This window comes from Anaerobiospirillum sp. NML120449 (assembly GCF_023051105.1).
Lineage (GTDB): Bacteria > Pseudomonadota > Gammaproteobacteria > Enterobacterales > Succinivibrionaceae > Anaerobiospirillum.
Map to the genome: position 1 here is coordinate 1 of NZ_JALKIL010000021.1, position 57,671 is coordinate 57,671.

Annotated in this window: 34 protein-coding genes and 1 tRNA gene (1 of these 35 running past the window's edge); 13 read left to right on the plus strand and 22 right to left on the minus strand. The window is 53.9% G+C overall.

The annotated features are described in order from the left end of the window. Window positions 1-726: 726 nt before the first annotated feature. The 6 genes from MXE41_RS07245 to MXE41_RS07270 all read right to left on the minus strand — a co-directional run bounded on the left by MXE41_RS07245 (window position 727) and on the right by MXE41_RS07270 (window position 10,178). Entirely contained in the window at window positions 727-1,527 is an 801-nt protein-coding gene (locus MXE41_RS07245; protein WP_247100024.1) for a basic amino acid ABC transporter substrate-binding protein, read from the minus strand. A gap of 845 nt (window positions 1,528-2,372) precedes the next feature. After that, the gene (locus MXE41_RS07250) at window positions 2,373-3,476 is read right to left on the minus strand and encodes a flagellar basal body P-ring protein FlgI (protein WP_247100025.1); all 1,104 of its coding nucleotides are present in this window, start codon (window positions 3,474-3,476) and stop codon (window positions 2,373-2,375) included. 62 nt (window positions 3,477-3,538) lie between these two features. Continuing rightward, a complete protein-coding gene (gene flgH, locus MXE41_RS07255) occupies window positions 3,539-4,231 on the minus strand; it encodes a flagellar basal body L-ring protein FlgH (RefSeq protein WP_246977318.1) in 693 nt (230 codons plus the stop codon). 255 nt (window positions 4,232-4,486) lie between these two features. Next, the gene (gene flgG / locus MXE41_RS07260; RefSeq protein ID WP_246977317.1) at window positions 4,487-5,272 is read right to left on the minus strand and encodes a flagellar basal-body rod protein FlgG; all 786 of its coding nucleotides are present in this window, start codon (window positions 5,270-5,272) and stop codon (window positions 4,487-4,489) included. 14 nt (window positions 5,273-5,286) lie between these two features. Then, the gene (locus MXE41_RS07265) at window positions 5,287-6,033 is read right to left on the minus strand and encodes a flagellar basal body rod protein FlgF (protein ID WP_246977316.1); all 747 of its coding nucleotides are present in this window, start codon (window positions 6,031-6,033) and stop codon (window positions 5,287-5,289) included. A gap of 2,993 nt (window positions 6,034-9,026) precedes the next feature. Continuing rightward, entirely contained in the window at window positions 9,027-10,178 is a 1,152-nt protein-coding gene (locus tag MXE41_RS07270; protein ID WP_247100026.1) for a flagellar hook capping FlgD N-terminal domain-containing protein, read from the minus strand. 625 nt (window positions 10,179-10,803) lie between these two features. Here MXE41_RS07270 and MXE41_RS07275 point away from each other — a divergent pair. Continuing rightward, window positions 10,804-11,382: a flavin reductase gene (locus tag MXE41_RS07275; protein WP_247100027.1), complete on the plus strand. Its 579-nt coding sequence runs from the start codon at window positions 10,804-10,806 to the stop codon at window positions 11,380-11,382. Window positions 11,383-11,762: 380 nt separating this feature from the next. On the opposite strand, the gene flgC is transcribed toward MXE41_RS07275, so the two are convergent. From flgC to MXE41_RS07295, 4 genes are all read right to left on the minus strand, one after another. Beyond that, complete coding sequence (gene flgC, locus MXE41_RS07280) at window positions 11,763-12,221, minus strand: flagellar basal body rod protein FlgC (protein ID WP_246977313.1); 459 nt, start codon at window positions 12,219-12,221, stop codon at window positions 11,763-11,765. Window positions 12,222-12,475: 254 nt separating this feature from the next. Further along, window positions 12,476-12,901: a flagellar basal body rod protein FlgB gene (gene flgB / locus MXE41_RS07285; RefSeq protein WP_246977311.1), complete on the minus strand. Its 426-nt coding sequence runs from the start codon at window positions 12,899-12,901 to the stop codon at window positions 12,476-12,478. Window positions 12,902-14,113: 1,212 nt separating this feature from the next. Next, the gene (locus MXE41_RS07290) at window positions 14,114-15,385 is read right to left on the minus strand and encodes a protein-glutamate O-methyltransferase CheR (RefSeq protein ID WP_247100028.1); all 1,272 of its coding nucleotides are present in this window, start codon (window positions 15,383-15,385) and stop codon (window positions 14,114-14,116) included. Window positions 15,386-16,922: 1,537 nt separating this feature from the next. Next, a complete protein-coding gene (locus MXE41_RS07295) occupies window positions 16,923-17,891 on the minus strand; it encodes a chemotaxis protein CheV (RefSeq protein WP_247100029.1) in 969 nt (322 codons plus the stop codon). Window positions 17,892-18,298: 407 nt separating this feature from the next. On the opposite strand from MXE41_RS07295, the gene MXE41_RS07300 reads away from it, so the two are divergent. Beyond that, the gene (locus MXE41_RS07300; RefSeq protein ID WP_247100030.1) at window positions 18,299-18,727 is read left to right on the plus strand and encodes a hypothetical protein; all 429 of its coding nucleotides are present in this window, start codon (window positions 18,299-18,301) and stop codon (window positions 18,725-18,727) included. 542 nt (window positions 18,728-19,269) lie between these two features. On the opposite strand, the gene flgM is transcribed toward MXE41_RS07300, so the two are convergent. From flgM to MXE41_RS07350, 10 genes are all read right to left on the minus strand, one after another. Further along, window positions 19,270-19,590 carry a flagellar biosynthesis anti-sigma factor FlgM gene (flgM, locus tag MXE41_RS07305; protein ID WP_247100031.1) on the minus strand — a complete coding sequence of 107 codons (321 nt, stop codon included), beginning with the start codon at window positions 19,588-19,590 and terminating at the stop codon, window positions 19,270-19,272. Between the two features lie 1,721 nt (window positions 19,591-21,311). After that, window positions 21,312-22,094, minus strand: coding sequence for a flagellar basal body P-ring formation chaperone FlgA (flgA, locus tag MXE41_RS07310; RefSeq protein ID WP_247100032.1), 783 nt, complete (start codon window positions 22,092-22,094; stop codon window positions 21,312-21,314). A gap of 589 nt (window positions 22,095-22,683) precedes the next feature. Continuing rightward, on the minus strand, window positions 22,684-26,553 hold the full coding sequence (locus MXE41_RS07315; RefSeq protein WP_247100033.1) for an AAA family ATPase: 3,870 nt from the start codon (window positions 26,551-26,553) through the stop codon (window positions 22,684-22,686). A gap of 380 nt (window positions 26,554-26,933) precedes the next feature. Next, window positions 26,934-27,728, minus strand: coding sequence for a hypothetical protein (locus MXE41_RS07320; RefSeq protein WP_247100034.1), 795 nt, complete (start codon window positions 27,726-27,728; stop codon window positions 26,934-26,936). 1,144 nt (window positions 27,729-28,872) lie between these two features. Further along, window positions 28,873-29,070, minus strand: coding sequence for a hypothetical protein (locus tag MXE41_RS07325; protein ID WP_246977304.1), 198 nt, complete (start codon window positions 29,068-29,070; stop codon window positions 28,873-28,875). 115 nt (window positions 29,071-29,185) lie between these two features. Beyond that, the gene (locus MXE41_RS07330; protein ID WP_247100035.1) at window positions 29,186-29,815 is read right to left on the minus strand and encodes a hypothetical protein; all 630 of its coding nucleotides are present in this window, start codon (window positions 29,813-29,815) and stop codon (window positions 29,186-29,188) included. A gap of 2,285 nt (window positions 29,816-32,100) precedes the next feature. After that, window positions 32,101-33,624, minus strand: a complete 1,524-nt coding sequence (locus MXE41_RS07335; RefSeq protein ID WP_247100036.1) for a hypothetical protein — start codon at window positions 33,622-33,624, stop codon at window positions 32,101-32,103. 1,393 nt (window positions 33,625-35,017) lie between these two features. Continuing rightward, the gene (locus tag MXE41_RS07340; protein WP_246977301.1) at window positions 35,018-35,488 is read right to left on the minus strand and encodes a flagellar protein FlgN; all 471 of its coding nucleotides are present in this window, start codon (window positions 35,486-35,488) and stop codon (window positions 35,018-35,020) included. A 109-nt stretch (window positions 35,489-35,597) separates the two neighbouring features. Beyond that, window positions 35,598-36,056 carry a hypothetical protein gene (locus tag MXE41_RS07345; protein ID WP_247100037.1) on the minus strand — a complete coding sequence of 153 codons (459 nt, stop codon included), beginning with the start codon at window positions 36,054-36,056 and terminating at the stop codon, window positions 35,598-35,600. A 41-nt stretch (window positions 36,057-36,097) separates the two neighbouring features. Further along, the gene (locus tag MXE41_RS07350) at window positions 36,098-37,264 is read right to left on the minus strand and encodes a FlgO family outer membrane protein (protein WP_247100038.1); all 1,167 of its coding nucleotides are present in this window, start codon (window positions 37,262-37,264) and stop codon (window positions 36,098-36,100) included. A gap of 2,694 nt (window positions 37,265-39,958) precedes the next feature. Here MXE41_RS07350 and MXE41_RS07355 point away from each other — a divergent pair. The 11 genes from MXE41_RS07355 (at window position 39,959) to MXE41_RS07405 (ending at window position 54,975) form a co-directional block, all read left to right on the plus strand. Beyond that, window positions 39,959-41,134 (plus strand): flagellar assembly protein T N-terminal domain-containing protein, encoded by a 1,176-nt coding sequence (locus MXE41_RS07355; RefSeq protein WP_246977298.1) that lies wholly within the window; start codon window positions 39,959-39,961, stop codon window positions 41,132-41,134. An 834-nt stretch (window positions 41,135-41,968) separates the two neighbouring features. After that, window positions 41,969-42,043, plus strand: a tRNA-Arg gene (locus MXE41_RS07360). A gap of 342 nt (window positions 42,044-42,385) precedes the next feature. Continuing rightward, window positions 42,386-42,913, plus strand: a complete 528-nt coding sequence (locus MXE41_RS07365; RefSeq protein WP_247100039.1) for a DUF805 domain-containing protein — start codon at window positions 42,386-42,388, stop codon at window positions 42,911-42,913. 305 nt (window positions 42,914-43,218) lie between these two features. After that, window positions 43,219-43,896 carry a DUF805 domain-containing protein gene (locus MXE41_RS07370; protein WP_247100040.1) on the plus strand — a complete coding sequence of 226 codons (678 nt, stop codon included), beginning with the start codon at window positions 43,219-43,221 and terminating at the stop codon, window positions 43,894-43,896. Window positions 43,897-44,186: 290 nt separating this feature from the next. Then, window positions 44,187-44,624: a DUF805 domain-containing protein gene (locus MXE41_RS07375; RefSeq protein WP_246977295.1), complete on the plus strand. Its 438-nt coding sequence runs from the start codon at window positions 44,187-44,189 to the stop codon at window positions 44,622-44,624. Between the two features lie 186 nt (window positions 44,625-44,810). Further along, the gene (locus tag MXE41_RS07380) at window positions 44,811-45,392 is read left to right on the plus strand and encodes a DUF805 domain-containing protein (RefSeq protein ID WP_247100041.1); all 582 of its coding nucleotides are present in this window, start codon (window positions 44,811-44,813) and stop codon (window positions 45,390-45,392) included. 252 nt (window positions 45,393-45,644) lie between these two features. Next, window positions 45,645-46,487, plus strand: a complete 843-nt coding sequence (locus MXE41_RS07385) for a DUF805 domain-containing protein (RefSeq protein WP_247100042.1) — start codon at window positions 45,645-45,647, stop codon at window positions 46,485-46,487. Between the two features lie 299 nt (window positions 46,488-46,786). Continuing rightward, window positions 46,787-47,536: a DUF805 domain-containing protein gene (locus MXE41_RS07390; RefSeq protein ID WP_247100043.1), complete on the plus strand. Its 750-nt coding sequence runs from the start codon at window positions 46,787-46,789 to the stop codon at window positions 47,534-47,536. Between the two features lie 940 nt (window positions 47,537-48,476). Then, a complete protein-coding gene (dctP, locus tag MXE41_RS07395) occupies window positions 48,477-51,188 on the plus strand; it encodes a TRAP transporter substrate-binding protein DctP (protein WP_247100044.1) in 2,712 nt (903 codons plus the stop codon). Window positions 51,189-52,012: 824 nt separating this feature from the next. Beyond that, window positions 52,013-52,678, plus strand: a complete 666-nt coding sequence (locus MXE41_RS07400) for a response regulator transcription factor (protein WP_246977289.1) — start codon at window positions 52,013-52,015, stop codon at window positions 52,676-52,678. Between the two features lie 317 nt (window positions 52,679-52,995). Next, window positions 52,996-54,975: an ATP-binding protein gene (locus MXE41_RS07405; RefSeq protein WP_247100045.1), complete on the plus strand. Its 1,980-nt coding sequence runs from the start codon at window positions 52,996-52,998 to the stop codon at window positions 54,973-54,975. Window positions 54,976-55,207: 232 nt separating this feature from the next. Here the strand turns inward: MXE41_RS07405 and MXE41_RS07410 are convergent, their stop codons facing one another. Both MXE41_RS07410 and MXE41_RS07415 read right to left on the minus strand, forming a co-directional pair. Further along, window positions 55,208-56,998, minus strand: coding sequence for a sigma 54-interacting transcriptional regulator (locus MXE41_RS07410; RefSeq protein ID WP_247100046.1), 1,791 nt, complete (start codon window positions 56,996-56,998; stop codon window positions 55,208-55,210). Between the two features lie 246 nt (window positions 56,999-57,244). Further along, window positions 57,245-57,671: the final stretch of a HAMP domain-containing sensor histidine kinase gene (locus MXE41_RS07415; RefSeq protein ID WP_247100047.1), read on the minus strand. The gene runs 1,571 nt beyond the window's last position; 427 of the gene's 1,998 nt are visible here — the last part of the coding sequence; its start codon lies off the right edge, out of view — the gene reads right to left on this strand; its stop codon occupies window positions 57,245-57,247.

Consider the following 57,671-nt stretch of genomic DNA (forward strand, 5'->3'; position numbering starts at 1 on the left):
GACCATTCCCGCCCAGCCCAGCCCGCCCCTGACCGTCAGTACCGCCCCTGCTCTGAACAACCGGCCATGCATTACCATTTCCAGGCTGCCCGGCGTTCCATGACAAGGAAAGCTCACAGCTGCCAGACTCACATCGACAAGGCAGCTCACAGCTGTAATGATCGCCAGGACAGGACCAGACGGTCCCGACCACAGTCCATCCTCCTGGACAGGCCTGTGCCCAGCATAATCCTATATCCTGCATGTCCCCATGCCCGGTCCTCACTCATGGGTCAGCCTCAGCAACGGCACCATCGTGGCCCTGATTGCCAGCATCCTCGAGACTCGCTGTGGACCGCAATGGCGTCAGCCCATGCTCCCGTCTTAATGTATGACGTCAGCAAGCAGCGGCTCTTCTGAGCTGTCCGCTTAACAGTCCCGATCTTTTCAGCAGCCGCATCACAACGATCAGACCGACTAAGACGACGGCCCGAATGTCATGCGCTGAAGCAGCTTATGATGCGCTGGAGCAGCCTGGCGCATAGCTGTTGCGCATGTGCCCCTTGGAACATAGCTGATTGACTGGAGAAGCCTGGTGTAGAGCTGATGGCCGCAGGCGACAGGAGGCGCAGCTGCTGTGCTATGGTCAGCGGCAGCTGCTGCATGGCCGCAGAAATGAAAAAGGCTGGTCCATAGGAACCAGCCCCTTTCACCTTTTTCAAGGAGAATGATCATGTCATTTGCTGATTATTCTTCGTCAGCACTCATGGCCTCGAGCTCCTGCTCGGCCTCTTCGGTGGACTTGCCGAACCACTTGACGTGGATCTTCTCGAGCTCACCTGACTCACGAATCTTATCAAGACCGGCATTTAACTTGTCACGCAGCTCTTCCTCGCCCTTACGTACGGCAATACCGAAGGAGTCAATATCTACCTTGAACTCAGGGGCAACAACATCGACCAGGGTATCAAGACCGGACTTGTTGAGGTAGTAGAGGTTTACAGGACGGTCATTAATCAGAGCCTCACAGCCCTTGTTCTGCAGCTCACGCATGGCGTCAGCCTGATCGTTTAAGGCCTTTACTACACCAGGGGATACCTTGTCAGCAAAGGTGTGGGCAGTGGTACCAATCTGTACGCAGATTGGCTTGCCCTTGAGAGCCTCAGTGGTGGTGTACTTGGACTCATCTTCCTTTCTGATTAACATGGAAAGGTTGGAGTCATAGTAGTCATCAGAGAACAGAACACGCTTCTGACGGGCTTCGGTAATGGTCAGACCGGCGATGATAACATCGATGTTACCGGTGATTAAGGAAGGGATAAGACCATCAAATGGCATGGACATCATGGTGACTTCATCACCGTTGGCCTTGGCAATGGCATTGATTACATCAATGTCAAAGCCGATGATCTTGCCGTCCATGTCGATAAACTCAAATGGAGCGAAAGTTGGGTGGGTGCCTACCTTGAGGTTTTCAGCCATGGTCTGGGCAGAGAATGAGGCGGCAGTAATACCGAGAGTTAAAGCCAGCAAAGTCTTCTTAAACATCGACTACTCCAAAAAATGTGGTAATCAAGAAACAGACAGGATCTGTTAGCTGCCTGTTCTGATGCAGGGCCGGATCAGTATCTGACGCTCTGCCTTATGTTATTTTGTTATTTTATGGATTTTATCATTAAGCCGCGATTCTAAGGGCTTTATGAATCTTTTGCTCAAAATTGGTGCTTTAAGATTATACCGACCCCAAAAACGTTCATAAAAGGGGCATTATCCCCCTTTTGCGCAGCTCAGGAGCCCCTGTACTATGCAGCCCCTCCTCCCTTGCTGCCAGCACACAACTGCCCCGCGCCGCACCGGGCTCAGCTGCGACAACATAGCATGACGGCGCTGCGCAGCTGCAGCCCAGTCAACGCTGAGCGCAGGCGCCTTGGCCATGTTGAGGCAGACGCAGGCAGCGCCATGGACGCAGGGCCCAGGGCAGGGAGGACAGCCGCAGGCAGCGCCACGGATTCAGGGCGCTGGGCAAGAAAGACAGACGCAGGCTGCTCCATGGACTCAGGGCGCAGGGCAGGGAGGGCAGCCGCTGGCTGCTTTGCGGGGCCAGGTCACTGGCGCCCGGCGGCGCCAGAACCGCAGGCCTGCAGACACCGTCAGGTTAAGTCGTGCGGATGCGAGCGGAACAGGGATGCACAAATGAAAAAAAACGCAGAAAGCGTGTACCTTCTGCGTTTTTGGGAGTACCTGAAGTCCGACATTAGTGAGGCTAACCGGCCTTCAGGACATTAATATGATGGAAACTGGTTTTTCCGTTGCCCGCACCTGCCGGGGCAGCTGCAGATGTCACTGTCTTAAGCTGCGCCCTGCGGGGTATGCCAGAGGCGCAGGCCAGAGGCTTAGATGATTACCAGACGGCCTTCGATGGCGCCGGCCTGGTCAAGAGCCTCAAGTACGGACATTAAATCGCCTGGAGCCAGACCTACTTCGTTTACGGCACGAACCAGGTCATCAAGAGTGGTGCCGCCGTCAAACTTGAACATACGGCCCTGCTTCTCTTCCACAGCGATGTTGGAATTTGGAACAACAGTAGTACGGCCCTGTGAGAGAGGATTAGGCTGTGAAACCTGAGGATCCTCGTTTACGGTCACAGTCAGACCACCATGGGTAACAGCGACTGGACGCAGACGGACATTGGAGCCTACTACGATGGTGCCGGTACGGGAGTTGACCACGATGCGGGCCTCTTCCTTACCCTCGGTGATGTCGAGGTTCTCCAGGGCAGACAGGAACTCAACGCGCTTTGCAGGGTCACGTGGAGCACTGACGCGGATGGAGACGGCGTCCTGAGCCAGAGCAGAACCGGTACCGTAAATATTGTTGATGGTATCGGCAACGTTCTTGGCTGTGGTGAAATCAGCACGATCAAGATTGAAAGTGATGGAGTCAGTGAGATTGAAGTCGTTTGGAATCTCACGCTCTACGGTAGCACCGTTAACGATACGGCCTACAGTAGGAGTATTAACAGTCACACGGGAACCGTCAGCACCTTCTACACCCAGACCGCCTACTACTAATGAGCCCTGAGCAATGGCGTAGACGTTACCGTCAATACCACGCATCATGGTCTGCAGCAGAGAGCCGCCGCGCAGGGAGTCAGCCTCACCAATGGCAGATACGGTAACATCAATAGTCTGACCTGGCTTGGAGAAAGGTGGCATCTCGGCGTGAACAACTACTGGAGCCACGTCAGAGATCTTGATACTGGTGTTCTCAGGAATCTTGATGCCAAAATTGTTAAGCATGGAGCGGAAGGACTGCTCAGTGAACTTGGAGTTGGACTCACCAGTACCGGCAAGACCAGCTACCAGACCGTAACCTACCAGCTGATTGGAGCGCACACCCTGCACACGGGCAAGGTCCTTCAGGCGCGCACCCTGAGCCGTAGCCAGAGCCACTGCCGCAAGGCAGGCAAAGGTAAATATGTACTTGAAAAATCGCATATCCCGTCCTTGGAAGATATTCCGGGAAATCTGTTATCAGCAGGGCTGCTGCCCTGCATCAATCAGAAGAAGATATTAAAGGCGCTGTTGAAGAAGCGGCTGATTAAGCCACGCTCCTGGGTATTGGCAAAGTCACCGGTGCCACCGTACTGAATACGGGCATTGGCAATCCTCTGGGAGGATACGGTGTTGTCGGAGCTTACATCTTCAGAGCGTACAATACCTGTTACACGAATGTACTCATTGCCATTGTTGAGCATGAGCCACTTCTCGCCACGAACCACGAGGTTGCCGTTGGCCAGAACCTTGACCACGCTTACGGAAATATTACCGCTCAGACGGTTGGACTGGCTGGCATCTGAGTTGCCGGCAAAGTCAGAACTGTTGGTAAGGCCAACAGAGGTATCGTAACCGCCTGCTGTGACTGGTCGACCACCTACTGTCAGAGCTCCAAAGTTGATGGAGTTCTCCTTGCTCAGGTTGGTACCTGCATTCTTGGAGGCAGTGGTACGCTCGTCGAGGGTCACGGAAATAAGGTCGCCTACCTTATGGGCGCGGGTGTCGGTGTATAAGCCATTATTCGACGAATATGGGTTAAACAGACTTCCGCTTGGCACGGCAGTGGTATAGTCTTCCTCAGGTAAGGCCGGGGCAAAGTCAGGATCATCAGGCTGTGGGCCCATGGCATCCATTGCGCAGCCGGTCAGCATAAATGGAAAGACTGCTGCCAGTAAACAAACTCTAATATTCGCCATTACTTCACCATCAAGTTGACATGGCTGCAGGACACACTGTCCTGTCAGATGTAATATCAGGAAAATGACCTGGGATACCCTTTGTGAGGCTGTACGGAACAGTCAAAGCCGTGACTGCCCGGAGCAGATCGGTCCGATCTGTCCTGCCTCAGGCCGCTGCCCGGTCCCATAGTGACCGGACCTGCGTGCGCTCAGGTTTTCTGTCAGCTGCCGGCCTTGAAGCCTGGCAGCGCATGCACCTGAGGATCAGTTCGATTATACGGACTGGATCAGGGAGCCCATCATGGTGTCTACAGTGGTCAGAACCTTGGAGTTCATTTCGTAAACACGCTGAGCCTGAATCAGGTTTACCAGCTCTTCAGTAACCTTTACGTTGGAGGTTTCCAGCTGACCCTGACGGATAGTACCGATACCGTTCTCACCGGCTACACCCTGAATAGGGTTACCGGAGGCAGCAGTCTCGAGGTACAGGTTGTTGCCGATTGGCTCAAGACCTGACGGATTGATGAAGTTGCTTACAGTAATCTGACCAATATCCTGAGGCTGGGCCTGGCCTGCAGTCTGAACGGAAACCTGACCATCAGTGGAGATACTGATGCCGGTTGCGTCCTCAGGAATGGTGATCTGAGGTAATAAGGTTAAGCCCTCGGCAGTTACCAGAACACCTTCCTCGTTACGGGTGAACTGACCGTTACGGGTATAGGCAGTGGTGCCGTCCGGCATTTCAATTTCAAAGAAGCCGTCGCCATTGATTAATAAATCAAGGGTGTTATCGGTGGTCTCTACGTCACCCTGGGTGAAGTTCTTCTGGGTGGCTACTACGCGGGAACCGGCACCGACCATTAAGCCCTCAGGCAGGAAGGCATCAGCAGTGGAACGGCCGCCTGGCTGGTTTACCTTCTGGTAAAGCAGATCTTCGAAGATAGCACGGCTCTTCTTGAAGCCAACAGTTGAGGCGTTGGCGAGGTTATTGGAAGTAACAGAGATATTGGTCTGCTGACTGTCCAGACCAGTCTTACAAATCCAAATTGCTGGAATCATGATTAATAGCCTCTTTAATCAAAGCTTAATAAACGGTTCTGCGCGTCGTCCATCTCGCCGGCAGACTGCATCATTTTTACCTGGGTATCATACTGGCGCTGAATGCGGATAAGGCTAGTCAATTCTTCGACAGGATTGACGTTGGAACCCTCAAGCATGCCGCTCTGTAAAGCTACAGTGTTATCAGCATCCAGGACAGCTCCGTCACGTGAACGGAATAATCCGTCATAGCCCTTTTCAATGGCTCTGAGTTCAGGTTTGACCAGTTTGATGCGCTGGTACTCTTCTACTACATTGGCATCGGCGCCCATTGGCTTGCCGGTGATGTAGCCATCAGAGTTGATATCGATTTGATCAAGTGGAGCAGGGAGCACGATCTGATTACCGTTCTCATCAAGAACATCCAGACCATTTGAGGTGCGCAGCACGCCATCTGAACCTATAGTAAGGCTGCCATAACGGGTATAGGCCTCACCGCCCTGATTGTCGCGAACAGCAATAAAGCCTTCGCCCTGCAGAGCTACGTCCAGAGTACGACCGGTTGTCTGCATGGCACCACCTTCAAAGTTGTAACCAGGCATTTCGGTCATGGCAAAAGCACGAGTAGGGAACGCATTACCAAAGACGCTCATGGCGCGGGTGTTCTCAAACTCAGCCTTGAAGCCTGTAGTATTGGCATTGGCCAGGTTGTTGGAACGCACGGTCAGGGAATGGAAGTTTTCCTTGGCACCGGCCATTGAGACCCATAATAAATTGTCCATAACTCCTCCGGAATTTCACTAGATCACCCTGTATGTAGCAAGGGGTGTGCCACACCGTTAAAACCGCATATATATGCCGTTTATTGAGGGTTAAAAGTCGGATTTTTGAACTGATATTTCATATCTTGCTCAACAGGAATCAGCTCCCGAAAAAAAGCCCCGCATAACCAGGGAATCTGTCGGGAAAAGATATTTCCTGCTCACTTAAACCCTGTACAGCACCCGACGTGCCAGAGCCGCACAAAGCCCCTCTCCAAAGCCACGCCCCACGCAAAAAGCCTATATCTATCGCATTTGTCACCACCACAAAATCACGGCCCCTAAGCAGTAAAACAACAAGATCCCCACCTGTCACAGCTTTCTCCCCGAGATTGACAGCAAACAGACATGGAACTCACAGCAAGCCCCCACAATAAAGCCACCTCCCCAGCCTCTGCCAAAGCTCCGGCCTACCCCCACAAACATGCTCATAACTCTGATAAACAGGCCATTTATTAATAAAGCGTCATATTAAGGACAGTACTCATGGTTATGACAGAGTTACGACAGTTCAAACCAGCCCAGACAGGCAGGCAGGCAGGCCCAATCTCACTGAAAATCATCAAAAATGCAGTAAAAACGACGAAAATCGACCAAAAAATCACGAAAATTCACTGAAAAACGCCAAAAACCCCGCCAAAACCTCAAATTTGCCCCGGCATCGCAAAAGCCCCAGTCTCCCGCAGTTAAATCCTCACCAGTTCCACGCCCATGCTGCCATGGCAGCGCATCTCAGACCATAGCAGACCAGATCCGACCATTCGTGCCCGCATCGCCAGCTCCTTCACCTGCCTCTGAAAAACCAGACAACAGCGCTTCTCAAGCACGCACCAGCCTCACCAGAAGCCTCACCAGAAGCCTGGCCCCATGCACGTGCTCAGAGCACAGCAACTACAGCTTCAAGTGACAGTGAGCTGTACTGAACCAGCAAGTCTATACGCCAGCAATATTGAGCGCAGATCGGATATCCAGGCCAAAGGCGCCGCATTTCCCAGCGACGCATCTCCCTCCCCCACATACCCCAATTCCACAACTTCCACCCCCGTATCCACCAGCCCCGCATCTACCACAGCTCTGCTGCACTAAGTTCAGCCCCTGTAATCCCTATCAGGGCCGCTGCACTTCCTGCAAAACTGTCTTTCACTCAATCACAGACTGCAGAGCGATACTTAGCGAGCATGACCACTGTATGACACTGTCTGACATCGTGCTGTTACGCACGCCGGGAACAGCTGGGAATCACCAGGATCACAGGCGTCAAAAATACAGCTGCTCTGGAGTCACTAATTATTTCTCCCTGCTTCATATTGCTACATTGCTAAATCACGAGTTCCAAGGTCAGCTACTGCATTAATAATATACCTATGAATTACTGTTTTTATAGGATCTAAATGCGGAAACAAGTAAGTCTTACGTCTGCACTTTTTCAGCCGTGAAGCAGCTCTCAGCGCTGTCAGCTTTCGAGCTCTGCCAAGGCTGGCTGACAGCAGCCAGCGCCAGCTCCGCCACAAGCCCCAAACACGAGACTTTTATGGGCCTGTACCCCATTTACCCAAAAGCTGCTGAGCTGAACTGACAAAAACTACAATATTTTGTAAATCATCTCTGTGGATGATGACGGGAGTAACTGCCGCCAGATATCAGCTCAAAGCCGCCGTACAGCACAAAAAGTGAAATTTTCGCTTTTGCAGTTCAGGAATATTTAAATTGAAAAGTGGTGGTTGCAGCCTTCAACAGCTTCATCGGCTTCTACAGCCTCATCACCTGCATACGGTGCGTGCAATTGCGGGCTCATGCCTCTACATAATTCATGTCCTGACGAATTCTGGCAGCAGCTGACTTGTGAAAAGCAAGTGCTAACGAGAACATGATTCTGATGAACCTGCATACAGACTTTGAATGTAAGACATGAATAACAGGCAGTGTGTCTTTCCAGTCTCAGGAACAATGAGACGCTTACTAACATGAGCGGCTCATGGATGAACAGTAATTACGAGCTGAGTAGTAAGTAGATTGAGCGTAATGATCCTCAAGAGCTGATTACAGCAATTGACTCGACGGGATGGGATGCTACGGGATGTGATTGGATGCAGCAGGACGGGACAGGACAGGACGTGACTGAAAATGCTAAGTGTATCAGCCCCGGACATATTGAGATGGTGCTCCTTCTCTGGAAAGCGACTGCTATTTTGTAAAGCACATTGCCCTGTGACGAGCATGGTTTTCAAAGCATATCAGGACGCAACAGTGCTAAATCCAGATCCTGCTGCTACCGCAAATTCAGTAATGTGCTGATATCATGACAGGCTATTTCATTTAACTGCTTACAGTCATGTCGGCGCAGTAAATCTGCTGCTGTTGCTGTTGGTACCTGCAGATGCGACTGTTCAAGGCAATGGCTCAGAGCTGCTGGTGCTTACAGCTGCGTTCTGCTCAAGGCAATGGCTTAGAGCTGCTGGTGCTTGCAGCTGCGTTCTGCTTAAGGCAATGGCTAAGAGCTGCTGGTGCTTGCAGCTGCGACTGTTCATGGCAATGGCTTAGAGCTGCTGGCGATAGCTGCTGCGTTCTGCTCAAGGCAATGGCTCAGAGCTGGTGGTGCCTGCAGTTGCGTTCTGCTTAAGGCAATGGCAGAGTGCCTGGCCAGGCCATGGAGTGGCATGGCAGAGCAGTTGGCCGTAGAGAAATGATGAGATTAAAAGATGGGAAATGTATTGTCTTGCTTATGGACAGGAGGGGGTGAGGTAAGAGAGTTGAGATGAGCTTTGGCTGACGGGATGGGGGTGAAGGAATTGAACAGTTTGAAATTACTGTTTTTCTGGGGAAGGCATAATTGCAAAAGGCCAGCAGAGCTGGCCTTATGCGAGGAGTATTTCCCGTACCGCAGCGCCTCAGGAGCCGGCCTGTAAGGCCATTGTGATGCTCCTGAAATGCTCTGGTATGGAGAAATCTTTTTGTTAGAGGGTAACGCGATTTGCCTTGTCGAATGGCAGCTCACCCAGACCATTAAGATTGAGCTTGGTCTCGGCGATGGTCTTGCCCAGGGATACTGAGGATACAAAACCAAGGCCCTTGGAAGGCAGGGTTACGCTCTGACCCTTGGAGTTGGTGCCGGTTACTTCAATGATGTAACGGCCAGGGTTACACAGGGTGTACTTGCTATCTTCACCATCTGCATCAGGCTTGGAACCATCAGGCTTGGAACCATCAGGCTTGGTGGTGCCGGAATCACCGCCGGTGCCGGTGCCGCCTGTACCTGTGCCGCCAGTGCCACCACCAGCGCTGCCGCCATCAGCAATAACGCCGGACAGCTTCTTATCGCCCTCAGGCTTGGTGCCGTCGGTGGTACCGCCGTTACCATCAGGCTTGGTAGTGCCGTCGCCATCAGGCTTGGCATCTGGCTTGACTGGACCATCAGGAGATAAGATACCCTGCCAGGCATACTTGATTTCACCGGTAAGAGTATCAGCCTTGTCGGTGTATACAACTTCGCCAGTCTGAGCGTCCTTAATGGTCAGCTTAACATTGGAGTAAACCTCGTCGCCGGCATCAATAGACCAGAGAGCAGGAGAGTTTACATTACCGCCAAAGTAGCCATTCTTCTGATCGGTGTAAACGTAAGTACCAATCAGGTTGGTGGCGTTCATGGCAGCAGATGAGCCTACAGCGCCCAGAACGTCGCCCATGTTGGTGTTGATGGAGTTTAAGCTTTCCACCATGGATAACTGGGACATCTGGGTAACCAGCTGGTTGTTGTCAGCTGGCTTGGTAGGATCCTGAGCCTGCAGCTGAGCAGTTAACAGCTGGAGGAAGTCAGCCTGGGTAAGAACCTGATCCTTAACCTTGCTGGAGGCTTCCTTGATAGAACTTTCTTCAGTCTTAATACCAGCCTGACCGTAGTCAAACTTACCGTCACCACCTTCAGGGGCTGGAGTCTGAGTACCACCGGTACGGGCCATAGGAGAAGATGGAACAGGAGCTGTGGTGCTGTTACCTGCCACAGTTGCAATACCGGTGCTTTGGTTGGCAGCTGCTACAGCTGCTGGATTATAGGCGTCAAGTGAACGGTACTTGGCGTCTGATAATGAATTGATAAATGAGCTGGCCATAATAATCCTCGCATTGGCTCGCTGTCTGTCAGTTTTTTACCTTAAGTATTGAGGTATCTGACTGCAAATCTTTGGCGCCCTGACAAAATCAGGCGTCCATACCCTATGTATTCACAATTTATGCCAGGTTTAGCCCTTAAAAACACCACCAGCCACCCCTCATCTGCCACAAGAATCAGCAAATAAATACAAAGCTCGGACAAATGGCTCTAAAAAGCTCATGCCCCGCGTCGGATTTCTATCACCACAGTGACATAACGCTTCATAAAACCGCCAGTATGCCCCGCTCTTGCAGCAGCTGCCATTCAGCCCTGTCTGTGCCCCACTACCCCCTGCCAGCACTTCCTGCACTTCCTGCCCCGCCTGCCCAGATGACCAGGTATGAACTGCAAAACCTGCACGTGCATGCAGGGAATGCCGGGCACTGCCCAGGTCCGGCTGTATTTCCCTGCATCTGAGCAAGCTCCGGAATCTGCAGAGGCTGGTGCAGGTGCTGGTGCGCCAGCGTGGCTGACCGGCAGGCTGAAAACCGTAGGGCCGGTACATGAGAATATTTTGGTTCAATGCTCACCGGAGCCCTTTTAGTCTTATGATGAATCATCACTTATCGTTTTAAGGAGATTATATGAGCGAGCATTTACAGGCCCAGGATGTCATGAAATCCTACCGTCTGCTGGGTATTGGCGCCACCACTCTTATCGGCGCTCAGTATGGCGACGAGCTTGATTATATGGCCGCAGCATGGGCCGGTGTCTGCGATTATGACAAGGGATATGCCGTGGTGGCCGGCAGTCACTTCACCCGCAAGCTGATTGAAAAGTCCGGCCGTTTTATTATCTGCTACCCTACCGTGGGCATTGTTGAGCAGACCATGAAGCTGGGCACCATCTCCATGAATGATGACAAGGACAAGATAAAGAACTCAGGTGCTGAGCTCTTTGAAGCCGAAGGCTTCAGCATGCCGCTGGTAAAGGGCTGTGCTGCCTGGCTTGAGTATGAGGTTATTCAGGACAAACACTCTGACAACCCATATGAGATGTTCTTTGGCAAGTGCGTACGCGCCATGAGCGACTCCCGTGTTTACAGCAACAATCACTGGAACTTTGACCAGGCCCCGGATCACCTGCGCACTCTGCACTATGTAGCCGGCGGTCACTTCTTTGCTATTGGCAAGGAAATCGTACTGCCTCAGTACGAGGAGTAGTCATATCTCCGCCGCCCCGACGCTGCAGCCATCAGGCGCCGCAGCCAGCAGCGCAGCTGCAGGCTACGAGAGCGGCAGCACGGGCCACGCCATACAGCTGCAGCGGCTGCAGCTGGCCGCTGCTGCAGGCGTCCGGGCAGGATTCAGGCCAAAAAAAATCGCTTTGCCCCTGAGGGTAAAGCGATTTTTTGTATACGGAAAACAGGTTGAAAATTACCGGCAACCCATTCACCGAAAAGCTTATAAATAAGCCAGTGAGCCTTGCACTGCTGCTGCACCTGTGGTGCAGAGCATCAGGACGGGCCTGATGTCAGCGTGGGCCTGCGTCACCTGCTGGTGCCTGTGACGGGAGCTCACTTAGTGAAGGGCTGGAAAAAACCTTAGTTCTGGCCCAGACGCAGGGTCTGCAGCAGCATGCTCTTGGCACTGTCAGCTACCTGAACGGCAGTCTGATAGGAACGCTGAGCACTCATCATATCGGCCATTTCCTCAACAGGGTTGATGTTTGGACGGTAGATGTAGCCCTCGGCATTGGCAAGAGGGTGATTTGGGTTGTATTCGGCGATGGCAGGAGCTTCAGACTCGTAGATACCCTTTAAGGATACGCCGATGCCATATGGCTCACCGGTTACCGGATCCATTGGCTCACCCTGCTGCTGGTTACGGGCAATAGCCTCTTCCCAGGCGGCAGAGAACAGTGGACGACGGGCCTTGTAAGTAGTCTCAACAGAGGAACTTACAGACTCGGCGTTAGCCAGGTTGGAAGCGGTAGCATTTAAACGAACGGACTGAGCGTTCATGGAGGTACCGGCAATGTCTAAAATTCTGAAAACACTCATTTTTGCACTCTGAATATTAATTATTCAGCCCGCCACTTTTCTCTTCTCTCTTATATCATCCACTGCCGTATCCTCTAAAGAGCGATATCTCCGGCAGATTTCAATTGCGGTGGCCTGCGCCTTGAGCGCATTATCGCAGTGAGCCTGCAGGCATCCTGCGTTCAGTACATATCTGAAAGGCCGAATTCTGTTTTTAAAAGTGAAAAGGGCTGAAAGCAGATGGAAAAAAATGGTTCCTGAAAAAGAAGAACCGGTTACTGACCGCCTTTTAAGGCGCTTCTGAGCTTGGAAATACGGCCATTGAGGAAGGACAGGGTTGCCTGATACTCAATGTTATTGCTCATGTAGTTCATACGCTCAGTGCTGACCTCTACAGTGTTACCGTTGCCGGTATCAGGCTGGAAAGGATTGCGGTACTTCATGATGATCTTTGGATCCTTTAAGGCATCCAGATCAGAAATATCCATGTGACCGCTGGCAGTCTTGGCCATAGGGGCATTGTTGTTCTGCATCTGATATTTGCCAGCCTCGTGAAGGGCCTCAGCAAAATCAATGTCACGGGCCTTGAAGCCTGGAGTATCAGCATTGGCCAGATTACCGGCCAGAATCTCAGCGCGATTATTACGGACCTTCATAGTGTGCTGATGCACACCAAATACCTGGTCGAAACTAACTGCCATTTAAGTAACCTCCAACGCGTGTCGAATATCAGACACGATTTTGTTTTCCTGACAGTATTACTTCAAAAGCTGTGCCAATCGTTTAGAACAGCATATTTATCAGGTTTCAACCACATTTTTTACCTGTTTTGACACCATAAAATCACATGTCCCAAACAGTGATTTCCCCGCCCGAAAATCCACTGATTTCACCTCCTGCCCTCCCCAAAAAATGCCCTTCTCCCATCGCCCGACAGCATGCATCCGTCCTGAAGGCATTAGAACTGACAACCGTACCCAGTGATGTCACAACAGATCCGCACCGGCTGACGGCGCACAGCACCTGCCCCAGGATCATGACGACAGCCATGCCCTTACCAAATCCCCTGCCAACAGCTCCTTACATCAGTGACTGACAACTATCATGGCCAACATAGCCAACATAGCCAGATAACCATGCCAGGGCGCCTGATCACTGGGCCTGCCCACGCTGAGAGCCGCAAACCTGCTCGCGCTGTCACCTGAACGCCCCATGGTCCAGCGCAGCAAGGCCCGTTACATTCACACTTTCCCGGCCCAACCTGGCATGACCGCGCACCCAGGTCAAATTCCCTACACTCAACTCATGGTAAAAATACTGACAGCCCCCGTGGGGTGCTCAATACAGCACAGCGCAGCAAATCCTTTTGGTCAGAGACCAAACCATCCTGTTCCATGTATGCGGTCAGCAAACGGGACATGAGAGAGCGCTCCATTATCACAGCGCAGCATCTTGTGCAGCTGCAGGGTCATAGGACACCGCAGGAGCGCAACTCAGGCATTGCTGCACACTGAGCCTCCTGTGCACTGTCAGCGCCGCCTGAGAGGCTTGTATGCGCATCTGAGGGCAAGAGAGCCCAGCCATGCAGCGTGTTTGCTCAGCGCGCACTGACGGACCTGCCATGCAGCGTCTGTGCTCAGCGCGCACTGACGGACCTGCCATGCAGCGTCTGTGCTCAGCGCGCACTGACGGACCTGCCAGGCTGTGATATGGGGCTGTCAGCACGCATCAGGGCGCTGTGGCAGCCAGACACGCAGCAGTGAGGTTCTGCTTCCCTGCCGACAGTGCGGTGGCGGCGCGGCGGGCCGGATCAAAATGAGCCCTTGGGGCGGGTTGAGGCAAAAAAAAATCCGGTGCGCGTCTGCGACCGGATTTTTTTTATGTGCCCTCAGGCACGCGGACCTGCAGTCATATTAGGACTGTGGCTTGAGACGATAGGCCAGGCCAGGGTTGCAGCGTACCATTTCGTACTTGTCTGACAGACCCTGGATAGACTCTGATGAACCTAAAATCAGGTAACCGCCTGGGTTTAAGCACTCGGAGAACTTGCCTAAAATCTGGCTCTTAACTTCATTGGAGAAGTAAATGAGCACGTTACGGCAGAAGATAATGTCAAAGCGGCCCAGCAGAGAGTAGGAACCAAGAAGGTTCATCTGCTTGAAGTTGACCATGTTCTTAATCTTGTCGTCAATGCGCATGACATTAGGGTCCTGGGTTGGCTTGAAGAAGCGGGCCTTACGCTCGGCGCTCAGACCACGGGCCAGAGCATGATTGTCATAGTGAGCAAAGCGGCAGCGGTCAAGCATTTCAGGGGAAATGTCGGTGCCTATGATCTGACATTGATCAGGATTGATGTGACCTACGGAATTGGCCTGCTCCTGAACCACCATGGCAATGGAGTAAGGCTCCTGACCTGAAGAACAGGCGGCGGACCAGATACGTACCGGAGTCTTACCGGACTTGGCCAGCTCAGGGAGAATCAGATTCTTGAGTGCCAGGTAAGGGTAGGTATCACGGAACCACAGGGTCTCGTTGGTGGTCATGGCATCGATAACGGCAGAGCTGATGTCCTTGTAGACAGATGGCTGCATGGCGCGGTTGATGAGCTCATCAATGGTAGGCACCTTAAAGCGCAGCAGCAGTGAGGACAGACGGCTGTTTACCAGGTAGTGCTTGTTATCACCGAGCACGATACCGCTCTGCTCTTCGATGTACTGGGCAAAACGACGGTACTGGGCATCAGATACGCTGCGGGACTGTACGGCCAGACGATCCTGAGTAGTAGGCAGAATATCAGGATTACGGGCTGCTACAGAGTCGTAACCGGCCTTCTGGGAGGCAATGGCCAGCTTGGTAATGCCAGGATAGTCAGAAGGAGTGAAGTGAGCACGTTCAGGGCTCTGAGTCTTACGCATAACAGAGGCAACGGCATTGCCGGTACGGTGTGGATACTTTTCCATACGTGCAGCAAGGGAGCCAGGAGCCGGAGCAGCTGGAGTTGCTGCTGAGGCTTGATTTCTGCTGCTGTTAAACAGGGATGAAGCCGGTGTGCTGTTGGCAGTGGTACGTGCTGGGACCGTATTAGAACCGGCGGATCTGCTGCCAAATAAGGATGAACCAGTGGTACGTGATACAAACGAACCCTGGGAGGACTCACCAAAACGATTCTGCGGATTATCGGTCATACAAACCTCAATGACGTGACACTTGCCTTGATGCCCTGACACCATCTGCAAGTGTCCGGCATAAAAAATACTGTAAAAATTCCGGCAGCCTTAAACATGTGCTCTAATCTGTGCTGCGCCTGTCCCAATACAAGACTCATAACTGGGGACTGACAGCACCATGTGCTGTCACAGGCCCCGGGACAGCGCATCTGCGATGCCGGAAGCAGTTATCTGCTGAAAAAATCTGTGCCTGTACTGACCATTATGATGGTCATCAAAGCATACTAACATAACGCCGCAAAATGTGCCCGTTAAAGGTCCGACACCCTGAAAAAAGCTTAACATGACAGTCTGTACTGTCCGGTTTTCCGTCTGTAAGCCTGCAGGACGGCGCTGGTCTGCCATTTACATTGTGGTGCACATCAGCATGGTGCGCAGCAGTCGGCAGTACCCTGAAAAATCTGGTGGGAGCCGTTTCTGAATTCCTGCTTCAGAAAGGGCTGAGAGGTCAGATGGTCTGAAATTTAGACGGACCATGTTCAGATGAGATTCCCCGTGGTGCTGGTATGACATGATGTCATCACCCGTGGTTTCCTTATGAGCTGACCAGAAGAAAACTTACTGATATTAGTTTTTCCCGTCAAAACTGTCATTTTATCCACTTTGTCTTTAACCAGCTCTCACATGAGTGCAGGCGGGAAAAATGACCCCTAGAATATAGCATAAAATGTGGTTATTGCCATATCTAGAAACAAAAGGTGCGGCCAAATTAACAAAAATCACCAGTCACCATTTTTATCGTATTTCCGTGGCAGTTTAAATAAATACCAGGAGGCTGCAAACAAGGTCGTACACACAGGAATATCAGTGCGCTTCCGTACATGTTTGCCATAAACCAGGATCATATGGAAACAGGCAGGCCTTGAAGGGCATTTTAAGGGCATATTTACGGCATATTTACGGGCATTGTAGCAGTTCACACCTGGCAGACGCCTGGCTGTTACTTCCAAAGAGTGTCAATATGTACAGTGGACTTACGCTCTGGTCACCAGTGCCCCGCCTGAAGCACTCATTAAAAACAGCAACTCAGCAGCTCTCGTAAGCTTACCTGTCACATGGCAAAATCAGGTAAAAATAATCAGATTTATGCAAACGTTGTCATACAGGATTAAGGCCGTTTTTACGCACTTTTCAGACAGGGTAAAACACCCGTCAATCCATACTTGCTGCAAAGGAATGGGCCCAGTGCACAGGGCAGCGCAGCACTCCTTCCTGACTTGCGTTGAGATCATGGCCGTCCGAAAAAACAGCCTGGCCAGCCTCAAAATGGCAGCCCGGCTCAGACCATTGGGCCGCCTTGATAATGCCTGATGGGCCGACATGTTCGGGCATGGTGGGCCGCAATGCCTGGGCCTGATGGGCAGCATGGGCTGAGCAAAAACAAATGCTCAACCCGAACGAATCGAATTGAGCATTGCTTGCTGATGCGGCCCTGGGTACGGCAGTCCTGAGGGGCCTTCAGCCGGGTCCTTTTTCAGCCTTGTAATCAGCCAGGTCAGGAGCGCTTGGACTTCATTACACAGTCAGCACCTGATACGCCATTACATACCAGATCAAGGCCCTTTTCTACAGCAGCTGCCAGCTCTTCAGGGTTGAACTTTGGAATAAAGTCGTTGGCACCGGCCTTGGACACCATCGACTGATTAAACACACCTGACAGAGAGGTATGCAGAATTACATACAGATCGCGCAGGTGAGGGCTGTTGCGGATATTGGCACATAAGGTGTAGCCGTCCATTTCCGGCATTTCAACGTCGGAAATAATCAGGCTTAAAGTATCCTTGATGGAGTGACCGTTTGATGCCAGCTCATTGAGCAGAGTGAGGGCCTCCTTACCGTCATGAGCCTCAATAACATCGACACCGATCTCAGTAAGAGCGCGTTTAACCTGCTTAAGAGCGATCTTGGAGTCATCAGCAACCAGAACTCGAGTACCCTGAGGAACGGTCAGACGCTTGATGGCGTCAGACTCGAGATCATTACCAATAGGAGTGATTTCGTCGAGAATCTTCTCAACGTCGAGAATTTCGATGAGCTCGTCATCCACCTCGGTAACAGCGGTCATGTAGTTGGAGTGACCGGCACCTTTTGGAGGAGGCATGATCTTGTTCCAGTTCATGTTGATAATGCGCTCAACATTGGATACAAGGAAAGCGTGAGTAGAGCGGTTGTACTCGGCAATGATTATGTAGCACTTCTCGTAATTCTTTGTAGGGCGGCCGCCGATGGCGTAGGCTAGATCGATTACGGAGAGAGTGTTGCCACGGATGTGAGCAACGCCAATAACAAACTGATGCAGACGTGGCATTACGGTCAGGCGTGGGCAAGGTAAGACCTCGCGAACCTTGAACACGTTAATACCATAACGCTGTGACAGACCGGATAATCTGAAGAGCAGAAGCTCCATTCTGTTCTGACCAACCAGCTCGGTAAGCTGATTGACTTTGTCCATTACGCCAGCCATTTAATTCCCCTTACTTTGTGAAAAGTCCCGGCAAGACTGAAAACTGAAAGTGGTGCTGATACCACCGAGGCAAGAAAAACTGCTCAAATGTCATGCGACAGCGCCTGTGCAACAGCATTTAAAAAAGCACATTACGCAGCGTCTTAAGAAAAGCTGTGCCAGGAAAAAGGCAAATCATGTGGCACCTTAATCCGGCACATCCCGTTGTGACGGGCTCAAAAAGGAAATCACATCCAGCTGTGTTGACCGTAAAAGGCTCACTGAGCCAGCTGAGCACTTAAGATTGTGTCAGCAGTTTTATGATCCGAGCCTGCTGGCTCCCAGGGTTCTGGATAGATACAAAGAAACTTAATGATACAGTTTCCCGGTTATTATAGCGATATAATGCCCCAACTCTTGCGCAAAATGTGCAAAAAAGTACGTTGTCGCTCAAAAAGACGCCGCATTATCCCCTCAGTCTCACTGAATTACCCTCAAATCTACACCAGCAATATTCAGCTTCCCCCCATAATAATCTGAAAATATCCCGGCACTACAGCCTCGCAGCAAAACAGCAGACAAAATCCTGCCCTTCAGCACTGCAGAAAATCAGCAGACAAAAATCCTGCCCTTCAGCACTGCAGAAAATCAGCAGACAAAAATCCTGCCCTGCAGCACTGCAGAAAACCAGCAGACAAAATCATACCCTCAGATCAGAAAAAGCATACCCAAAGGAAGGAAAGTCACTCTCCAGCATCATAACGGAACGCACCCGCCACCTTGCTGCCATCTGGCTGCTGCCAGACCTCTCCTACAAGCGCTCCGTTCCCAAAGCTGCCCTCTCCCTTACCGGATAACCTGCTGATCTGCAGGCTGGGCTGTGCAAGGAAGAGCCAGGTTATGGGGGGATGGTCAGGGCCGTACTTAAACGCATGGGACAGGCAAAGAGCACAGCGTGGAGGTAAAACACTGCATGCATCAAGCAATGACGTGCACCGCAGCCATGGCAGGAAACGGCGTCCAGACCCGAGACGGTGTCCAGACCTGAAACGGCGCTCAGGCATGAAATGGCACAGTGGTCTGGGGCAGTGGTCTGAGGCAGCGCTCTGGCGCTGACCTTTGCACGGGAGCAATTAACAGCGTACCAGTCCCCATCATGGGCTGTGCCATGAGCGATGACCTGGGCCACTGTAATGGTATGTGACTTGACCATGAGCAACGGCCATGCCCTGCAAGGATGTGGGCCGGCCGGGCCGGATGGCCAGGCGGGGCAGTCCTGTCTGGGATGGCTGGCTGCCGGGGTGAAATTGCGGGCATAAAAAAACCGCCATGCCTTGGTCAGCACTGCGGTTCTTTTATTGGAGGGTAAACAGAGGGCACTGCCTGCCCAATGTGACCGTTAGAAAAGCTTGTTTAAAGAGCGCTCGGAAGCAATAAGCTTGTCAGCTACGCGATTAAAGTCGAACTTGAGAGTACCGTTGTCGTACTGCTGCTTGAGCGCAGCTACCTTGTCGTAATCAATACCGTCGGAGCTTCTGGCAATATCAGCTGCCTTGGAAAGTGTCTTGGCCTTCTCGGTAAAAACTACGTCGTCAGTGCCTGGGGCGGTGGAAGAAACTTTTCCTTCGGCCTTTGCATCCTGGGTAGTAGCTCTACGGGCACGAGCCACATTCTCGGGCATGGCCTTAATCGCATTATCAAATAAGATGTCGATTGCCATGTTGTTATCCCTCTTTCAATAAAATTCTTGCAATTTAAAGCCTGGAAAGTCTTATCTGCAAGACTTTTCCTGCATTGTATCAGATCTGCTGCGATTGCCCGGACTCTGGGCAATAAATGATCACACTCGTGACAGTAATCCTGTCGTATCTGATGCCTCACTGGATGAAACATCCAGATAAGACAGGAATACATGATTGAAAGATATAATCTTTCTTCTCTCTTAATTATCATCGAGGCGGGTGCTGCAGACTCTGAAACTTGCCGGGCTTAAGCCCTTTAAGATGCAGGCTGCTGCATTGAGATGTGATTTTCATTACATCTCTAACCTTTGCTTTATGTAACGACAGACGATCGGTTTTCTGCAGCCCCCGAGCAAAAAATTTTTTTGCCCCCGATCACAAAGACTTAACTGGTCTCCCTTAAGGCTGACAAAAAACCTGTTTTCGTCAGTGTTCGTGTGTAAGCACAATGTAAAAATCCTGTTTATATGCACTCCCTGAATTGTGCACCAAATTGGGTACGTTTTGGCTTTTATGCCATATTCATACTGATAAAAAGGCTGATTACAAAAAATAATAGATACAAAAACCCTCATTTTTACATTACAAAATCCCCACCTGATCAATGTGAAAACGCTTACCAGCCCCTTCATATTTTTACAGACCAGGTAAAAATTGTGCTCCCCATATGTATTTTTGATCCTGGCAATTCCCGGCACCTGCACTGGGAACAGCCAGGTATCGGTCCATCAAAATTCACCTCAGGCCGCAATTACAGGCCGATATGCATATGCAGCCTGATCTGGGCTGCTGCCCTGCAATGACAGAAAATCCGGCTTACCACTTCTGCCAGTGAACTGCAGGCTCTCGTGTCCTGCCGTACATTGCAGCAATGGAACACATGAACAGCTGAATATGTTTTAGAAAGGATTAATACAGGCTCTAAAACAGCATCTGGGGAAAAGTAAAGCATTTTTTCGGCACTAATCTCTACATATATGCAGCGTACCAGTGTGAGGCGCCAGCTCCCACATCATGACGTTCTGCCGCATAAATAAGCCTGTTTTACCGCCCGCTGCTTTCCTGGCAGGCGCCCGCGCCATATTTTTCCCAGATGCGTTTTGTGCTGTTTTGCAGAGCATTATGCAGGGCGCCATGCTGATTTATATGCCGCTGATAAAAGCTTACGCTTGAGCTATTTCCCTTTTATTACTCTGTCTGTTTTAAATCCAGTCCCGGCCCCTGCCCTGTACGCGACTTATTACTTCTTGTCCCCTAAGGCCGTCATATCATTGCCTGCTTTTGCCTGCGGCCTGCTTTTGTACCCCCAAAGGCTTTCTTACCTGTACGCGGCTTTCAGCCCTTTTACATGATATCAGCGTCTGTTATCTGTTACCTGCCTTACGGCATCAGCTCTGCTCTCACAGGCTCAAATGATGACGGCCCGCCTGATGGTCAAATCAGACGGGCCGTCATTTACATCTCATGGAGCCAGACGGCTCTTTACAGCCATGGCCATGGCCATCCCGGGCCTGCTCTTTACAGCCCGGGCCACCCGGGCTCGCGCAGCATATTCCTGGGATACTGTCAGGGAGGAAACTCTGGATGAGCTCCCTGCCTCAGTCCAGGTCCCATGGCACAGGTTAAGGGCCATGCTCTGGCGGCATGGAACAGGTTAAGGGGCATGCTCTGGCGGCATGGCGGACTGGCGGCATGGCTGCTAGAAAATTACCTGTACTTCGGCCGGGGCTGATACTACGGCAGAGACTACCTTGTTGGACTTGAGGTTGCGCACTCTGATGGACTGATTTATGCCGCCATCATCAAGAGCCAGACCAGTAGTCTTAAGAGCAAGGCCGTGGCTGCGGGCTACGATGCTGACCTTGTCATTCTTGCATACCACGCAAAATGAGTTGGAGCGGATCTGCTCGCCTTCCTTGACATCACGCTTGAGACGGCTGCCTACCAGGATGTTGGGATCAGATACGGCTGTGGTCAGATTGGTCTCTTCATTGAGATAAATGGTACGCAGATCTGAAGAGCCAATGACAGAACCACGGGTCAGATTACGTGAGGCTACCAGGGCCGGAGTCAGAATGGATACCTTGACCGGTACAAAGATGGAATACTGATTGTCAGGCTGAGAGCAGGTAATCTTTACCTGAGAGGTGCTCTTGATTTCAGAGCCCTTGAGTTCGGCTGTCAGATAATTGGTGCAGCGGCCACCGTAGCTGCGGCGCTCATCGAGCTTACCGGCACGCACTTCAATTTTCTTGTCGCCATAATCCTGATGTTCAAACTGAGCCAGGATGTACTGCTCGGCAACGGTACGCAGGAATTCTGCTTCCTGAGGAGTAGCATGAGCTCCTGAGACGCTGGCAAGCAGCAATGCCGGAATCATGACCAGGGCACGTGCACCTCTGAGTGCTCCAGCAAACAGGTGGCCGGCCTTCATTTTCTCGGTAAGCATCTTTAAGGCGTTTAGTGGCCTGTTATGACGCATGGCAAGGATCTCCTCTTATTGAGCTGTTGCAGCACATACTATCAGAAAAAGCAGCATACTCCCCAGCTGCCAAAAGCCTATGATAAGCCTTTTTGCTTATCAGTTCCTTAGCAAGATGCACATGCTCCGGCATGGACACCACGCATCCCCACATGCAGTGGCACATCGCTCCGACATTGACACCGTCACAGCTCCACATGCAGTGGCACATCGCTCCGTCATTGACACTATCACAACCTCACATGCAGTAGCACAAGGACCATGCTCTGACACCGTCACAGATCCAGATGCAGCAGCACAAGGACCATGCTCTGTCAGTAAAAAGGGCCGACGTCACCATATGGCACATATGGCAGCGTCGACCCTGTACAGGCATATGAAGAAATTGTGTATCTCACCTGCAAATGCCCGGCAGGCCAGGTTTGGCAGCCAATGACTTTCACCTGGCTCTACCTGGCTCTAGCCATCTGCTCTCCCTGGCTCTCGCCCCTGCTATTTATCCGGGAGCTGAACCTTACAGTCATAAATGACTTTCAGGGCCGGGCTCTTGCTTTACCTTGCTGATACCGACATTGACTGTACCAAGCCCTCAGGCAGCAGGGGCCTTGTCGCTCTTGCGGCTGCGACGCACCTTGCGTACCGGCTGCAGAGCAACAGCTGCTGCAATGCTGCCAGTGCTGAGCGGATCATCAGTTACTGTTAAAGCCTCAAGCTCAGAGCCTGCAGTCAGGGCATCATTGTCTGTGTCTGAATCTGCTCCTGCAGTCATATCGCCATCAGCTGCCGGAGCATTGGCGGGCTGAAGCTTACGACTGCGGCTGCGGCGTACCGGGCGCACGGCTTTTGTCTCAGCTTCAGTTGCAGCTTCAGCCTCATCACTGTGTCCCTGAGCTCTTACGCCTGCCGGCTCATCACCAGCTGTGCCTGCCATGGCAGATGTCAGTAAGGGCTCATCACTGACGCTGTTAATGTCAGACTCTGAGCCATAATCATCAACCAGCACAGTCTTAACAGAAACATTACCGGCGCTGATTACACGTCCAGGAAACAGATCTGCCCCCTCAGGCTCACTGCCTTTGAGCTCACAGCTTTTGAGGTCATGGTCCTGACCATCTGTGCTGCACTCTTCAGCTGAGCTCTCATATTGAGCATCACCCTGAGTGGCAACAGATTGAGAGTCAGTAAGATTCTCAAGCGGGCTCACAATTTCCCCGTCACTGTCAGCAAGTGATCCTGGTGTCACCAGGCTTATTTCATGGTCAGGTGTTCCTGGGCCGGCCTTGCACTGATCCGCATGTGCACTGTGACCATCTGCCTTAGCTGCGCTGGCGCCCTGAGGGGCCACGGATTTGCTTACCTCATCCCCAGCATCAGCATCAGGCTCATTGGCGTCTCCCTCAACTGAGTCCTTTACTTGGGCTGTGTCAGCCTTGCCTGCGACGAACGAAGCACCGGAAGCCGCATCATCAGCAGGCTCAGCAGCTGCTGCAGCTGCTGCGGCAGGTGCAGCTGCGGTGGCGCGGCGCTGGTCAAAGATTTCACGCAGCTGGTAGTCAGGGAGCAGACAGTTGTTGATAAAGCCTTCGTTGAAGGTGCGGGCACGCATTTTCAGATAGGTCTCAACGTCGCTTACACAATGGGGCAGCTCAGTAAACTTTGAGGTATAGCCAAAGACCTCAAAGCTCATGCGCATGACAAAAGCATACTCACGGCCCTCAAGGCGCGAGGCAAAGGCACGGTCTATGGCATCCTGAATGGTGCACTTTTCATCAGCAGCATAGGCCCTGCAGATACGCAGCAGACTGCGGGTGGTCACAGGGGCACTAAGTGGCAGCACTCTGCGGCCGCAGCTTATCTCAATATCATCAAGAGTACGCATGTCACTGACATTGTTTAAAGCTCCGTACTCGGTGGCGATATCGGCCTCGGTACTGTCGCTGCGGCCTATGACATCCTCAATGCTGCGCACCTGACCGGCACTGCGGCATTCCTCAACACAGCCCACATAAGAGGAGTGCAGCTGAGCAATACGGGCACGCATATTCTCCAGCATGTCCCTGTTGTCACTGCTGCGCTCTGCTCCGCAGGCAATGCGCAGCTCGTGCACAAAGGTGAGCATATAGCGTATGAGATCAGGATTGAGCTCGGGTACGGCACGGCTGATGATGGAGCGGCCCATGGCAAAGTCAGGCCAGGAAAATTCAAGAAATACCCAGCGATCAAGAAAAGCCGTATTCTGACGGCGCACTCCTGTGTAGTGCCCCGAGCTGTCACCTGATCCCCTTGAGTTACCGGTGGCAATAACCCTGAAGCCCGGATGAGGCATGATGACCTCCCCATTGCTGGCCAGTACGGTCAAACCACGGCCCTCAAGCACATCGTTCAGGGCAGCCAGCTCTCCTGCGCTCATCAGATCAATTTCATTGAGCAGCAGAATCTCACCTGACATCATGGCACGGCTTAAGGGGCCATATTCAAAGTGCAGCTGACCATGACGGATAACAGGATGACCAATGAGGTCAGCTACCTCTGAAGTCTGAGACAGAGTAATGCTCTCTACCGGCCACTTAAGACGGGCGGCAGTCTCAAGCACAAAGGAGGTCTTGCCACAGCCTGATGGTCCGCAGATATAAAGAGAATCGCCATGAGGCTTTTCCAGCCAGTCGAGCATGGTCTTAAGAGCCTTACTCTCAAAGACATAGGAGCTGTGAGCCTGAGGCACCATGGCACTGACCATGTCCTTATGCTCAGGCACAGTAAGCATTCTCTGACCAAGATCAGGACAGTCAAAGACAGCAGCTGAAACCTCACGGCTGCCCACTCCGGCTCCGCAGTCAATAACCCGGGCCCTGTGCATGCCGCTCAGAGCAGCACCACCAGCGCTTCCTGCACCACAGCTCCCGTCCTCACTGTCAATATAAGCATGACCGCCTCTTACGTTCAGAGCCTCGCGGCCACCTCGTACCGAGATATGGGTATTACCGGCCACGCAGTCATAAAGCTCATTCATGCTGCGCGCCAGAGCTCCAGCAGCGCCGTGAGCACCTTCACTTCCCACACAGGCACAGCCGGCACCTCCAGTGACAGCGCCAGCGCCGCCAGCACCTGCGCCAGCCGGGCCGGCCAGAGCAGATACAGCTGCCAGGCCCCGGGCCTGAGCTGATGCCTGGGCCTTAACTGATGCCGGGGCATGGGTCGGGGCATGAACCAATGGCTGAGTCTGGAGCGCAGTCATGTTATTGGCCACAGCCATGGTCTGAGCTCCAGTCATGCTCTGAGCAACAGCCTGTACCTGAGCACCGCTGCCGTTCTGTACTCTGCCATTTACTGAGCTGCCAGGTACACCACAGCCGTAAGGCACAGCTCCAGCTGCCGGTCCTGCCATAACAGACTGACCATGATTTACGCGCTCAGAAGCTGCAGCGCTTAAAGCAGAGGGCATCATCCCGGCAGCTGCCGGCTGTGCTGCAGAAGCGGGCATTACAGCGCCCGCAGCTCCATAGCAAGGCACAGTACCACGGGCAACAGCTCCTGCAGGCAGTGATGCACGACCATGAGCCAGAGCTCCGGCTGCACCGCCACCAACTGGGACCGGGGCAGCACAGCCTGCGGTCTGTCCAACATTCATGGCTGCACTCATGCCAGGCGGCATGAAGCGATAAGTACCGACAGGCACAGACATATAGCCATTAGCCGGCATTGCAGCCACGCCGCGTCCTGCCTGCATCTGGGCTCCCGCAGCGACTCCAGCGGCGCGCTTAGTGTCCACAGCAGTTCGATCACCAGCACCGGCTGTAGCTGCACCTGCCACTGCGCCTGCTGCATTGGCTGCCATATTGGCGGCTGCACTGGAGACGGCTGCGCTGGAGGCGGCGGCTACGGCAGCAGCCCGAGCGTTATCTGATCCCCAGCCGGGAAAAGCTGAAACGGCGGAATGATTTAAGGCAGTGCCCCTGAGCACATGGGGAGTCTGGTTATAAGGAGGTACCCAGTTATATGGAGGCAGGCTCTGCACAGAGCCATCAGGCATACCAGGGGCCTGCTCCTGTCTGTCAGCTGCTGTGCCCATGTCCGTTACGCCCTGACAGCCAGGCTGAGCTGTGTTTTGTGGCCATGGGCTGACAGAGCTGCCAGCTGCCTGATATGGTCCCTGACAGCTGCCGGCCCCGGATCTCATGGCGCTCTTAGACTGTACCTGAGCACCATTTGCAGGTGGAGCTGAAGGACCTGCAGATACGGCTGCACTGTGAGCACCGGCACCGCCTGGAGCAGGACGTGCAGCTGGAGCCGATCCATAGATGCCTGATCTTTGCTGTGGGGGAATCATACCGGCTGCAGCACTGGTACGGTTAAGCCCGGGTACTGCAGCTGACATGGCTGCCGGTGCCATGGCGGTCTGTGCCATGGCTGTATCAGTGCCCCAGGGACTTTCAGCGGTGTTGGAATGTAAGTTTTTCATATGCCCTCCTGAGCACCATGTGCTCGGATTGTTAGATTAAATACTGATGCCTGCAGGCATCTGACTGCCAGGCTTGCAGTTCCAGCCTTGCCTGTACCTGACTGCCAGGCTTGCAGTTCCAGCCTTGCCTGTACCTGACAGCCTTACTCTCAGGTTCGCCCTGCCCTCCTGTGCAGAGCAGTACCTGCCTGTACGTGTACCAGGGATCTGGCATTACTTCTGTTGCGAGCGGGCTGTTTTGGCCTTTGCCCTGTTCTGAGTATCAAAGCCACAGCCTGTAAGTGCCAGGCTGCCCGGCTGCCCAGCGCCAGACGGCCACCACAGAGAGCTGATGGCCTTTGCCCAGGTAATGCGCCCCTGCTATAAGGGGAAAGCTGCTGTCAGCCTCTGACGACAAAGGCCGGGAGCTCAATTTCGATGCGGGCGCGCTGCAGGCGGCTGCGGCCGTTAAAGCTGCGAGCGCTCAGGGGCAGCCCGTGTCTGGTGATGACATTGCGCTCCACAGTAAAGCCACTGCCCGCATACATGAGGCTCTCTTCATCACTGCCCAGTACACTGCGCTCAGGGTCCAGAGGTACCCGTGCTGTCATGGCGCTCCAGCCGTGAAAGCTGCCGGGACGTCCTGGCATGTTCTGCGAGGAGACCAGATAACCGGGCATCAGCGCTGTGCGCATAAACACAGCCTCACGCCCAAGACCAATCTCTCCTGTTACAGGACCTCCTCGCTGCGCACTGTAATCACGACCCGGACGGCTGCCAAAGCCGCCCTCACGGGCTGTTTCCTGATGCCTGCCTGAACCGTCACTGGAGCCGGCTGTGCTCTTGCGGCTGCCTGTATCCCAGGGCAGCTCACTGTCATCGTTCCAGATCTGAGCACTGCATGAGCTCAGGGTGTAGCTGAGCACTGCTGTATAGCTCTCCTGTGCCTTAAGAGCAGTGTCACCCGTATGAATCTGCCTGCCCTCAGGCCCAGGGGAACGAAGGTCACCTTCTCTGCAGACAGGTAAAAGTGAGCTGTTCGGGGTGACCTGGCCAGGAGCTGCGTGACTTTCAGGCAGTAAGGAAGGTGCCTGATCACCTGATCTGATCTCCCCCATTACAGAGGTACCAGGCGTGGCTGTATCTGATTGAGCCTGTTCGTCAAAGTCATCATCAAAAAGACACAGCTGGCGCATGGCGGACCTGCCTGCGCCATAAGCACCCCGTCGCCGGGCTGTGCTCTGGGGAGCTGGTCCTGTAAGCCTTTCAGGGGGTTGACTGTGACCTTGCTTTACAGGCCCGGGTTGAGTCCTGATGTCAGGCCGGCCTGAGCATATGGAGGCGGCCTTACCCCAGCAGTGCTCAAAGGAGAGCATCCACTGGGCATCACTGCACTCATAAGCCCTGTCAGTCCCGCAACAGCCCGGGACAGGCCCAACTGCCAGGTCCGTTGCTGCTGCATGGACCATAGCCGCTGCCGTGGTACAGGCCCCGGCCTGTGCAGATGCAACACGGTTAGACTGTCCTTGCGCATCAGTACCCGGCAATTGATCCTCTGTATGATATGGTTCACTTCCCCTGATCTGATGCGCTCTCTGATGCACAGTTTGATGCGCAGTCTGATGCGCTGACTGATTAATGGTCTGATGAGCAGCCGGATCTGCACTGTGTGTATGACTGCCATCATCAGTTACTGCACCTGTGCCCGTCGGCACTGCATAAGGGCTTACTGGCTCACAGTACATAGCTGACTTACCATGTCTTGCCTGAGCAAGGGCTACAGTGTAATCAGGGCAGCCGTACACCAGATAAGTACGCTGCATACCCCAGCTGCATCTGCGTATAAGCTCACTGTGAGGCAGGTGTACGGGCAGAGCACGGCTGGCCGCTCCGGCGGCACTGCCGGCGCATCCGGGCTTTGCCTCAAGGCTGTCAGGTCCTGGATCTGTGCCCATGGATGAGACAGACCCAGCGCCGGTGGCTGCTCCCATGGTGACAGCAGCGCCCGCGCCTGGAGCTGTGCTCCTGGGGGACGCTGAGCCTCTGGTGGCAGCGTCCGCGCCTGAGGCTGAATCAGATCCTGACAGCTGACAGGCTCTGCTGGTGCTGTACTGACCACTGGAGTCAGGACTGACAAAGTAGGCAGGCATGTGGGCCTGCGATGATGAAAGAGTCCCGGGGGTCAATGGCACTGTGCTGTCACAGCAGTGCCCTCCCGGTGGTGAAATGGAGAAGTTCATAATCTGCTCCCGACAGAGCCCTGCAGCTGCGGCCGTACAGGACATAAATGCCTGCATTGGTGGCTGGCCTGCAGGGACCGTCTTAATATGGCCCGGGCAGTTACGAGCTTATGGCCACGATAAGAACCCGGGCGTTACGGCCCAGCTGACGGCGGGTAATCTGCTCGTCACGACCGTCAACACTGTTAAGGTCCAGCTTTACTACCGGAGGACGTCCGCCTGGCTTTGCCTGGAGGTCCCGCGCGGAGATAAGTTTCAGGGCCGGGGCCTTACGCCCCTGAGGTAATACTGCTGTCATGTCATTGCTCCTGTCGTAATGGAAAGTATCTGTAAGCGGCACGCCGCCGGGCATGCCACCGGGCATGCCAGCCCGGATGCCGTCCTGACCGCCGGTGCAGGCGGAGTGCAGCCCTTCAGCTGCCGGCCCGGGCCAGAAGCTCACTGTCTTCAGCAACTGCTGCTGCAGCTGCCCCGGCTGCAGCTGCCCCGGCTGTCCTGAGCCTTACCGGTACCGGGCTTAAACCAATAGCAGCCAGCCGTCCCTGAGATCGGCTGATGGCCACAAAGCGCTGCCAGCGCTCCATGGAACTCATAGCCGTATGCTCACCCTTTTTAAGTTCTATTACTCCCTGAGCACCAGGAAGCACAGTGCTGCCAGGGCGGCCCTGGTCGCTCTGAGGTTTATGGCCGTCCCTGCGCTCATATCTGTCAGGGCCACCAGGTGCTACGACACCGGTCTGACCGGCAGCGCCCGCACCTGCACAGTGATCCGCTACAGCTCCCTGAGGGCAATAAGGACGGGGGCGAAAGGAAGACTGATTCTGCCTGCGTACCAGGTAAGGGTCAGCTCCTCCTGCTGGTGCCCTGAGCTCATAGGAGCTGGAACTCCCGCTGTCGCTTTCATTGGCAGCACGAATACGGGCATAAGCTCCCTGAGAGCTGCTGCGCTGCAGCCAGCCACGGCGCGGGTCAGGCCCTGGACCGCTCCTGGAGCCTGAGAAGCCGGTGCGTCCGCATACCCAGCTGCGCGGAGCCTGGGCCATGACGCAATTGCCTGCTTCTGTACGGAAACGCTCAAGCTCCGAAGCGCCTCTGTCCGCGCGTCCATGCGGGCTGCCCGGCGTACTGCCATGAATGCGATCCTGGGGGCGACCGGACATTTCGTCCTGAGTGCTGTCTTGCGGCCTGTTTTGCGGCCGGGCCTGGGGCCAGTTTTGCTTTGGGCCTTGCGGCAGCTCTGGCTGGCCGGGGCGTGCCCTGGAGGTGCGAGAGGAATTGCGGCTGCGTGGTATCCATATGCTCATGGCACAGTCAGGCAACAAGGTGATAAAGGCGGCACTGAGCGAGCCTGACCAGCTGCCGGGCCCATGGCCTCCATCTTCCCCGTCAGTCCCGGCCATACCAGGCTGACACTCAATATGTCCGCAATGAATGCAGGCAGGAATATGACACTCCATGAAGGCAGCGGAGTTGCCTGCCACCATGCTTTGGTGATGCAGCTGCAGCCTTACCACTGCAGGAGCCGGGGCATAGCAGTACTCAGGGGAAGCGGCTGCAACACTGCCAGCTCTGATGGTGAATTCATGAGACCAGCTGCAGTCGCGGGCATACCAGCGACGTCTGCGGTAAGGGCGACTGTAAGTACGTGAAACGTGGCAGCTGCCAGCGCGTGGACTGCATATGCTGTCATTAAGTGGAGCGTGGGAGCTGCCAGTGCCCGGAGTGCTGGTGCTGTCATTAAGTGGAGCACAGGAGCTTCCAGTAAGCATCTGGGTGCCCGGACGAGAGCCGTATCGGGCTTTGTTGCCAGCCGGACAGGCAAGTGGGCTGTTCCGGCCAGTCTCGTTAGTGTTATCTGCAGGGACAGTAAGGCTGTCCCCATGCTGTGGTGAAGTGTTCATGTGACCTCCTGACTGCTGCTATGTGGAAAGTGGTGTAATGAAGTGAAACGGCGGGCAAGGAGTAAGGCCCGCCATACTTACTAATGTGCTTAGGGGTTAAGCCATCAGGGGCTGTCAGTGCTGTGCGCTGTACCTGGCTGCAGTGAGGTGAGCTGAACTGACTGCACTGCAATGCTCTTCTGCAGTTGCGGGCAATTCTTATCAGGGGTTGCAATGCACTCCCCTTCCGGTGGTGCGGTCCACTGCTCTCCCCTGGTTTGCGGTGCACTGCTGAATGACTTGCGCATAAGGTACTGTCATCTTTGATGGCATCTGGTCAGCCGTCAGAGGACTGGCAGAGGGAAGCTGTTATCTTAAAAAGCGGGCCCGGAGTAAGCCCGCTACTGATAGTTAAGTCAGAGAATGTTTAAGCGCCTGTGCCTGGACTCAGGTAAAACCCGCCATGCACTGAGCTGTCTGAGCCACTGGTCTTAAGACTCAGCAACTGTTATCTCAAGGTCTTATGTACGCCTGCTGCTCTCATGCTGTTTTCATATTGCACAGAGGCCGGCTGCAGCACTGTTATCTCCTGCCCTCTTTACTGACCGGATGTCACCCTGACGGGCCCTGCAGTAAAGCTATGGCAGCTGCTGAAGAGCAATGCTGGGCAGAACAGCAGTACGGTAAAAGTATTCAGGATGGCGGGCTGAAATCCTGATAAACGCCCGCCCACGATTTCAAAGAAAAACTGTTACAGGATGCGGGCATTGTTCTGTCTGCGTGCCCGCCATACGCCACATACTGAATCTCTGTGTTCAGAGACTATGAGGTAACCTGAGATGCAGGTGAAACTGGTTCAGGATGGCGGGCTGAAATCCTGATAAACGCCCGCCCACGATTTCAAAGTCTAATCATGTGGCGGGCATTACAGATAATCTGCCGTGGCAGCCCGCCATGGCCACATACAGATGTGTTGCGCATACTTATGACACAGCCTGTCCGGCCAGTGCCACTGCCTGCAGGTTACTGCTGAATCTGCCGGCCTTGCTTCACTGTACGGAGCTGCTCCATGCCGGGAGCACAGGACTTATGCACTGTGCTACCGGCAGAAAGCCGTACGGTGCGCCAATGAGCGCCATGCGGTGCGCACTGGGCTGCCTGTGAGCTGAGCAAGCGCTGTACGCTGTGCAGCAGCGCCATGCCATACGCAAAATCAAACTCACTTAAGAAGGCGAAGCCTGTGAACGCTCCGCCTTTGATGCACTAGTGAGATTTAAGGGGTCAGCTGACTAAAACCGGACCTGCCGATGGTGGAGCAGGCCCGACAATTAGAGACAGCTGGAGTCGAAAAGGGAAAGAAGAAAAGGGAGCTGTGCAGTTGCCAGGTTTAACCGTGCCACAGCTGAGCTGCGGTGCGGCTTTTAAGCTGTATCAGCTGCCCTGCAGTGTCAGCCGCCCAGCTGATAGAAAGCCATTCTTTTGACCTCAATGACAGTATCTGTAGATGAGGTAGCCATTACAGCATCCTCACGGTTGAGACTGCCTACCAGCACCACAGGCAGAGCCATGGAGTGACGGATAATGCGGTAGACCATGGAAAGGGACGGGCCGCTGCTTTGCCAGATAACTGCCTTGTAAAAGACAGCCCTGCTGTCACGTCCTGCTGGCACCTTTACCGAGCTGGCCACAGCCTGTGCCACACTGCGGCAGATATCATCGCTGGCAAGGTACAGGTCCCACTTATCAAGGCTGACCGGAGCACAGGCCCCGGAGGGCGCAGTGCCGGCTGTAGTGGCTGACACTGCAGGCTCCGCTGCAGCTGACGCAGCTGCAGCTGTTGCGGCCGCTGCAGGAGCACTGTCTTTACCACCGGCGTCAGTGACGTCACTGAGTTCTGTGTCTTCAGTACGTGATGATCTCTTTTCATATGAAGCTGACGGGAGGCAAGTGTCCTCAGCGCCGACAGCAGCGGCACTGCTGGGACGGGACGGGTCAAAATCCTTATCCTGGGATTTGATATCCCTGTTGACCTGCTGCCAGGCAATTTCACTGAAGACACGCTCATCAAAGAAATCGTGCAGATCAATGCTGGAAAAATCAAAGTGACGGCGCAGTGCCATTTCCTCCTCACTCATGTCACTTACAGCACTGACAGCGGCCATTCCTGAAAGCCCCCTGAAGTCAGCACCGTCGCCGCTGCTCAAGGAGCCGCCCCGGGAGCTGAGCTCCCTGACCATGGCATTGAGCAGCGGAGCTGCAGCTGCAGCACAGCCTCGACGCACGGCACTGTCAGGACGTGTCTTACCCGCAGCTCCGCCCTCAGGCCTGCTCCTGCCTGTAGCAGCAAACCCCGCCGTAGCTGCAGCTGCTGCGGCAGCGTTACGACCAGTACCGCCTGACGAGCCTGAAGATCCTGATGCGCCAGGGCGATGAGCTGATCCGCTGCTGCCAGCACTGGCGGCGGCCCTGCTGTGAGCCCGACGCATATGAGCGGGCGCTGTACGGCTGCGGCCAGTGCCGTCGGTGCAGCCCCTGGTGCTGGCGTCAGAGCAGGATTCGCTATCACAGCCGGTGCGGTTGCGGACTGCGTTTATCTGCCCCTGCAGCTGCTTTAAGGAGCTGGCGCTGTCATCTGATCCCATGGCAAGGCACAGTACCCTGCCCCTGAGCTCAGGGGCCAGTACATTACGGGCTGCATCGGCTTTCTTTACCGAACAAAGCGCAGCTGAAGATGAAGCTGAGGGAGTGGAGGTTGAGGTGGAAGAAGTAGAAAGAGAAGAGCTGGTTGATGCACAGCCGCGCTCAGCCTGATCTGCAGTGACGCTGCTGGAGGCTGCAGCACTGTCAGTCATGCCCTGAGCCAGGGAGCGAATGCGAAAGCGCAGCATTGGTCTGCCTTTGAAATCACGGTCAAGAGCCATGCTGCCCGGCTCAATCTGACCCAGAAGCTGAAGCGAGTTCAGATTAAACATGTTGCCTTACTCCCTGAGGCCGTCCTCAGGACCATACGTCCTGCTATCAACAGGTACTGCCATCAGTACCCGGGACCTGCCATCAAACTGTTATCCTGAAATCCTGGAATCCTTAAGTAGTTTGAACAGCAAGGAGCATCTGCTCCTGCGATGGCTCAATAATAGAAAATAAAATCCGCCCCTTCTGATCTGTCCCTGCCCAGCCCCCGCGCCAGTGAAAAGTACTTTTCCAGAAATTTTTAAAGCTCAGATTTACTGCATAATTTCCTGTAAATCCCTGCAAATACCACTAAGAGAGCATACTGGCATATCTGACAATGAACAGAATCTGATGACACTTAAGTTCTTTTTCCATAATTTTGCCAGCATAAGAAAGCAAAATGTTCATGGATTTTTTTCTTAAATTAAGTGCCCGGAGCTCAGGACTGAGAAGTAAGAACCCATAATGCCGGGCAGCGGGCTGAGCACCAGTCCGCCCCATGGCTTCTTTGTGTGGTACAGGAAGCTGATGGCATGATGAGCAGGCAATCAGATGCACGCTCCCAAAGGCCTCCCCTGAAGCAGTGATCAGACACATGGTCTGGTGTTTAGGGAAAAGCTGCAATGAGCTGATTTTTGAAGAAAATTGAGGTTTTTTGATGATTTCTGAGCAAAAATGGGCGCTTTTTCGTGAAATCAGCTCATTTTTGTAAATTCAGGCATGGCAGACGAGACTGTGATGGGATTTTGCAGCTGACAAGTGAACAGGCCGTGACTATGGTTACGGTCTTTAAGATGGTGACAGGAGTCAGCTATTGGGTCAGATTAAAAAGGTTAAGAGCTGAACTGGCCTGCGGATACTGGCAGAGCCTGAGAGCCAGGCTGAGGCTGGGACTTATGCCAAGGCTCAGACTGAGGCTGGGACTTATGCTGGGGGTTATGCTTATGCGCAGGATTATTGAGAATGCCTCGATGGCCGGTCTGATTACGCAAGTGCGATAAATGGTTCAGGACTCCAGACCTGCTTACATGAACTGGCCTGATGAATGGAAGGTATGAACGGGCTGATGAATAAGTGGACTGACTTATGGATAGCGGGAGGGAGTGATGAGTGGAGAAATGGATTAACGGGCGGGTCGACAGACAGGGATGACCTTAAGCTGCATTGAAGGCTGCGCTGCAGCGGGTGATGCCGCTGAAGCTGTGGCGGGTGATTAGGGCGGATGGTGGCCGGGCCCGGTCGGGCGGCTTTTGGGGCCGGGCCCGGCCGGGGCGGCTTATGGAGGTGGGCCTGGATGGGCTGCGCGCGGGCAAAAAAAGGGGCATGCCTGAGCATGCCCTGCGCCGGGAAAAGATTAGTGTTGAGTTCCCTGTTTTGTCTCTGATCCTTTATCTGCCGGCTGGGCAGATGGCATCAGGCATTAATGTTGACGCGTAATGGTCCGGTAGCTGTTGTGTTGCCCTTATCGTTGTAGGTCATGTTACGTGACATACGATCACGGGCAGACATCAGTACGGAGGTCAGACGGCGGTTAGCTGCAATTGACAGGGAAATGAGCTTGCCATTGGTCTCATTCATCATCTTGCAGCGGCCCAGCTTTTCCTTGAGCTGGTTGACGCGGTCAATGTGTACGGTCTTGAGCATGGCAGCATCAGGATGCAGCTTGAGACGCTGATCGTTGGCCTGCAGCTTGAGCATGAATGAGGACTTGTCCTCAGCAATGGTCTCCAGCTCCTCAAGACGGCGCTCTTTAATGGCCTGATACTCGCGGCTTAGGATCTTCATGACTGCGTCAAGAATGGCATCCTGCTCATCAAGATAATCATCTAAAGTCTTAATGGCGGAAACGGCTTTAGTCTTATTGATGGAACGACGGGTAATCATATTACTTCCAGAAAAAGGCGCTGTGACATACAGCAAAAACCACGGCCCCGGCCGGAGCCTGGGGCACGTCTGATTCACCGGGACGGTCAGGCCGTCCCTGTAACCTCACTTAGAGGGCGCCGCGAATCTGATACATGTCGTAAATACGCTTAGTATCCATTTCGAGTTCGGTCACGTAGGTGTCACCCAGAGGGTACTGGCGGACCACACGTGCACCGTGAACCAGGCCTTCAACCTCGGTAGTGAGCTTGTCGCTCTTCTCTATGTTGTTGGCGTTGGAGTTCTTTGCCTTGACGTAAACACCGGCAACCTGCTCGGTGAGCTCACGATAGGCTTCCATCTTGGAGGCTCTCATGGCGTTAATCTGCTTTTCAGAATGGCTGGAACCCTTCTGACGTGAGATTACAGCATAGCCTGTGGACCTGATTACTGGATAATCGTCCAGCTCATTAACGCCGGTATCGGTGTAATGAACAGCCAGAGAAGTATTACGGATAACGCTGGAGCAGCCGGTGGTGCTCAATACCAGAACTGAGGCCAGAAGTGCTGCTGAAATGTACTTTTTCATCGAAAAAACCTTTTTTAACCAGAGAGCTTCCTGAAAAAGCCTTAATTGCTGACGCGGGAGTAGCTGCTTTCGTCTGCTGTGTCACGGATCAGCATGGTATTGTGCATGTAGGTGTTGGCAGGATAGACCACAGGATCTTCCTTGCAGCCTACGAGATCGCAGGAACTGAAATCGTCACGCTCATCGAGATAGCGGTCATAATTGCCGCGTGAAGTAGCGCCGGAAACAACACCTTTCTTGAAACGTGGATCGGTGTAAACCTTCTTGCCGTCTGGACCAACTTGAACGCCAGGAGCGACCGGGGTGGTGCTGCCAGAACCTGTGTAACCGGTGTTATAGCCGGTGTTGTAAACCACAGGGGCTGACTGAGCTGCAGCTGCGGCAGCGGCTGCAGCAGGGTTAAAAGCCGGGTCAGAAGAGGTCTCGAAAACACCGCCTAATGGACGGCCGTTTGCACCTACTACCTGAGCCTTGGTCAGAGCCTTGGCAGTGCGGGCACGCTCGAGAGCTTCAGCCTTCATCGGAGCCTGGAACAGGGCCAGCTGCTTCTCTGCCTCAAGGTACTTCTTCTTGTAGTAACTGGCATCGCGTAACTGCTCAGAGCTGATACCGGTGAAGCTGCAGTTCTTGGCAGCGGTGCGGTAGCAGGTTGGCAGCAGGGAATAAGGGATGACATCGGTGGCGGTGGCAATGACCTGACGGGTCTGCATGTTTACCACGCGGGATACCACTACTACACCACGGCTGTTGCGGGTGAAGGTGCCGCCGAGGAGATATTTGACCTTGGTGTCCTTGGCGATCTTCTTCCAGTTACGGGAGAGGATAAAGTCGCCGTCATTGGTTACAGCCAGCTTGCCGGTGAGCTTGTACTCGGTGACCTCAAAGGCACGGGTAGACATCTCGTGAGTGAAGAACTCGGCAAGAGCGCGGCCCAGGTAACCGGCATTCTCATAGGTGTCTGTATCCACGAATGAGGTAATGGCAATGCGTGGCATGGTCACAATTTTGACATCGCCGGTGACTGAAGAACGGTCCACTGGAGCATTTGGCAGCAGGTGATAGAACATATTCTGCTGCAGCTGATCAGCCATACGGGCAGTAATGGAGCTGATCTCCATACCGGCCTGCTGATAAACAGTAGTCTCAGTTGGATTGTTTACACCCTCAATACGTGCAGAAGAGCCATTATTTTCCTCATAAGTTGGCAAGCTGCAGGCTGAGAGTAGCAGGCTGGCACATAAGCTTACCAGCAATGTTTTCTTTAATTGCATCTCCTGAACCTCAATCTCTTAGCGTAGCTGACAGGGCGATACCAGAGACTGTCGCTACAGAACATTCTAATCAGCATCAAGCTGCAATAACAATGCCATCGCAGACTAAGCTGGAGCATAATACCATTGATCAGCCGCAAAAACATGACCATGGACCACAGTTACAATACCAGGGCACTGTCAGGGCACAAAAAGATCATCACCCCTGCACACCACTGCCCGGCCGGCAGCATGACCTGACGGCCCCGCACGCACGCGGCAGACACCATATCAGGCTCAACTTCCACCATATTCACAGCACCAGGACACGCACCCGGCAAGCAAGAAAGCAAGCTTTCCCCTGCAAGGCGCACACATGATACCGCCATCAGACACCAGAACCATCCCGGTCACAACCACAGACCTCACGCCCCGGGCAACAGCCTCAGAGGGCTGCATAAGGCACTGATCTCAGGCGTTAACCTTATGCACTGACCTCAGTATGTAACCACGGTATGCAACTACGGCATGTCGCCACGGCATGTCATCACACTGTGTGACAAAATCCCGGCCCGGCCTGGCTATTCCCGCGTGCTCCAAAAATAAAATCAGAGCAGCACAAAACTGCACAGTCCCAACAGCAAAAACAAGGCTGTCCAGGCACAGAAAGCACGGCATTGGTACTGACATTTGAATACAGAGCAACAGGCGTGCCGCCGTAAATCTGTCAGTAATGCAAAGTGCTTCATAAAGCCATAAAGCACCCGCCCTGATCAGAGCGCGCACTCCACCAGCAAGACTTGCAGGCAGCCCCGGCTCAGTCACAATCACGCCCACTTTATTGTCTGCGCAGTAACCCAGCCTACGCCTGGCTCAGCACGGCCATCAGCGTCAGGACAGTAACTAAAACACTGCAGCAACTGAGCCCTCACTGACCATGCGCACATGGAGCATATGACACTCTCAAAGCTTATCCCTGCGCATTTGCTGACCAGGAGCTGAAGCATGCTGCTGACAGTACTCAAAGCTCACTGTGCCACGTCCCCAAAACAGATCAGCCCGGGCACCAGGCAGTTGGGCGCGGCAATTATGGTCGTCATTAGTCCCAAGTTCAGCACAGATAAAGGAAATATCAGCCTGCAGGGACAAAAATTACCGTCACAATGCAGATTTATATGACCTTCAGACAGATGTCACAGATGCCCAGCAGACCAACCTCAAGGCTGACCTTTCAGACCGATCTCAAGGCTGACCTTACTCAGCCCAAAGTCAAAAAAGTCACTGACCAGAAATCATGCAGTGCTTTAGCGCTTTAATAGTAAATGGCACCGGGAACAGACAGGTCAGGCCACAACGCAATTGCCTGAGCAGGCAGTACGCACGCTGAAGCAAGGCTCCCCGATCATTGTCTCAGGATACGGACGAAGGACCAGACAGTGCACCATTGCACTGTGCGTCGCTCTGACAGCCGGACTGTCATAAAGCCCGGCAGATAAACTTTAGTGCAGCTGTCTGCAGGCAGCTTACAGCATATGCTGGAAGAGCTGCTGCGGGCTGACTGAAGACAGCTGATATTCGCTTAATGTCTTATGTCATTGCTGTATATATGCTAACGGCATAACAGGGCCCTGCTTTCAAAACGCCCCGATAAGGAGCAGCCCGGGCACAGCCAAAAGCGCAGCCCCTGAATACGCTCATCCCATGGAGTGCAGTTGCACTCCTGATGCACACTGACGGCAGCACTGCCCCGAGGCACAAAGGCTGACCTGAGCATGCCAGCAGAACGTACGGCACATGGCGATGGGCTGACAGTCTGTCCCGTAGACCAGGTACTGCCAGGACGAGTGGACAATTCAAAGGCAGCTCAATCCACCTGCAAGAGGCGCCAGCAACTTTATGCATATACAGGACGATTGAGAGGTCAGTTACCCAGGAAGTGGAGGTACTGGCACTGACTTCCGCGTGGTCAGGTCAGGTCAGTCGTGAGCAACGGGCTGCAGCAACAGCCAGGATTAACATGCCTGAAAAAGTTCAGGAGGCCCATGAGGTCAAGGAGCCATGGGAGCGTTCTGCGCATGCGGTTATAAGTGGATGCAGTCAGGCCGTGGTGCGGGCCAGTGATGAGTGCAGGCATCATATCTTATAATTCAGGCAGCACTGTGCTCTTTACCTGCAGTGAGACAAAAGGGGGTACAATTCTCAGCTGCACTGCCCGGCCATGCTCTGCCCCTGTCAGCTGCGCTGCCCACTAATGTGATGCTTATCCGTAAGGCATCCGGAGTACCGGGACTTTCAGCTGCCGCATGCGGATGAATGTCCGAATGCGCCGGGTGTATCGGGACTTTCAGCTGCCGCAGGTTGATGCATGTCCGAATGCGCCTGGTGTACCGGGACTTTCAGCTGCCGCAGGTTGATGCATGTCCGAATGCGCCGGGTGTACCGGGACTTTTATCGGTGCCACCTGGTGGTAATTTTCATTTGTGCATACTTTTTGCAGACTGTTTATTTCAGGTCATGCACTGTGGCGTATAACGTCATATAACCGGCCTTTTTCCGGGTGCGGCTGCTCCCTTTTACCGACAGTCAAGTCCAGCTGTTCGCCATTATATTCAGCCGACCCTGTGGTCATAATGGAATCATTGGAGAAATAAGATGCGAGCTTACTTTAAAGCTATAGGAATTGCTCTTGCTCTTGCTTTGAGCAGCCAGGCTGCTGTTGCCGGGTGGTATACGGCCCGAGGCTCGGCTCCAATTATTGACGACAATATTGCCCAGGCCCGTCGCAACGCCATTGACGACGCTCTGCGCAATGCCGCCCTGCAGGCCGGTGCTGATATCAGTATTGAACAGGTTATCGAGAACGGTACTCTGCTTGATGACAAGCTGCGTGTTACCGCCCACTCCCCAATCCGTCGTATGACTGTGGTTGAAGAGAGCGAAAACGGCCGTGTCGTTACCGTTCTGGTCAAGGCCCTGATCAACGACGACAATATTGCTGACTGCTATGCCGGCAATATCAAGAAGACCATTCTGCCTTTCGTGTTCCGTTATCAGGATCCTGATGCTTCCTTAAGCGCAGCCGGTCTTAGCGATTTTGACACCTATCTTTCCGATCTGGTTTATTCAGGCGTGGCCCAGAGCCCTGCCCTGACTGTACTGCCAGCTGACAGACAGCGTCTGCTGATTCATCAGGGTTCTTCAGGTCCTGACTACAATCTGCAGCGTACTCTGGACTCCATCTCCCGCCGCACCCAGGCCCAGTTCATCATCGTCGGTAACATCAACTCTCTGGCCAAGTCCGATACTGCCAATTACGAGTTCACCAAGATGTTCTACAACCCTACCCGCACCATCAGATTCAATATTCAGGTATTTGATGTGTACAGCGGCCGTATGCTGGTTTCCAAGGACTACCATGGCGATGCCGAGTGGACTCTGTCCAACCAGCGCTTCACCCTGCGCTCTGACAAGTTCAGCACCTCTGAATACGGTCAGCGTGTTCAGCAGCTGGCCAAATATGCCATTGCTGACATCGTCTCCAAGCTGCGCTGCCAGATTCCTGTAGCCCGTGTGGTTCAGGTCAATGACACCACTATCCGTATTAACCTCGGTGAGAACGCCAACATCAGCAAGGGCATGAAGTTCAACCTGATTCACCGTACCGACTTTCAGGATCGTCACAACATGACCTACTTCCAGAACTCCACCACCGAAGCTCTGTACAAAGTTGTTGACGTATCCCCGACTGCAGCTACCCTCGAGCCTCTGGACATCAACCACCAGCTCATCAACGTTATGCTTGACGACCTGGTAACCTTAAAGCCATAGGCCAAAGGTAAGCCGACAGGCACAGACAAAGGTCCAGTCCGGTCCCATGACCACGCCGGACCGCGACCAGCTGCCAAAAAGGAGGAGCTCCACAGGGGCTCCTCCTTTTTTGTCCGCCAGGTCTATGCTTCACCTATACGGATATCGCCTGGGCCCTTACCTCTTGCAGAAATCTCACATTTGATTTAGAATATCTGGGTATATTTATTTATTTATTTATTTATTTAATTATTTAATTAATTATTTAATTATTTATTTAATTATTTATTTAATTATTTATTTTTTGTTGTTAAAGGGATGCTGGATTAAAGCTTGGCATCCCTTTTTTGTGTGTTTTGACCGACCATGGGTCGGTCCCCCCTGAGCTCCAAAATAGCCCCCTAATCATCACTCATGCAAGGTACGCGATTGATGGGTGATAAAAAGGCCATTCTTAAGTTCAGGGGTATGGGTCTTGAGCCCCACCTCAGGCCAGGCCGCAAGCAGTCCCCGCTTCAGCTCCTGATCTGCGCATCTGGTACAACCAGCACTGTCCCTGCTCAACCGCACCTGAACGCAGACCGTTGCAGGTGCTGTCCAGCGTCACGCAAAAGGACACATTTAGTAGCGTGAGCTGTACAGCGGTGCGGATCGGTTTACCGCCTGGGACTGCGGCTGTTGTGCAGGCAGGCATTGCGGGGCTTACAGGACATGTCTTGCGGTGTCGGAGCAGCAGTGGCATAACACTGCAATGAGATTATGGCAGCATGAAGCTGTGCCAGCCAGTTGCAGCCGCTGCAGCTGTGGCAGGCATAGCGTTGTATGCATTTATCTTTCGTGTATAATATGCGCCACGTCCCCATAGTTAAATGGATATAACAAGCCCCTCCTAAGGGCTAGTTGTAGGTTCGATTCCTACTGGGGGCGCCACCTCACAAAGCCGGGATCCTACATCCGGTACTTACTCCCGACCATCACGGTCAAATCTCCATTTTCATCACTCCCACTCTCCCACTCCCATTTTCCTCCCCCGGGATCAGTGTATTAATACCTGTCATGGCTGTTATGGCCTGCGGCCGCAGCGCTGCTCATTTATGCAAATAGCTCCTGGTGCATCCAGGCGACGGCTGTTGCCTGCGCTATGGTCAACGTGCTTTTGCTTGTGTGAGGCATGCGCTTTTTATAAAGTGCAGATTTGCTAAAATTTAGCCTGCAGCAAGTCACCTTGCCAGGTGGCCCGAAATCAGTTTTTCAGCTTTATACAGGTACATTATGCTTTCCATGCAAGAGGCCCTGCAGACAGCCTTCACCAAACGACTGAGTCTGTCAGGAAGATCAAGCCGCTCAGAGTTCTGGTGGCTCTATCTTGTGTCCGTTCCATGCTTTATTGTTGCTACCTACATTGCCCGCATGGGATTTATCTTCTCCCTGCTGGGACTGGCCCTGTCTCTGGCAACCTTTGCCATGGTCATTGCCTGCATGGTCAGACGCATGCACGATCGTAATTTCACCGGCTGGCTGGTGCTGATTATTTTTGTCCCTACTTTTGGCATTCTCATACTGCTGTTGCTCTGTACCCTCAAGGGCACTGAAGGGCCTAACAACTACGGTGAGGATCCCCTCCAGAGGCCAGGATCGCCTGGCAGTAACGGCTCCTCAGGCTCTGGCAGAAGCCATAATATCGAGCGTAATGGATGGGGCAGTCCTGAAACTGAGGATACAGAATTTCAGCGCAAACTGCGTGGATTCTTTGACAAGGATAATGATAAGGGCAATGATGGAGGTTCCTTTAAGCCCTGAGCCTCACAGCGTGCACGGCCACTGACCAGGACCGCCCGGACAGCACTGCCGCACCGGCCGCACCATGGCCATGCCATGGCCGCGCCAGCCCTGCGGGCTGTTGCAGGCCGCGACCAGGCTGTTGCAGGACAAGACCAGTCTGCAACAGGCAGTGACCTGGTCCAATGCACCTGGCCGCCTCTTGTTATGGCATACGTTACGGTTCATGGGGCTATCTGTATCCTGGTACTTAAGCACGCCCACTACACTGTGTGGTCGGCAAAACTCATTGCAGCAGCTCCGGCTGTTCTGCTCTGGAGCATAAGATGAATGTAAAAGATGCCCTGATTATCGGCTTTAAAACCAAAGGTCTGAGATTTTACGGACGCAGCAGCCGTGCTGAGTTCTGGTATTTCTATATCTCTACCTGCATCTTTATTGCCCTGTCATGGAAGCTCAATATCATTCCGGTAGTCGGAGGCCTGCTGCAGGCCATAGCGGTGCTGGCCATTGTGGCCTGTCAGATAACTGCCACCATAAGACGCTTTCATGATCTCAACATGGATGGCCGCTTTGTCCTGTTCCCTTATCTGATGGGCATAGTCTACGCTGCCGGTGTAGGCCCGCTGCGCGCCACTCAGCCTCAGTACGCTGACCTTATTCTCAATACCCTGACCACTCTGGCAGGTCTTAGCTATGCCTCCATTCTCATCATGTGCGCCATGCGCGGTACCGTGGGCAAGAACAAGTACGGCACTGACCCTCTGGACAAGAGCACTCCTCCTCAGGACTTTATCAATCCTGACCACATGAAAGCCCCTGATCTCATGGGCGATCCATGGAAGCGCTTTAAGGACAAGGTAGACCAGGAAAAGGCCCGCAAGGCTGCAGGTCAGAAAGATCCCGGCTTTATCGCCGTTCCTACCCCGGGCTCTGACAAAAAATCTGAGACCGGCGCCAGGGATGATAACCAGAACTCCTCAGGCAAAGACCAGAACAAATAAGTCCAGGGCCCGGCCCAGCCGCCAGCTGTCCTTGCTGCAGCCAGTCACATGAGTCTGTTCAGGCTTTCATGGCCATGGTGCAGCCGCCCCTGGAGCCGCTGCACCTGCTGCATACGCCCTTGCGGCCGCCGCACCTGCTGCATACGTCATTGCGGCCGCCGCACCTGCTGCATACGTCATTGCGGCACAGGCCATTGCGGCGTATGCCTTTGCGCCTCCGCCCCTGAGACACTGGCACGGCTGCAGGCAAATAACGTTTCATAACTACCTGACAAACAGGAACCACTTTTATGCATTATTTCTTTCAGGCCATCAAAGTCTGCCTCAAGGACAAGCTCTTTATCACCGGCGGCCGTGCCGGGCGCATGGAGTTCTGGCTCTTTACCCTCTTTGCTGTAGCCGTAAGACTGGCTCTGTACCCTCTTACCACTATCCAGTACTTTGGTGTGGTCTACTCCATCATCAACTTCATAGTCTTTGTGGCTCACTACACAGCCATTGTACGCCGTCTGCATGACTCCGGCCGCACCGGTCTGCACCTGGCCCCGGTCATGATTGGCCTGCTGATGATTTTCGCCGGCTTTGTGGCTGCCATTCCAATGGCAGTTACCGCAGGCGAGGTATTAGCCGGTCTGGGCATTATTTACCTGCTGGTTCTGTGTGCTCTGCCTGGCAACCCTAATGCCAACGAATACGGCCCGGCCCAGCCGCTGCCTGCAAAGCAGTAACAGGCACAGCCACCAAGCCCGACTTAGGCCACTAAATGGCATGGGCCGCCATGGGCCCTGGCCCTCTGGCCCTGGCAGCAGGGCCGGTCCTGTCTTGCAAGACCAGCCGGGCGGCAGACCTGCTGCTGCGGATAAAACCGTCAGCAGCAGCTGGCAGGAAAGTGAAGAGTGCATAAGGAGAGCACCATGAGTTTAAATGGCATGCTGACCACGATTAAACAGTCGCTTACGGTCTGCTGTGTTACCAAGACATTTAACTTCCGCGACCGTGGCTGCCGTGCGGAATTCTGGCCCTTTTTTATCTTTACCTATCTGGCCTCCTCAGTTCTGGCACTGCTGGTACAGATTCCTTTTGTCGGTCCGGCTGCCGCTGCCCTTATCAATCTGTATCTGCTCATAGCCCTTCTGTCAGCTGCCGTAAGACGTCTGCACGATATCGATCGTCCGGGCACCTTTGTGCTCCTGCCCCTCATTCCCGCCTCGGTAATGACAGGCACCATCATCTGGAGACTGATATCCTACGAGAGCCTTGAGGGACTCAATCCGGGCACCACCGAGGCCGCCATTTTCCTCATCACTGTCATTTCCCTTATCTACCTGCTGGTGCTTTTCCTTACCGCCGGTACCTTAGGTCCTAACAGCTATGGTCCGGACCCGACCGATCCGGCCAATGAAGACTACCGTCTGTGCCGCCGCCCCGGTGAGGGCAAGGACAGCAGCAGTGACAGAAACAAAGGCGAGGGCAAGGACAGCTCGGCTACTTTCTGATCTGTGCAGACTCAAATGCAAAAATGCCGGAAATCCACCATGGTGGTTCCGGCATTTTTTATCAAATGTTCCGCATAAAATACAGCTTTCATGGCATCTGATCACAATATTTCTGTCTGGTACTTGGGACCTGTGGCCTGACTGCCTTAAAATCGTAAAACATGCTGTCCGTGAATTCACCCGTATGAGAATACAGCAGCATGACAATACAACATAAGGAAAACTGGAACCTGATGTTCCGGGGAGAATATTTTGATTAGCTTTACCCGCTCCCTGAGGCTCTGTCTTATTGACCGCGCCCTTGATTTCAACGGCCGGGGCACACGCGCTGAGTTCTGGTGGTTCGCGCTTTTCTGCCTTGTTCTGCTCCCTCCTGCATGGGCAGCCCTCATGCTGCCAGGACTGGCCCCGATTCTTGGTTTTCTTACCCCTGTAGTCAATCTGGTGATCCTGATCACCATGACTACCGCAGCCATCAGACGTCTGCATGACACTGACCGCAGCGGCTGGATTGTGCTGTTGCCGGTGCTGGCTTTCATACCGGTACCAGTGCTTACAGGCATGAACTTTTTTACCCTCTTCAGCGGCACCATGATTATGGGCCTGTCATCAGGCATGCTCATGCTGCTTTTCATTGCCAGCCTGATTTTCATGGCCATTGCCATGTTCTATACAGTCATACTGCTGGTCAAACCAGGCACTCCAGGCGATAACGACTACGGTCCTGATCCTATGGAGAGCCAGTACTACAATCCAGGCGGCTCATGGCGCTTTAACGAGGGCGCCTTTGCCGGAGCGGCCGGTGCTGGCGCCGCCGGAGCCGGTGCATATGGCCCGTCCGACAGCTGCACCACCCCAGAACTGTGGCAGGCAAACCATGCTCACGGCAGCGGCCCACGGGCACCGGCTCCGTACGGCCAGGCCAAAAACTCTGACTTTCCTGTAAGAAGAGCCCCGGGCCCGGGCGGTCCATGGCATAACGACCCTTACAATAACGGTCCGTTTTCCGACAGCCCGGCAATGCAGGGCGGATGGAATCAGGCTGATGGTTCAGGCAGCGCAGGCGATCCTCAGCCTCCTGCAGCCCGTCCATAACAATAAGGCACATGACAGGCTCAACCTCAGCCCTGCTGCCCGTGCAGACCCAGCTCAGGGCCAGTCATTTGACTGGCCCTGACTGTCTGCACGGCCAGCGCCCGGCCACTGGGTCTGACTGTCTGCACGGCTTACGCCATGCCACATGAACCTGCCCGTCAGGCGGCCGCGTTGGTCGCAGACCAGGCCTTACCAGGCTGCGCCTTAACGCGGCATTCGATGCCCCTGGCAGCTCAGGCTGTGCAGGCCACATAGCCGTATTTTTCCTTTGTTTATCCAGCCGGCAAAAGAGAACACTCATGCTGACAATCAAACAGTCTGTTCAGATATGCTTTGTGCGCAAGGCTTTTAATACCAGGGACAGAGCATGCCGCTCAGAGTTCTGGTGGTTCTACCTCTTTGTGCAGATTTGCTCCATACCTCTGGGCCTGCTCTCATGGCTGCTGCCGGGCTTTGGTTCCCTGATCTACGCTGTCTTTACCGTTGTCTGCCTGTATTTCATTACCGCAACGGGAGTAAGACGAGCACACGACAGTGGCAAAAACGGCTATCACGTTATCATTCCCATGGCTGTTGTCTTTCTGTCAGCCCTGACCGGCACTGTTGCCGATACCGCTCCCGATGGGATGGATCCCGCCTATCAGTTAACCCTGGCCGTGCTCATAGTCTGCTCCGTGGGATATATGCTCATTATCATGGCCCTGCCAGGCACAAAAGGCAGCAACCGCTATGGTCCAGATCCCCTGACCGCCTCAGAGCACATACTCAATGAGCGCCTCAAAGCCCAGACTGCTGGCAGCACCAGTGCCCCGTCCAAAAGACACACTGGCCCTGACGCCGACTTCAGCCGCAACAGGCACGACAGTCATGGTATTCATGGCGGTCATGGCAGGCATGGCATTCAGGGCAGCGGTCAGATTTCAGCTGGTGCCAACAATAAGGCCAGTGAGGGCTCGACCAGCCCATGGAAGGAATCTGGTGGCAGCTGGACCGGCACTCACATGCCAGACTCCAAATCAGATAACCACTCCCACAAACCAGGCGTCTGATCAGCATCCCACACACACCCATCCCGGCCTGCAACTGCCAGCTTTTTGCTGGCAGTTTGCTTTTCAGGCACTGAGGCAGCTCCCTCACGGCAGCTGCCATGAGCCATGACCCAACGCCCATGGAGCCAGGGCCCCGGCTCCGGCTCCGGCGCAGACGGCTCTGTCGGGTGCACTGATGCCTGTGAGCGCGGCAGTGCGGCCGCAGCAGCAAAGCGCGACCGCAACGCGAAAGCGCGACATGCGAGCTGAGGGCGGGCTGAAGCATTATGTTGATGGTCCTGACAACGTGGTGGCATGTTATTGCAAGTACTTGTCTGCCGTCTGCATATTAATTGATATACATCAATGATGTATCTAAAAAAGCATGGACAATCATTTTGTCAACACAAATTTCTTTCTAGCCAGATCACTATTTTGTGCATTGCTATCCTGACTAATAGTCATGCGTATTGTATTATTATCAGAATGAGCCTCGGAGCATGCTCACGCCACGTGCGCAGGCCGCTCTCAATCATTCATGGCAGGCTCAAAGCACATCTGATAATCACGCAGCTGTCATCAGGGTCATAGCATCCACGATAGAGCTGTGCCTCAGAAGCGTTTATGCCTGTGAATTTCCCCTGTGAGACCTGCGGTCTCATCTCCTTAATCAAACTGTTCTTCTCTCCTGTGAGATCCCGCCTGTCAGCAGCCAGTACCTGCATGCCTTCAAGTCGTGCCAGTACCAGGCCTGCAGCATTGTGCCTGACGAACAGTTAATGACCATCTTTGCCTGCTGTGTTAACAGTAAGGGTCATGACAGGGAACTTCATCTGCCGCCATGAAGTATTCCGTTTTTAACGGGATATCAGAGGCCGGATTTTGATTACGTAATTGAAGACATATGCTCACAGAGCATATCTGTCTTAAATCAGCTTTATACAAGTTTAGGATGGGTCTGATGTTAAATAACTTCCTCACCTCTCAAAAGGGCCAGTTTGCAGGAGCCTTTGGTATCTGCGTTGTTCTGACCGGTGTTGCCACTCTGGTCTCCAACGCCTCCAACCCTAACTACGCCGTTACCTTACGCCTCTCTCACGCCCGCACCGCCGGTTCCATTGCTGATCTGACTGCCTACAAGTTCAAGGAACTGCTCGAGCAGAACTCTCAGAAGCAGATCGGCGTTACCGTATATCCAAACAACGGTCTGAGTGGTGGCGACCAGTCCCGCTCCATCGAGCTCGTCAAGGGCGGCAACATCGACATCCAGATTTGCTCTGCTACCGATCTGTATAACGTAGATAACCGTTTCGGCACCTTCTGGATGCCATTCCTCTTTGAAAACGATCAGCAGATCGAATACTTCGTCAACAACGAGAAGGTTAACGAGACCCTCGATTCCTGGCTCCAGCCACATGGCCTTGACCTGCTGGCCATGTACTCTGCCGGTGCCCGCCAGATTTCCAACAACGTCCATGAGATCACCAGTCCTGAGGACCTCGACGGCATCAAGTTCCGTGTTCCTCCATTTGAGGGTGCTCTGACCACTTTTGAAGCTCTGGGTGCCCAGGCTGTCAAGATGGACTTCATCTCCGTAAAGAATGCTCTTAAGAACAATGAGATTCAGGGCCTTGAGAGCACAGTTCAGGGCTTTATCTCCTCCAAGCTTTACAAGGACCAGCCATTCCTGACCTTATGGAACGGCATTTATGACACCCAGATGTGGATTGCCAATGAGAAGTCCCTGGCTGCCTTAAATGACGATCAGCGTGCTGCTTTCACCGACAGCCTCCACGAGGCCATTGCATGGCGCACCAATCTGTACACTGAGTTCAACAAGCTCTACCTCAAGACCCTGGCCGAGCGTGGCGTTAAGATCACCCAGCTCACCCCTGAGCAGATTGCCGCTTTCCGTGCCAAGGCTCAGCCTATCTACCAGCGTTATGTAGATACCCTCGGTCTTGAGACCTTAAACTACTTCCTCCAGAACCGTGGCCCATCCGATGCAGAACTCCAGCAGGCCATTGAGAGCAATGCCCAGCAGGCTGCTGCCGAAACTGCCCAGACCATGCCAGAGATGGCTGCCCCTGCCGAGGCTGTTCCAGCCGAGGCCGCCCCGGTTGAGCCTGCCCCTGAGGCTGCTCCAGCCGAAGCTGCTGCCGAAGCAGCCCCTGTAGAGGGCGAGGCTGTTGCCCAGGCTCCTGTTGAGGCTGCCCCGGTTGAGGCTGAGGTTGCTGCCCCAGCTGAGGCTGCTGCCCAGGAGGATGCCCAGGCTGAGGCTGCTGCCCCAGAGGCTGCCCCGGCTGAGGGTGAGGCTGTTGCTGCTGCTCCAGCCGGCAAGGCTGCTGTAGCTATTGGCCCGGCTGACCAGAACATCGATGAGGAAGCTCAGCCAGCTCAGACCGAAGAAGGTGAGATCACCATTACTGAGGTAACTGTTGTAGATCCAGCTGCCAACATCGCTCCTGACCTGCATCAGGAAGCCGGTCTTCCAGAGACTGTAGAAGAGACCACCGATGATGCCGCTGTTGAGGCCCTGGCTGCCGCTCAGCAAGAGCCTGCCTGCCCACCTGCCACCGAAGAGCCATCTGCCGGTGACGTTCAGGTTCCAGCTGAGCAGGAAGCTGCTGTTGCTCAGGCCCCTGTTCCAGCTCCAGGCGTAAAGACTCTGGTCAAGGACACTCCTAAGGTAGCCGGCTTCAAGCCAGTTTACGAGGACGTAGCCTCCGTAAGCGGCTTTGCTCCTATCGTTCAGGACACTCCATCTGTTCAGGGCTTTGACACCATTACCCGCAAGGTTCCTGTCTACCAGGCTCCAAGCGGCTTTGATGCCCCTGCTGCTCCAGCTCCAGATGCTGCAGCCCCTGCTCCAGCTCCAAAGGTAAAGCCACTGCCACCACACCTCAAGGGTGCTCAGTTCCACCAGCCAGTACAGTTACAGTACGTACCAGTAGGCGAGAGCTCCATCCAGTACATCGAGATTGCTCCAGGCAAGTTCCAGGCAGTTCAGATGATTCCTGTTCAGCCTATCGCTGTTGAGGTTAAGGCCCCATCCGTACAGTTCGTACAGACCATGCCTGTTCAGGAGCCGGTATTTGTTCATCCAGCTCCAAAGCACGTAGCTCCAGCTCATGTAAAGCCACTGCCACCTCATGCAAAGCCACTGCCTCCACACGCAGCCCCTGAGGCTGCTCCTGCCCCTGTGTATGCTCCTTCCGTGCAGATGGACCGTCCTATGACCCGTCCAGCTCACGCCCCTGCTGCTGAGGAGTTTCACAAGCCAGTAAAGGCCCCATTTGCCAAGCCACTGCCAGCTCCAGTTCCAACTCCAGTTGGTCCTGCTCCAGAGGCTGCCCCAGCCCCTGAGGTTATCGACGCTGCCGTCTTAACCCCGGCAAATCCAGTTGCTGTTGAAGCCGCCCCTGCCCCAGAGGCAGCTCCGGCCGCTGATGCCGCAGAGCCGGTTGCTGCTGACGTAGCTGATCCACAGGCCCAGACCGCCGCTGCTGCCGAGGCAGATGCTGCCCAGCCAATGACTCTTGAGGCTACCGAAGCTCATGGTCCTGCCGTAGCTGACCTCCCAGCCTCCGCTGAGGCCGGTGTTCCAGAGGGTGCTCAGGTTGAAGAGCCAGCTCCAGCTGAGACCAGCGTAGCCCCAGAAGCTGCCAAGTAATCAAAATCCGGTCAGACAGGCTGCAGGCATAGCCTGACTGCCCGCAAAAGACCCAAAAGGCCCGCACCTTACCAAAGGCGCGGGCCTTTTTCATTTCTGCACTACCCAAAAACCCTACACTCCCGTCATGGCCTCTCAGTCCGCCGCTGCACAGCTCCCTGGCGGCCAGGCAGGCTGGCCCTGCCAGCAATGCTACTGGCCATGCCAGCCATGCCGACTGGACCGGCCCTGCTGTGGCGCTGAGCCACTGGCTGGCCTGAACTTGCCAGCCATGGCTCGCCATCGCCCGCCAACAAAGGCCATGCAGGCCCCATTGAGGCCCCATTGAGGCTCCACTCAGGCCCTATTGAGGCTCACTCAGGCTCCACTCAGGCCCTATTGAGGCTCACTCAGGCTCCATTCAGGCCGCATGCCGGACCTGCATGGGGATGCATGGGGATGCATGAGCCTTGAGGTGGGGATGGAAATTAATTTATTGATTTAGATAAAACTGTAGGCAGACAAAGGGCGTAGCTGTCGCATTTTGTGACTGTTGTCCGATCAACTTAATCCACTTAACAAGAATTTAACTAATGGCACTCAGTCTATTTAACCGATATTAAATATTCTGTGTGCCTGACAGACATGACAGTATTATTCGTACCTGGATTTAACAAAGCTTCGGGCAATTTCCGGGCTTTTCAGGTATTGGAGCCACGCGGCAGCAGATTAAAAGTGTCCCATGGCGGGGACAGCCTGCCCATGCAGGAAAAAGCATTGTACAATTCCTTAACAGGTACCGCTGTGGCTGATCAGGACCGTGAGCCTGAATTTTGAGGTTTTTTATGATCTTTTATGTAGAAGACGATAACAGCATCCGTGAGATTGTCCTTTATACCCTTCACTCCATGGGCTTTGAGGCACGTGGTTTTGAAGACGGCCAGAGCTTTCTCAAGGCTCTGGAAAATCATAAGCCATCACTTATCATGCTTGATGTCATGCTGCCAGACTACGATGGAGTGGAGCTGCTCAAGATCATCAAGCGCCAGGCAAAGACCAGCGATCTGCCGGTAATCATGGCCACTGCCCGTGGTGCAGAAATCGAGAAGATTCAGGCCCTTGATCTGGGTGCTGATGACTACCTGGCCAAGCCTTTCTCCATGATGGAAATGGTGGCCCGTGTTAAGGCCGTATTACGCCGCTACAAGAAAGAAGAGCCTAAGAGCCTGACTGCAGGCCCTCTGAGCCTCGATGAAAACAGCCACGTGGTCAAGGAATACAACCGTGTGGTTGAGCTTACCTACAAGGAATACGAACTTCTGGCCCTGCTGCTCAAGCATCAGGGACGTGTCTACAGCCGCGAGCAAATCCTCGATCTTATCTGGGGTCATGACTATGACGGTGAGAACCGTACTGTAGACGTGCATATCCGTACTCTGCGCTCCAAGCTGGGCGAGAGTGCCAATCTGATTAAAACCGTCCGTGGTGTCGGTTACAAACTTGAATACTGATTGAACTTGTCTTCATCAGTAACACCACCATACTGATTCAAACAGAATATTCCCAAGCCTGAGCTTCACTTATTAGCGAAGCCAGGCTTTTTTTAACACGCATGGCCCAGCCCGCCGCTGCTGCGCGCTGGCACCGCGCTGAATCAGCTCCTTTGCGCAGCGCATGCCCCGGCCATGCACATGCCTGACCGTTGCCTCGTAGCCGGGGCAGGTCAAGGCGTCTGACTTCAAGTCTGGCTGCCTGCCTGAAGGATTATGCCCGGGCAGCAGATCGCATGCCCGCTGCCGGGCCGGAACAGCCGGACAAGGAATCAAAAGTGCGCAAGAAGATCTTTCATGCTTTTCTTAAGCTTTCAGTAGGACTGCTGCTGGCCCTGTCAGCTGCTGCTGTACTCATTCATCAGTTTCTCAAGACCCAGGACGAGATTAAGCATCTTGAGAACTTCGGCACCATTATCTCCACCGCCATCAACAAGCATGGCTGGGACTTTTTAAGGGACGGTATCGATTACGAGTGGGTGCGTATTACCCTTATCAACTCCGACGGAACCATTCTTTACGACTCTGAGGTGGAAGAGAAAAATCTCGACAACCATCTAAACCGTGCCGAGGTCGAGGCCGCGCTCCATACCGGCTACAGCACCTCCAAGCGCTTTTCCGACACCCTGCAAAAGCAGACCTTTTATCACGCCATCAAGCTCGATTCAGGTCAGGTACTGCGTCTGTCATTTACCTCTGATTCCCTGTACCTGTACACCAAGCGCTTTACCATCTTCCTTATTCTCATGATGATAATGCTGACTGGAGGCTGTTATTACGTGGCTACTCTGCTATCACGCTCCATTATCGAGCCTATTAACAGGGTCAATCTCAACGATATCCGCTCGCTCTCTGATCCGGGCAACCACACCTATACCGAGCTGCAGCCTTTTCTGTGGCGCATAGGAATGCAGCAGCATAAAATTGATGAGCAGTTCCACGAGCTGCGCATCAAGACCAATGAATTTCAGGCCATTACCAAGAGCATGAGTGACGGTCTGGTAGTGCTCAATGCCAAAGGCAATATAGTCTCAATCAACAAGATTGCCCGCAAGATCTTCGATGTCACCAAGGAAAACTGCATCAATCAGAGCTACAAGTCCATAGACAACTCTGAGTACATGCAGGAGATGATGTCCCTTGCTGCAACTGATCCGCGTCAGACCCGCTCCATTGTCCGTGACGGCCGCGATTACGATATCCGTTTCTCCAAGATCAGCGACAATGGCGTCTGCCTTGGCTATGTGCTCATCATTTTTGATGTCACCGAAAAGAAGCGCACTGAGCAGATACGTCAGGAATTTACTGCCAATGTCTCCCATGAGCTCAAGACTCCGCTGCAGTCAATAATTGGCTACTCGGAAATGATGGCCAACGGCTTTGTGCAGAGCGATGACATCAAGCACTTTGCCAGCCGTATCCACAAGCAGAGTTCCCGTCTTAAGACTCTGATTGAGGACATTATCTTCCTGTCACACCTTGATGAGGGTCAGCTGTCCATTATGGAGGATCTCTCCATTACCAGCATTGCACATGAGGTTTTTGAAAACCTCCAGGAGAAGGCTCAGGAGCGTAATGTCCAGCTGCAGATCCGTGGCGATGACATCAAGATGGTGGCTGTTAACCGCTACATTTATGAGCTGATCTACAATCTGGTAGACAATGCCATACGCTATAACCGTGAAAACGGCAGCGTAACCATTACCCTGCACACCACCAGTAACAAGTACATGATTTCGGTAGCTGACACAGGCATAGGCATTGCCCCTGAGGAGCAGCACCGCGTCTTTGAGCGCTTCTACCGCGTCGACAAGTCTCACTCCCGGCAGACCGGCGGCACCGGCCTTGGACTGTCCATAGTAAAGCGCGTAGTGCTCTACCACCACGGAAAGATCAAGATTACTTCCCACTTAAACCAGGGCACAGTATTCAGCATCACCTTCTACAAGGACAAACTGCGTGAGCTGCGCGAGGAAAACCGGCGCAAGCACGAGGCCCTGCTAGAAGCCAACCGCCGTGAACACGAACGCAGCAGCTCAGAGATGGCCGCCCTGTCCACCCCACCAGAAGCTGATGCATCCGCCGACGCATCCGCTGAGGCCGCCGCCCCCACTGACGCTGGCGCATCCGCTGATGCCGCCGCACCGTCTGACGCTGGCGCGGCTGCTCCGGCTGACGCCGCAGCACAGCCAGTCGCGGCTGACAGTGCTGACCATGACAGCACCGAGGGCCATAACCAGCCGGCTGCCAGTGCCTGAGCCAGCGGCCGCTGATGCGGCCCGTCAGCTCAGCTGAGCATGGTCTGACCCACATGGCCCAGGCCCGGTCAGCGCGCTGCACTGCACCCGTACTGGGGGCTTGAGCGGCCCCAAAAACAAAACGGCCACCAGAGTAATTGCTGGTGGCCGTTTTGTTTTGCCTTGTGCTTACTGTCCCACTGGGGGCCGCCGGCTGTGCCGGCGAGGCTATGGGGCTGTCAGCTGTCGGGCTTTAGCTTGGGATAATCATGCCCTCTTCACGCATACGGGCAATCTTGTAGCGCAGAGTACGTGGGCTGATACCCAGCTTCTCAGCTACAGCCTGACGGTTGCCACGGCAGTCAATCAGAGCATCGAGGATGATCTGATATTCCTGCTGCTTGAGCTCGCCGCCCAGAGAGCTTGGGATCTTCTGGTTGCGTACCATATCCATGGAGGAGCTGATGATAGCATCACTGCCAGACTGGCCCATGCCAGGCTGCCCCATGCTGTTCTGGCCCATGCCGCCAGGCATGCCGTTCATGCCACCTGATACTGCGCCCATGTTAGATCCCATGCCGCCCTGAGGCTGGCCATAGGAGCCACCCATGGCGCCCATGCCGACACCGCCCATGTTCTGAGCGGCCATGCCCTGACCGGCTGGCTGACCTGCCATGCCGCCCTGAGACTGCATGCCGTAGCCGCCGCTGTTTCTGAAGTCCTGAGGCTGAACCATGCCGGCACCATTGCCCTGTGCACCACCTGACATGACGCCCTGCTGACCTGAAGAGCCGCTCAGGGCACTGGCCATGGCCTGATCACCATTCCAGCCCTGATTCTGGCCATTGTCAGCAGCTGCCTGCTCCTGGGCCAGTACTGGAGAAACACCGCTGATAGCCTGCTGCTGGGCACTGCTTAAAGCCTCATCAAGAATGAGGTCAGCAGCTTCGATGACGCTGCCATTGCAGATAATCAGCGCACGCTGCATGACGTTTTCCAGCTCACGGACATTGCCCGGCCAGCTGTAGCCCTCAAGACGGGCTACGGCCTCAGCGCTGAGCTCAGGAATAGCACGGGAGTTCTCAGCGGCATGACGCTGCAGGAAGAAACGGGCCAGAGGCATGATGTCGCCTGAACGCTGGCAAAGTGGCTTCCAGCGCAGTGGCAGCACATTTAAGCGGTAGTAAAGGTCCTCACGGAACTTGTTTTCAGCTACAGCCTGCTTGAGGTCACGGTTGGAGGTGGCCAGCACACGCACATCAAGAGAAATGGTCTTACGGCCGCCCAGGCGCTCTACTTCCTTTTCCTGAAGGACACGCAGCAGCTTGGACTGCAGATTGAGGTCCATTTCGGTAATTTCGTCGAGCAGAATGGTACCGCCCTGAGCCTGCTCAAACTTGCCAGGACAGGCCTGAACGGCACCGGTAAAGGCACCCTTTTCATAACCAAAAAGAGTGGACTCGAGCATGGTGTCAGGAATGGCAGCACAGTTGATGGCTACGAAAGGACCTGAAGCACGAGGTGAATTGTCGTGCACATAGCGGGAGAGCACTTCCTTACCTGAACCTGATGGACCGGTAATCATTACGGTGGCATCTGAGGATGCTACCTTGGCAGCAAGCTGCAGCAGCTCACCTGTGCTCGGGTCAGCCCAGATAGGCTCGCGGCGGTTGATGCGCTTGACAGGCACATAACGGGAAACCTGGTTTAACAGTACCTCAGGGGCAAAAGGCTTGGCCAGATAGTCGATAGCACCGTCTCGCATGGCGGTAACAGCACCGTCGATATTGGCATAGGCTGTCATCAGCAGCACCGGCATCTGAGGGTAGCGGTCGTGGATGGAGCGCAGCAGTGTGTGGCCGTCCATGCCATCCATCTGAATGTCAGAAATGACCATATCAACATTGCGCTTGAGCAGTGTTGCCAGAGCCTCATCTCCATTGCTGGCTTCAATGCAGGCATAGCCCGTAAGCATGAGAGTATCAACAATAGCCTCACGTAACTGACTATCGTCATCTACAACCAGAATTTGACTTTGATGCATTTTTCCAATCTTCTCTCTGACAAATAAAAAACCTTTTGCGATACAGCAAGGCTCTCATCTCCGGCATGGCTGTGCCCGCCCGTGGCCCGTCAAGGGCTGAACGCCCTTGCGCATGGCGCAAGGACGTCGTGGCTCTGCAAGCCACCAGGCTGAGCCCGGGAGGATTTGATGCCTGCAGGTCGTTTGAACAGATCTCTCTTATGTCTGTGATCTTACCGTGACCTGATAATCAGGGCTGATCCGTGATCAGCTGTTGAGCTTGTGACCGCCTGAAACATCAACCTGTACATGAGTATAGCCGTCATGACGCGGACTGTCCTGAGGCGGATCCTCAGTGACATGATTGCCATCGCCCTGAGCTTCACTGGCACGCAGCAGTGCCGCCTGCTCCTGACGTTTACGGGCATAGGCCGCAAAGGCCTCTGAAGTAGCCGTGTTGGCTGCTGTTGCAGCCTGTTTGGATATTCCTGCTGCTGTCTGGGGCAGGGAACCGAAGTTGACATGATGCTCATGCACGCCCTGATGCTCATGCATACCCTGAGGCTCGACTGTGCCAAGACCAAGGGCATGATGCTCATCATTCATGTGCATTCCGGCCCCCGGCAGCACCGAACGCTCCAGGTGAGCAGCCTGACCTGAGGCATGAACAAAGCCCATGCTCTCATGCATGCGG

Excerpts from the sequence above, each read along its gene's own strand:
- MXE41_RS07325 (WP_246977304.1), bottom strand. The coding sequence starts at position 29,070 with ATGACAGCAGTATTACCTCAGGGGCGTAAGGCCCCGGCCCTGAAACTT.
- MXE41_RS07390 (WP_247100043.1), top strand. The coding sequence starts at position 46,787 with ATGCTGACAATCAAACAGTCTGTTCAGATATGCTTTGTGCGCAAGGCT.
- MXE41_RS07275 (WP_247100027.1), top strand. The coding sequence starts at position 10,804 with ATGAGCGAGCATTTACAGGCCCAGGATGTCATGAAATCCTACCGTCTG.
- MXE41_RS07335 (WP_247100036.1), bottom strand. The coding sequence starts at position 33,624 with ATGTTTAATCTGAACTCGCTTCAGCTTCTGGGTCAGATTGAGCCGGGC.
- MXE41_RS07295 (WP_247100029.1), bottom strand. The coding sequence starts at position 17,891 with ATGGCTGGCGTAATGGACAAAGTCAATCAGCTTACCGAGCTGGTTGGT.
- dctP (WP_247100044.1), top strand. The coding sequence starts at position 48,477 with ATGTTAAATAACTTCCTCACCTCTCAAAAGGGCCAGTTTGCAGGAGCC.
- flgH (WP_246977318.1), bottom strand. The coding sequence starts at position 4,231 with ATGGCGAATATTAGAGTTTGTTTACTGGCAGCAGTCTTTCCATTTATG.
- flgM (WP_247100031.1), bottom strand. The coding sequence starts at position 19,590 with ATGGCAATCGACATCTTATTTGATAATGCGATTAAGGCCATGCCCGAG.
- MXE41_RS07355 (WP_246977298.1), top strand. The coding sequence starts at position 39,959 with ATGCGAGCTTACTTTAAAGCTATAGGAATTGCTCTTGCTCTTGCTTTG.
- MXE41_RS07330 (WP_247100035.1), bottom strand. The coding sequence starts at position 29,815 with ATGGCCCAGGCTCCGCGCAGCTGGGTATGCGGACGCACCGGCTTCTCA.
- MXE41_RS07270 (WP_247100026.1), bottom strand. The coding sequence starts at position 10,178 with ATGGCCAGCTCATTTATCAATTCATTATCAGACGCCAAGTACCGTTCA.
- MXE41_RS07365 (WP_247100039.1), top strand. The coding sequence starts at position 42,386 with ATGCTTTCCATGCAAGAGGCCCTGCAGACAGCCTTCACCAAACGACTG.
- MXE41_RS07375 (WP_246977295.1), top strand. The coding sequence starts at position 44,187 with ATGCATTATTTCTTTCAGGCCATCAAAGTCTGCCTCAAGGACAAGCTC.
- MXE41_RS07340 (WP_246977301.1), bottom strand. The coding sequence starts at position 35,488 with ATGATTACCCGTCGTTCCATCAATAAGACTAAAGCCGTTTCCGCCATT.
- flgA (WP_247100032.1), bottom strand. The coding sequence starts at position 22,094 with ATGCGTCATAACAGGCCACTAAACGCCTTAAAGATGCTTACCGAGAAA.
- MXE41_RS07400 (WP_246977289.1), top strand. The coding sequence starts at position 52,013 with ATGATCTTTTATGTAGAAGACGATAACAGCATCCGTGAGATTGTCCTT.
- MXE41_RS07410 (WP_247100046.1), bottom strand. The coding sequence starts at position 56,998 with ATGCATCAAAGTCAAATTCTGGTTGTAGATGACGATAGTCAGTTACGT.
- MXE41_RS07315 (WP_247100033.1), bottom strand. The coding sequence starts at position 26,553 with ATGAAAAACTTACATTCCAACACCGCTGAAAGTCCCTGGGGCACTGAT.
- flgC (WP_246977313.1), bottom strand. The coding sequence starts at position 12,221 with ATGAGTGTTTTCAGAATTTTAGACATTGCCGGTACCTCCATGAACGCT.
- flgG (WP_246977317.1), bottom strand. The coding sequence starts at position 5,272 with ATGATTCCAGCAATTTGGATTTGTAAGACTGGTCTGGACAGTCAGCAG.
- MXE41_RS07380 (WP_247100041.1), top strand. The coding sequence starts at position 44,811 with ATGAGTTTAAATGGCATGCTGACCACGATTAAACAGTCGCTTACGGTC.
- flgB (WP_246977311.1), bottom strand. The coding sequence starts at position 12,901 with ATGGCAGTTAGTTTCGACCAGGTATTTGGTGTGCATCAGCACACTATG.
- MXE41_RS07345 (WP_247100037.1), bottom strand. The coding sequence starts at position 36,056 with ATGAAAAAGTACATTTCAGCAGCACTTCTGGCCTCAGTTCTGGTATTG.
- MXE41_RS07245 (WP_247100024.1), bottom strand. The coding sequence starts at position 1,527 with ATGTTTAAGAAGACTTTGCTGGCTTTAACTCTCGGTATTACTGCCGCC.
- MXE41_RS07250 (WP_247100025.1), bottom strand. The coding sequence starts at position 3,476 with ATGCGATTTTTCAAGTACATATTTACCTTTGCCTGCCTTGCGGCAGTG.
- MXE41_RS07290 (WP_247100028.1), bottom strand. The coding sequence starts at position 15,385 with ATGACCGATAATCCGCAGAATCGTTTTGGTGAGTCCTCCCAGGGTTCG.
- MXE41_RS07370 (WP_247100040.1), top strand. The coding sequence starts at position 43,219 with ATGAATGTAAAAGATGCCCTGATTATCGGCTTTAAAACCAAAGGTCTG.
- MXE41_RS07320 (WP_247100034.1), bottom strand. The coding sequence starts at position 27,728 with ATGCGCCAGCTGTGTCTTTTTGATGATGACTTTGACGAACAGGCTCAA.
- MXE41_RS07265 (WP_246977316.1), bottom strand. The coding sequence starts at position 6,033 with ATGGACAATTTATTATGGGTCTCAATGGCCGGTGCCAAGGAAAACTTC.